The following is a 49,278-nucleotide window of genomic DNA, read 5'->3' as shown; positions in this document are numbered from 1 at the left end:
GTCGAGCGTCGTCATGAACGCCGTGCCCGCGCAGGCCGCCGGAGTCGCCTCCATCGCCCTGGTCTCGCCGCCGCAGAAGGCGTTCGGCGGCTCCGTCCACCCCACGATCCTCGCGGCGGCCGCTCTGCTCGGCATCGACGAGGTCTACGCGGTCGGAGGCGCCGGAGCCGTCGCCGCACTGGCCTACGGCGTCGACTCGATTGGGCTGGACCCCGTCAGCATCATCACCGGGCCGGGCAACGTCTGGGTCACCACCGCGAAGCGCCAGGTGCTCGGGCAGGTCGGCATCGACTCCGAGGCGGGCCCGACCGAGATCCTCGTGATCGCCGACGACTCCGCCGACCCGCGCCTGGTCGCCGCCGACCTGGTCAGCCAGGCCGAGCACGACGAGGCCGCCTCCGCGGTCCTGGTCACCGACAGCGCCGAGCCGGGCAGGGACCGGCTCGCCACAGACACCGCGAACCGGCGATCAGCGTGTCAGCGGATCGTCGTAGCCGTACGCACGACGCTCTCACCGACCCGGCCACCCTCCCCAGCCGACCGCGCCGAGCCGGGCAGGGACCGGCTCGCCACAGGCACGGCGAACCGGCGATCCGCGTGCCAGCGGATCGTCGTAGCCGGACGCATGACGCTCTCACGAACCCGGCCACCCTCCCCAGCCGACCGCGCCGAGCCGGTCGGGGACCGGCTCGGAATTCAATACAGACAGTTCGGCCCCAGCAGGCTCTTCAGCTCGCCGAAGAGGTCCGGGGTGATGCGCACGGGGAACGGCACCTCGAACACGCGGGCCGTGTCGCCCTTGATGAGCTTCAGCCGCACCTCGGTCTGGCCGGAGTGGCGGATGAGCACGTCGCTGAGCTGCGAGACCGTGTCGGTGGTCGCGCGCGACTCGGGCATCGAGACGGTGAGCGGTCCCGAGTCGCCGTCCTGGCTCATCTCGGGGGCGAACAGGCTGAACGCGTGCAGGTTCATCCCGTCGTCGCGCATGCTGACGCGGCCTCTGACGACGACGATGGAGTCGTTCGTGAGCGCCGGGGCGAACTCCTGGTACGCCTTCCCCATGAACATGCAGGTGATCTCGCCGCCGAAGTCCTCGACCTGGATCATCCCGTACTGGTTGCCGGAGGCCTTGGCCATGCGGTGCTGGACGCTCGTGACGAGGCCCGCGACGACCACGGTCTCGCCGTCGGCGATCGTCTCCGAGATCAGCAGGTCGGCGATCGTGGTGCTGTAGTGCTTGGCGAGCTCGGTCTCGAGTCCGGCGAGCGGATGGTCGGACACGTAGAGCCCGAGCATGTCGCGCTCGAAGGCGAGCTTGTCGCGCTTGGCCCATTCGGGCCGCTCGGGCACCTGGATCGCGGCCTGCGGCTCGTCCCAGAGGCTGTCGAAGTCGAAGCCGACCTGGCCGTTCGCCTCGTTGCGCTTCTCCCCCACCGCCGCCTCGACGGCGTCCTCGTGCACCTCGACCAGGGCGCGGCGGGTCGAGCCGAGCGAGTCGAAGGCGCCGGCCTTGATCAGCGACTCGATGGTGCGCTTGTTGGTCACCTGCAGCGGCACTTTGCGGAGGAAGTCGTGGAACGTCTCGAAGCGCCCCTTCTCCTCGCGGGCGGCCCGGATGCCCTCGACGACGTTCATGCCGACGTTGCGGACGGCGCCGAGGCCGAAGCGGATGTCGGTGCCGACTGCGGTGAAGAAGCCGATCGACTCGTTGACGTCCGGCGGGAGCACCTTGATCCCCATCCGCCGGCACTCGTTGAGGTAGGCGGCCATCTTGTCCTTGGAGTCGCCGACGCTGGTGAGCAGCGCGGCCATGTACTCCGCGGGGTAGTGCGCCTTGAGGTACGCCGTCCAGTAGGAGACGACGCCGTACGCCGCCGAGTGCGCCTTGTTGAAGGCGTAGTCGGAGAAGGGCAGCAGGATGTCCCAGAGGGTCTTGACGGCCTCCATCGAGTAGCCGTTGGCGATCATGCCGCCCGAGAAGCCCTCGAACTGCTTGTCCAGCTCGGATTTCTTCTTCTTGCCCATCGCGCGCCGCAGCAGGTCGGCCTGTGCGAGCGTGAAGCCCGCGAGCTTCTGCGCGATCGACATGACCTGCTCCTGGTACACGATCAGGCCGTAGGTCCCTCCGAGCACCTCCGAGAGCGGCTCCTCGAGCTCCGGATGGATAGGGGTGATCTCCTGCACGCCGTTCTTCCGCAGCGCGTAGTTGGTGTGGGAGTCGGCGCCCATCGGGCCCGGCCGGTAGAGCGCGAGGACCGCGGAGATGTCCTCGAAGTTGTCGGGCTTCATCAGTCGGAGAAGGCCGCGCATCGGGCCGCCGTCGAGCTGGAACACGCCGAGCGTGTCGCCGCGGGCGAGGAGGTCGTAGGCGGCCTGGTCGTCGAGCTCGAGGTCCTCGAGCACGAGGTCCTGTCCGCGGTTGGCGCGGATGTTGTCGAGGGCGTCGTCGATGATCGTGAGGTTCCGCAGCCCCAGGAAGTCCATCTTGATCAGCCCGAGCGACTCGCACGCGGGGTAGTCGAACTGCGTGACGATCTGGCCGTCCTGCTCCCGCTTCATGATCGGGATGATGTCCAGCAGCGGATCGCTGGACATGATGACGCCGGCCGCGTGCACGCCCCACTGGCGCTTGAGGTTCTCGAGTCCGAGCGCGGTGTCGAAGACCAGCTTGGCCTGCGGGTCCTCGGCGATGACGTTGCGCACGTCGAGCGCTTCCTTGTAGCGCGCGTGGGCGGGGTCGTTGATGCCGCTGAGCGGGATGTCCTTGCCCATGATCGCGGGCGGCATGGCCTTCGTCAGCTTCTCGCCCATCCCGAACGGGAAGCCGAGGACGCGCGAGGCGTCCTTGAGAGCCTGCTTCGCCTTGATGGTGCCGTAGGTGACGATCTGCGCGACGCGCTCGTCGCCGTACTTCTCGGTGACGTAGCGGATGACCTCGCCGCGGCGACGGTCGTCGAAGTCGACGTCGAAGTCGGGCATGGAGACGCGGTCGGGGTTGAGGAAGCGCTCGAAGATCAGGCCGTGGCGCAGCGGATCGAGGTCGGTGATCTTCATGGCGTAGGCCGCCATCGAGCCGGCACCGGAGCCGCGGCCGGGACCGACGCGGATCCCGTTGCGCTTGGACCAGTTGATGAAGTCGGCGACGACGAGGAAGTAGCCGGGGAAGCCCATCTGCAGGATGACGCGGGTCTCGTAGTCCGCCCGGTCGCGCACCTCCTGGGAGATGCCGTCCGGGTAGCGCTCGCGCAGTCCGGCCTCGACCTCCTTCACGAACCAGGTGTCCTCCGTCTCGCCCTCCGGCACCGGGAAGCGGGGCATGTAGTTCGCCGAGGTGTCGAACTGGACGTCGCAGCGCTCCGCGATGAGGAGCGTGTTGTCGCAGGCCTCGGGGTGGTCGCGGAAGACCTGGCGCATCTCGCGCGGCGACTTGAGGTAGAACTCGTCCGCGTCGAACTTGAAGCGCTTGGGGTCGTCGAGGGTGGTCCCGGACTGCACGCAGAGCAGCGCCGCGTGCGAGGTCGCGTCGTGCGCGTGCGTGTAGTGCAGGTCGTTGGTGGCGACCAGCGGGAGGTCGAGGTCCTTCGCGAGCCGGATGACGTCGCCGATCACCCGCCGCTCGATGTCGAGGCCGTGATCCATGATCTCGGCGAAGAAGTTCTCCTTGCCGAAGATGTCGCGATAGTCGGCGGCCGCCTGGCGGGCCTCCTTGTACTGGCCGAGGCGCAGGCGCGTCTGGACCTCGCCGCTCGGGCAGCCCGTGGTGCCGATCAGGCCCTCGGAGTACTGCGAGAGGATCTCGCGGTCCATGCGCGGCTTGAAGTAGTAGCCCTCGATCGACGCGCGCGAGGAGAGGCGGAAGAGGTTGTGCATGCCCGTCGTGGTCGAGCTGAGCAGCGTCATGTGGGTGTACGCGCCGGAGCCGGACACGTCGTCCCCTCCGCCGTCGCCCCAGCGGATGCGGGTCTTGTCGGAGCGGTGCGTCCCCGGGGTGAGGTAGGCCTCGGTGCCGATGATCGGCTTGATCCCCGCCGCCGTCGCGGTGCGCCAGAAGTCGAAGGCGCCGAACACGTTCCCGTGGTCGGTCACGGCGATGGCCGGCATGCCCTCCTCGACCGCCGCGTCGATCAGCGGCTTCACCCGCGCTGCACCGTCGAGCATCGAGTACTCGCTGTGCACGTGGAGGTGGACGAAGGAATCGTTACTCGGCAAGGATGCGCCTCCGGCGGACTGCGGGCAGGGGAGGGATGGCCAGCGACCCGGGAGGGCCCGTGGACACGGCGGGAAGAAGTCTAACCGCGCCGGACGCGGGTCCGGCCGGGAGAGCGCGGATCACTCCCCGCGCAGCACCTCGAGGGCGTGCACCAGGTCGTCGGGGTAGGACGCCTCGAACTGCACCCACTCCCCCGAGCCCGGGTGGGTGAAGCCGAGCCGGACCGCGTCGAGCCACTGGCGGGTGAGGCCGAGCCGCTTCGAGAGGGTCGGATCGGCGCCGTACATGGCGTCGCCGACACACGGGTGGCGCTGGGCGGCCATGTGCACGCGGATCTGGTGGGTGCGGCCGGTCTCGAGGTGGATCTCGAGGAGGGAGGCGAACGGGAAGGCCTCGATCGTCTCGTAGTGGGTCACCGAGGGCTTGCCGTCGGCGCGGACCGCGAACTTCCAGTCCGAGGACGGGTGGCGGCCGAGCGGGGCGTCGATCGTCCCGGCGAGCGGGTCGGGGTGGCCCTGCACGACCGCGTGGTAGACCTTCTCGACCGTGCGGTCGTGGAACGCGCGCTTGAGGTGCGTGTAGGCGCGCTCGGACTTCGCGACGACCATGAGGCCGCTCGTGCCGGCGTCGAGCCGGTGCACGATGCCCGCGCGCTCGGCCGCACCGGAGGTCGACACGGTGAAGCCCGCGGCGGCGAGGGCGCCGAGCACCGTCGGTCCCTCCCAGCCCACGGCGGGGTGCGCGGCCACTCCGACGGGCTTGTCGATCACCACGATGTCGTCGTCGTCGTGCACGATGCCGAGGCCGGGGACCGCCATCGGCACGATCCGCGGCTCCTCGCGCGGGCTCCACTCGACGCTCAGCCAGGTGCCTGCGTGCACGCGGTCGCTCTTGTCGAGGACCCGTCCGTCGGCGCTCACTCCGCCCGCCTCGGCGACCTCGGCCGCGAAGGTGCGCGAGAAGCCGAGCAGCTTCGCGACGGCCGCGTCCACGCGGAGGCCGTCGAGCCCGTCCGGGACCGGCAGCTCTCGGGACTGCGCCATCAGCGTCCGCCGGGGCGGTCGGCGTCGCGGGCCGCCTCCTCGACGGAGGAGGCCGCTGCGGGGGCGCCCGCTCCGGGGGCGGCGGGAGCGCCGTTCTCGGACACGACCTGGTCCTGCTCGTCGCGGCCCGCGCGCTCACGGGTGCCGTCGAGGCCTACGCCCCGCACGCTCAGGAGGACGAACAGCGCCATCGCCGTGCAGATCGCGATGTCGGCGACGTTGTAGATCGCCGGGAGCAGCCACGGCGTGAAGAGGAAGTCGACGACGTGTCCGAGCCCGAAGGAGGGCTCTCGGAACAGCCGGTCGAAGAGGTTGCCGAGGGTGCCGCCGAGCAGCAGGCCGAAGAAGACGCCCCACGCGGTGGAGCGGATCCGGCGCGAGAACCAGATCACGGCGACGACGACGCACGCCGCGATGATCGAGAAGATCCAGGTCGACCCGCTCGCGAGGGAGAAGGCGGCACCCGGGTTCTTCACGTAGTGCAGGATCAGGACGTCGCCGAGGACATGGACGTCCTCGCCCAGGGTCAGGTTCGTCGTGACCAGGAGCTTCGCGGTCTGATCGATCGCGAAGACCGCGAGCGCGACGAGGCCGAGGGTGACGAGCACCCTCGGCCTGACGTCCGCTGCGGCGGGACTACGCCCCAAAGCCCGACAGCGAGGACTCCGTCGACGCCGGCTGGGTGTCGAGGTCGCGGAGCTGGCCCTCGATGTAGCTCTTCAGCTTCTGGCGGTACTCGCGCTCGAAGGTGCGGAGCTCGTCGATGCGGTGCTCGACCGTCGCGCGCTCCTCCTCGAGCTTCGCGACCTGCTGGCGCTGCTTGGCCTCGGCCTCGGCGACGATGCGGGCGGCCGTGGCACGGCCCTCGGCGACGAGAGCGTCGCGCTTCTCGGCACCCTCGCGCACGTGCTCCTCGTGGAGGCGGCGGGCGAGCTGCAGGAGTCCGCTGGAGCTCTCGGCCTCGTCGACCGGAGCCGACTGCGAGGAGCTGACGGGAGCGACGACCGGTGCGGGAGCCGGGGTGGGCTCGGGCTCGGGCTCGGGCTCGGGCTGCGGCTCCGGCTCGGGTGCCTCGTCGACCACCGGGGCGGGAGCAGGAGTGCTCTCGCGCGGGGCGTCGGGGACTCGGGCGTCCGACGGGCGGCTGTCGCCGGAGGAGAGGCGCTGACGAAGCTCCTCGTTCTCCTGGTTCAGGCGGCGGAGCTCCACGACGACCTCGTCGAGGAAGTCGTCGACCTCGTCCTGGTCGTATCCCTCACGGAACTTGGTCGGCTGGAACCGCTTGTTGACAACGTCTTCGGGAGTGAGCGCCATGGCTTTCCACCTTCGATTTCAAGTAGGTACACGTTTAACAACGCGCGACTAAAGCTAGCAACTTCAGGCGCACGGCGCAGTGCTGACACCGCGGGGAACGTCCGGACGTGCCAACGATACAGGGACGGTCAGGCGCGCTGGAGCCACGTGGCGATGTACATGCCCACGATGACGCAGAGCATGGTGAGGCTCCAGCCGAAATCGAGCGCGATCGGACCGATCGAGACCGGCTTGATCAGGCGTCGGAAGAAGCCGATCGGCGGGTCCGTGACGGTGTAGACGCCCTCCGCGGCGACGAGGCCGGCACCGCGGGGGCGCCAGTCGCGTCGGATCACGCGGACGAGGTCGAGCACGAACCGCGCCCACATCGCGAAGAAGTAGAGCAGCAGCACGAAGTACAGGACGCTCCCGAGGAGCGAGACGACGGAGGTCACCGGGGGCCAGGGCTCCCCGGGATCAGGACTTCGCGAAGAACGACGCGTCGGCGTCGCTCTCGGCGGAGGCGGAGTCGCCGGCGACGGTGATGTGCGACGGCGAGAGCAGGAAGACCTTGCTCGTCACGCGCTCGATGCGGCCGTAGAGGCCCTGCGAGAGTCCGCTCGCGAAGTCGATGAGGCGGCGGGCGTCCGCATCGCTCATCTGCGAGAGGTTGATGATCACGGGGATGCCGTCGCGGAAGTTCTCCGCGATGACCTGCGCGTCGCGGTACTGCTTCGGGTGGACGGTGAGGATCTCGTTCATCTCGGCGGGTGCCGTCGCCTTCGGGGTCTGGGGGGTGGGCTTGCGGAGCGGGGTGACCGTCGCGCGGGGCTGCTGCACCGGCTCGACGGGAGGGACGGGCTGCACCGGGGAGACCGGTGCGCGGTGGACCGTCGCCGGGGCCGCCTCGACGGGCTCTGCGCGCTCGTACTCGACCTCTTCGTCGGCGAGTCCGAGGTAGACCATCGTCTTCTTCAGCGGGTTGGCCATGGGGTGTCCTCCGTGTCGTGTGTGCTCCCACAGGTGGGTCACCACGAGGTTAGGTGCGGGCGGGGCGTTCTCCGGTGATTGCCGATCCGATTCGCAGGTGTGTCGCACCCTCCGCGATCGCCTCGGCGAAGTCGTTCGACATGCCCGCCGAGATCGCCGTGGCGGAGGGCTCGACGGCGCGCACGCGGTCGGAGATCGACCGGAGCCGGGCGAAAGCCGGACGGGGCTCCTCGTCCAGCGGAGCGACCGCCATCACGCCGCGCAGCGTGAGGCCGGGCGCCCCGGCGAGAGCCTCGGCGAGGGGCTCGACGTCGGCGGGCGACGCTCCCCCGCGGTCGGGATCCTCGGTGAGGTTGACCTGCAGGAACACGTCGAGCGGCTCCTCCCCCGCCTCCAGCAGCGGGACGAGCGCGAGCCGGTCGACGGAGTGGACCGCGTCGGCGTAGCGGCGCACCTGGCGCGCCTTCTTGCTCTGGAGCTGCCCGATGAAGTGCCAGCGCGCAGCGGTCCCCGCCAGCTCGGCCGACTTCTCCTGCGCCTCCTGGTGCCGGTTCTCGCCGAAGTCGACGACGCCCAGCTCGAGGAGGTCGCGGAGCAGCGACACGGGGTGGAACTTGGTCACCACGATGGTCGTGACCGAGGACGCCTCGCGACCGGCCGAGCGGGTCGCGTCGGCGACCCGCTCGGAGACCTCGGCCCAGCGCGCGGCCAGCTCCGGATCCGGCACGACTACTTGAGGAAGTCGGGGATGTCCAGGTCGCTGTCGTCGTCGTCGAAGGACGGGTCGGCGACAGGGGCCGGGGCGGCGACGGGGGTGCTCGACCAGATCGAGCCGGCCGCAGGCGCCGCGGCGGGAGCCGGGACGGGCTCAACGGCCGACTCGCTCGCCGAGCTCTGCTGCTGGCGCGGCTGGGCGATCGCGGCCTGAGCGGTCCCGCCCGGCTCTCCGCCGTCGAAGCCCGCGGCGATGACGGTGACGCGCACCTCGTCGCCGAGCGTGTCGTCGATCACGGCACCGAAGATGATGTTCGCCTCGGCGTGCACCGCCTCCTGGACGAGGCGCGCCGCGTCGTTGATCTCGAAGATGCCGAGGTTCGAGCCGCCCTGGATCGAGAGGAGCACGCCGTGCGCGCCGTCGATGCTGGCCTCGAGCAGCGGTGAGGCGACGGCCAGCTCGGCCGCCTTGATCGCGCGATCGGCGCCGCGCGACGAGCCGATGCCCATCAGCGCCGAGCCCGCGCCCTGCATGACCGACTTCACGTCGGCGAAGTCGAGGTTGATCAGGCCGGGCGTGGTGATCAGGTCGGTGATGCCCTGGACGCCGGCGAGGAGCACCTGGTCGGCGGTCGCGAAGGCCTCGAGCATCGAGATGCCGCGGTCGCTGATCTCGAGCAGGCGGTCGTTCGGAACGACGATGAGCGTGTCGACCTCGTTCTTCAGCGTCGCGACGCCGGCCTCGGCCTGCGTCTGCCGACGGCGTCCCTCGAACCCGAAGGGCTTGGTCACGACGCCGATGGTGAGGGCGCCGATCGACTTGGCGATCCGCGCCACGACGGGCGCGCCGCCGGTGCCGGTGCCGCCGCCCTCGCCCGCGGTGACGAAGACCATGTCGGCCCCCGCGAGGACCTCCTCGATCTCCTCGGCGTGGTCCTCGGCGGCGCGGCGGCCGACCTCGGGGTCGGCGCCGGCGCCGAGTCCGCGGGTCAGCTCGCGGCCCACGTCGAGCTTGACGTCGGCGTCGCTGAGCAGGAGCGCCTGGGCGTCCGTGTTGATCGCGATGAATTCGACACCGCGCAGGCCGAGCTCGATCATGCGGTTGACGGCGTTGACGCCGCCTCCGCCGATGCCGACGACCTTGATCACGGCGAGGTAGTTCTGGTTTGAAGTCACGTCTCCGGCCTCCGGGCTGAACCTTAAACCTGTAGTTGAGGCTTAAAGTTATGCTGAGTATGCATTTGGGGTTCGGCTCCGACGGTAGGCGGAGTCCGGTCGCGCTCCCAGCAGACACGCCCGCAACGCTCGAAAGAACGCGCGGATCCGCCGCCGGTCAAGGCCGGGGCGCCACGACGGCGGCCTGGGGCGAGGACACGTCGTAGGTGCCGACGACGGCGGGGTCGGTCGCGGCCATCAGCTTCTCGAGCACGACGGCCTTGAGCGCCGACTCGTCCGACCCGCCCCAGACGACTTCCGTGCCGTTCTGCAGGGTGAGCGAGACGTCGTCGCCGGTCGTGGCCGTGGCGGCCGTCACCTGCGGAGCGAGCGACGCGGGCAGGGAGCGCAGCACCCGCGCGGTCGCGCGGAAGCCGGCTCCCGAGGCGTCGCCGGACGCGGTGGTGAGGACCGGGTAGCCGGGCTGCGCCGAGTCCGCCGTCTCGATGACGACTCCGGCCGCGTCCACGAGCTCGAAGCGGCCCCCCGCCGCGATCACGCCGAGGGGCGTGCGCTCGACGATCGACACCACGAGGGTGCTCGGCGGCCGGGTCTGCACCGAGTAGCTCTGGATGAGCGGGGACGCGCCCAGCACGCGGCCGACCTCGTCCCGGTCCACCAGGGTGAGCGGGACGCCGAGCTGGTCGTCGAGCTCGCTCTGCAGGGCGGCGGCGTCGACGCGCTGGGTGCCCGAGATCTCGATCGTGCGCACGGCCATGAGCGGCGAGAAGGCCGCGACTCCGACGATGAGGGCGAGGGCGACGAGCGACCCGGCCACGACCAGGGCGATCAGGCGGCGCCGACGCGCGCGCTTCGTGAAGCGGCGGACCTCCCCCCGCTCGTAGCGCCTCCGCTCGCGGGCGGCCCGGGAGACGGCCCGGTTCTCGGCTCCGGGCAGGCGCAGGCCCGAGAGGGTGCGGCGGACCGCGCCCGCGCGCGACGGAGTGCGCTCGGCCGGCTCCGGGTCCACGCGGATCGCGGAGACGATCCGGATCGGCTCGGTGTCCGGCTCCGGCTCGCCGCCGCGCGTGGGGACGCTCCGACCGGGCGCCGGAGGGCGTCCGCCGTCGGGCCGCTTCACGGCCGCTCCCCCGCTTCGGGCGCGAGGACCGCGGTCATCGTGCGACCGGCGCGGCCTCGCTCGCGCCGAGCGACTCGAGCACCTGCGGGATGATCCGGTAGACGTCGCCGCAGCCGAGGGTGATGACGAAGTCGCCCTCGCGCGCGATGCCGGCCGTGAGGCGGGCCGCCTCCGCCCAGTCCGGGACGAACGAGACGTGCGACGGGTCGGCGAACTTCTCGCTGACCAGCGCTCCGGTCACTCCGGGCTCCGGATCCTCGCGCGCCCCGTAGACGTCGAGGACGATCGTCTCGTCGGCGTAGCGCTCGAGCGTCTCGGCGAACTCGCGGGCGAAGAGGCGGGTGCGGCTGTAGAGGTGCGGCTGGTGCACGGCGATGATGCGGCCCTCGCCGACCACGGTGCGCGCGGCGGAAAGGGCGGCGGCCACCTCGGTGGGGTGGTGGGCGTAGTCGTCGTAGACGCTGACTCCGCGGACCGCTCCGTGCAGCTCGAAACGGCGCTCCGTGCCTCCGAACGCCGACACGGCCTCGAGCGAGGCGGCCGGATCGAAGCCCAGGCCCACCAGCACTGCGAACGCGCCGGCCGCGTTGATCGCGTTGTGACGGCCGGGGATGCGGAGGCGGGCCGAGTAGCGCCTGCCCTCGTACTCGACCGAGAAGCCGACGGGGCCGACGAGGTCGAGGTCGACGACGCGGACGTCCGCCCCCTCGGCCTCGCCGAAGGTCAGCACCCGTCCGCCGACCAGCCACTCGGTGACGCGGACGGCGCCGGGGTCGTCGGAGGAGATGACGACGAGCTCGCTCGCGGAGGAGGCGAAGGTGACGAAGGCCTCCTCGAACGCCTCCAGCGATCCGTAGTGGTCGAGGTGGTCCGGGTCGACGTTCGTGATGAGGGCGACCGCGGTGTCGTAGAGGAGGAAGCTGCCGTCCGACTCGTCGGCCTCGACGACGAAGACCTCGCCGGAGCCGGCGGCGGAGGAGGTGCCGAGGCTCTCGATGATGCCGCCGTTGACGAAGCTGGGGTCGGCGTCGACGCCGAGCAGGCCGGTGACGATCATGCCGGTCGACGTGGTCTTGCCGTGCGCTCCGGCCACCGCGACCAGGCGCCTGCCGCGCACCAGCCAGGCGAGGGCCTGCGAGCGGTGCAGCACGGGCAGGCCGCGCTCCTTCGCGAGCAGGTACTCGGGATTGTCGGGCCACAGGGCGGAGGTGACGACGACCGCCTCGGCGTCCCCGAGGTTCGCCGCGTCGTGGCCGATGGCGACCGGGACGCCGAGCTCCCGCAGCTGCTCGATGGGGTGGGACTCGCGGACGTCGGACCCGGTGACCCGGTGCCCGGCGTGGTGGAACAGCCGGGCGATCCCGCTCATCCCGGAGCCGCCGATGCCGATGAAGTGGACCGAGCCGAGCTCGTCGGGGACGGTGATGCCGAGGTCGGGCTTGATCACGGGGCTCTCGCTTTCGGGTGGGTCGCGGCGGGCGGGAGGGGCCTCCCGCGGTGCGCCGGATCAGTGTAGACGGTGGGCGGGAGTGCTCTCCCGAGCCGCGCGGAGCGGGCTCAGCGCGGCTCGGAGAGGGTCGACTCGATCAGGTCGACGAGCCGCCCGGAGCCGTCGCGGACTCCCACGCGGGCGGCCCGGCGCGCCATCTCGTCGCGACGGGCGGTGTCGCCCAGGAGCGGTACGAGCTCCCGCTGGACCCAGCCGGGGAGGAAGGCGGCGTCCTCGACGAGGACCGCTCCCCCGGTGTCGACGACGCCGCGCGCGTTGTAGCGCTGCTCGCCGTTGCCGACCGGGTACGGGACGTAGACCGCAGGCAGACCGAGGGCTGTCAGCTCGCTGACCGTCGCTGCCCCCGCGCGGGAGACGGCCACGTCCGCGGCGGACAGCGCGAAGTCCATCCGGTCGCAGTAGGCGAGGAGGTGGTAGCCGGCCACCCCCGGGTCCGTGATCTCGGCGCGGTCGCCCGTGATGTGGAGGACCTGGAAGCCGGTGGCGACGAGATCCCGGGCGGCGGCGTGCACCGTCGCGTTGATCCGTCGAGCGCCGAGGGAGCCGCCGGTGACCAGGAGGGTCTGCCGGGACGGGTCGAGGCCCAGCGCCGCCATCGCCTCGTCGCGGCGCGCGGCCCGGTCGAGCTCGGCGATCTCGCGGCGCAGCGGCATGCCGACGACCCGCGCGTGCGGCAGGGGCGTGCCCTCGAAGGCCACGCCGACCGAGCGGGTCGCGCGCGCGCCGAGACGGTTGGCGAGCCCGGGGCGCGCGTTGGCCTCGTGGACGGTGAAGGGGACGCCGGCGCGGCGCGCCGCCAGGTAGGCGGGTGCTGCCGCGTACCCGCCGAAGCCGACCACCGCGTCGATCCGCCGGTCGCGGATCGTCCGGACGATGCCGGCGATGGTCGCACGGAAGGCTCCGGGGAACCGCAGCGCCGCCGCGTTCGGGCGGCGCGGGAACGGCAGCCGCGGGATCACCGAGAGCTCGTAGCCGCGGAGGGGGACGAGGCGGGCCTCGAGCCCCTCGGCGGTGCCGAGCACGAGCACCTCGTCGTCCGGGTTCCGCCTGCGGATCTCGTCGGCCGTCGCGAGCAGCGGATTGACGTGGCCGGCGGTGCCGCCGCCGGCGAGGAGGTAGCGGGTCACTCCGCCGCCGCCTTCCTGCGGCGCAGCACGCCCGCGCCGGGCAGGGGCGCGGTCTGAGTGCGGGCGAAGGAGAGGACGACGCCGATGGCGAGGAGCGAGCTGAGCAGGGCGGTGCCTCCGGAGGAGATCAGCGGCAGCGGGACCCCCAGCACCGGGAGCACCCCCAGGACGACGCCGATGTTGACGAACGCCTGGCCGATCAGCCAGACCATGATCGCGCCGGTGCTGATCCGCACGAACGGATCGGAGGACGCGTGGATGACGCGGAAGAAGGCGACCGCGAGGACCACGAACAGCGCCAGGACGACGATCGCTCCGATCAGCCCGAGCTCCTCGCCGATGATGGCGAAGATGTAGTCGTTGTCCGCGGCGGGCAGCCAGGACCACTTGGCCTTGGAGTTGCCGAGGCCCACGCCGAAGATCCCGCCGGAGGCCATCGCCCAGGTGCCGTGCACCGGCTGCCAGCACGAGTTCTGGTACTCCTCGACGTTGGAGCAGTCGCCGAGGAAGGACATGATCCGGGTGAGGCGGTTGTCGCTGGAGACGGCGAACAGCACCGCTCCGATCGCGCCGACCACCACGATCGGCACGAGGACCTTCATCTGGACGTTCGCGTAGAAGAGCGCGGCGAGGACGATGCCCGCCATGATCACGACCGTGCCCAGGTCGCCTCCGATGAGGACCAGTCCGATCGCTGCGCCGCCGACGATCAGGACGGGGATGAGCGCGTCCTTCCAGTCCTTCGGCGACCGGTAGCGGCGGGCGAGCAGGAGCCCCAGCCAGAGGGCGAGCGCGAGCTTGATGATCTCGGAGGGCTGCATGCTGAAGGCGCCGAGGCGGATCCAGTTGCGGTTCCCGCCGACGGAGTCGCCGAGCGGTGTGAAGAGCACGAGGCACTGGAGGACGCAGCCGGCGATGAGCAGGATCGGCGTCACGCGCTTCCACACGCCGAGGGGCAGCCGCGAGACCACCAGCATCATCGGGATCCCGAGGAGGGCGAACCCGCCCTGGCGCAGGAAGCCCCCGAAGGAGTCGTCGCTCGACACGTAGGAGGTGACCGACGAGGAGGAGAGCACCATCGTCAGTCCGAACAGCACCAGGAAGAGCGTGGTTCCGAAGAGGAGGTAGAAGTTCGGCGAGTGGGAGGCGAAGACCTTCGAGAGGACGATCCGCGCGGAGCGGGCCCCGCTCCGGTCCTTCCCGCGCGGCTCAGTGCGCGAGCGGCCCGCGGGGCGGCTCGTCGTCGGAGCGGTCATCGGCTCCCCCTCCCAGGTGTGTCGCCACGGCGGCCGCGAAGGAGCGGCCCCGAGCCGCGTAGTCGAGGAACTGGTCCATCGAGGCCGCGGCGGGTGCGAGCAGGACGACGTCCCCCGAGCGGGCGAGCGTCGCGGCCGCCTCGACGGCCGCCTGCATCACCGCACCAGTGTCGTCCGGCACCGCCTCGCTCACGGGGAGGGCGGGCGCGTGTCGTCGGAATGCCGCGAGCAGCGCCGAGCGGTCGGCGCCGATCACCACGGCGCCCCGCAGGCGGCCGACGTGCGCGGCCACGAGGGCGTCCACGTCGACGCCCTTGAGCAGGCCGCCGACGACCCAGACGACCGACGGGTACGCGCGCAGCGAGGCGTCGGCGGCGTGCGGGTTCGTGGCCTTGGAGTCGTTCACCCAGGTCACCCCGTCGTGCTCGGCGACGACCTGGATGCGGTGGGCGTCGAGCTCGAAGGACGCCAGCGCGGTGCGGACGGCCGTGACCTCGATCCCGCACGCTCGGGAGAGCGCTGCCGCGGCGAGCACGTTCTGGACGATGTGCGGAGCGGCGAGGTTCCGAGCGGCGAGCTCGTCCACGGTGGTGATCTCGAGGGCACTGGTGCGGCGGTCCTCGAGGAAGGCGCGGTCGCAGAGGATGCCGTCGACGATCCCGAAGTCGCTCGGGCCGGGCACGCCGAGGCCGAATCCGATCGCCCGGGCGCCCTCCACCACCTCGGCGTCGAGGACCATCTGCTCGGTCGCCGCGTCGGCGCGGTTGTACACGCAGGCGACGCGAGTGCCGGCGTAGACCTTGCCCTTGGCCGCGCGGTAGGCGTCGAACGAGCCGTGCCAGTCGAGGTGGTCGTCGGCGATGTTGAGGCACGCGCTCGCGATCGGCTCGATCGCGCCCAGGTAGTGCAGCTGGTAGCTCGAGAGCTCCACGACGAGGACGTCGAAGCCCTGCGGGTCGCGGACCGCGTCGAGCACGGGCACGCCGATGTTGCCGCAGGGGGCGGCGCGGAGGCCGCCGGCCACGAGCATCGTCGCCGTGAGCTGGACGGTCGTGGTCTTCCCGTTGGTGCCGGTGACGGCCACCCAGTCGGCCGGAGTGCCGTCGGCGCGCACGACCTTGTCGCGGACGCGCCAGGCGAGCTCGACGTCGCCCCACACGGGGATCCCGGACTCCGCCGCCCACACGAGGATCGGGTGCGTCGGCCGGAAGCCGGGCGACACCACGACCAGCTCCGGTGAGAACGCGTGCAGCTCCTCCGGAGCGGAGTCGAGGCGGTCGGCCCGGTGCAGGCGGGCGCCGATCACCTCGAGCAGGCGCTCGCGCTCCTCATCGGCGCGGTCGGCGAGGACCAGCACCTCGGAGCCGAGCTCGGTCAGGGTGTCGGCCACCGAGAACCCGGTGACGCCCAGGCCCAGCACGGCGACGCGCAGGCCGCGCCAGTCCGAGTGCCAGCTGCGGAGGGAGTCGGGACGGGCGGGATCGGTCATGCCAGCGACAGCCATTCCAGGTAGAAGAGCCCGACTCCGGCGGCGACGAAGATGCCGGCGATGATCCAGAACCGGACCACGACGGTGATCTCGGCCCAGCCCTTGAGCTCGAAGTGGTGGTGGAGCGGGCTCATCAGGAAGATGCGCTTGCCCCGGGTCAGCTTGAAGTAGATCCGCTGGAGGATGACCGAGCCGGTCACGATGACGAACAGGCCGCCGATGAGGATGACCAGCAGCTCGGTGCGGGTGAGGATCGCCAGGGCCGCGAGCGCGCCGCCGAGGCCGAGCGAGCCGGTGTCGCCCATGAAGATCTGCGCCGGCGAGGTGTTCCACCAGAGGAAGCCCACCAGGGCGCCGGAGACGGCCGCCGCGATGATGGCCAGGTCGAACGGGTCGCTCACCTGGTAGCACTTGTCGACGACCTCGGGGTTGAGGTGCTGGTCGAAGCACCACTGGTTCGACTGCCAGAACCCGATGATGACGTAGGAGCCGATCGCGAGGATCGAGGACCCGGTGGCGAGTCCGTCGAGCCCGTCGGCGACGTTCACGCCGTTCGACGTGCTGGTGACGATGATGCAGATCCACAGCACGAACAGGCCGATGCCGATCCAGCCGAGGGAGGCGAAGTCGAACGGCAGGTCGCGGATGAACGAGATCGAGGTGGACGCGGGGGTGAGCCCGTTGGAGTCGCGGACCATGATGGCGATCACCGCGAAGGCCGCGGCGACGATGACCTGGCCGGCGATCTTCGCCCAGCCGCCGAGGCCGAGGCTGCGCTGGTTGCGGGTCTTCAGGAAGTCGTCGACGAAGCCGACGAGCCCGAGCCCGACCATCATGAAGAGCACCAGCAGGGCCGACGGCGCGATCGCCCGGTTGCCGAACAGCATCCCGAGGAAGTAGCCGACCACGGTGCCGATGATGATGACGATGCCGCCCATCGTCGCCGTGCCGTGCTTGACGTGGTGCGACTTCGGTCCGTCCTCGCGGATGAACTGGCCCCACTGCAGGCGGTGGAAGAGGCGGATGAACAGGGGCGTCATCAGGAGCGTGAAGGCTCCGGAGAACGCGCCGGACAGGAGGAGTGCCCTCATCGGTGACGCTCCCCGAGACGGTCGGCGAGGAAGCGCAGCCCCGCGGAGTTGGACGACTTGACCAGCACGGTGTCGCCGGGTCGCAGGTAGTCCTCGAGGAGGTCGAACGCCTCGTCGGAGGTCTCCGCGAAGACGGACTCGCCGCTCCACGATCCCTCGCGCTCGGCCGCGACGTGGATCCGGCGGGCGCCTCGGCCCACCACCACGATCTGGGAGATGTTGAGGCGGACGGCCAGCAGGCCCACGCGCTCGTGCTCCTCGTCGGCCCACTCGCCGAGCTCGCTCATCTCTCCCAGGACGGCGACGGTGCGCCCCCCGGGCTTCGCGATCTGGGCGAGGGTGCGCAGGGCGGCCGCGGTGGAGTCGGGACTCGCGTTGTACGCGTCGTTGATGACGCGGACGTCCTCGCCGCCCAGGACCTCCATGCGGCCGCGCTCGGCGAGGGTGACGGTCGCGAGAGCCTCGACGATCGCGGGCAGCGCCACTCCGACAGAGAGCGCGGCGGCGGTCGCCGCGAGGGCGTTCATCACGTGGTGCTCGCCGAGGACGCGCAGCAGGAGCTCGGCGCGAGCGGCCTCGCGGCCCTCCCCCGCCGAGACCTCGATGGCGAAGCGGGTGCCGTCGGCGGTCGCGTCGATGTCGACGGCGCGGACGTCCGCGCTCTCGCCGCGGCCGAACCAGAGGACCCGGGCGGCGGTGCGGCCCGCCATCGAGGCGACCCGGCCGTCGTCGGCGTTCAGCACGGCGACGTCGTCGGAGGTGAGGTCGGCGACCATCTCGGTCTTGGCCTCGAGCGTGCGCTCGATCCCGCCGAACTCGCCGGCGTGCGCGAGGCCCACGGCGAGGACGACGCCGACGTCGGGCCTGGCCATCCGGACGAGGCGGCGGATCTCGCCGACCGCGCTCGCGCCCATCTCGGCGACGAGGAAGCGCGTCGACTCGGACACCTGGAGCATCGTGATCGGCGCGCCGACCTCGTTGTTGAAGGATCCGCGCGGAGCGACCGTCTCGCCGACCCGCTCGAGGACGGTGCGGAGGAGGTTCTTGGTCGTCGTCTTGCCGTTCGAGCCGGTGACGCCGATGACGGTGAGCCCGCCCTTCGCGCGGACGCGCCGGACGACCTCGGTCGCCAGCGCTCCGAGCGCCTCGACGGAGTCGTCGACGAGGACCTGCGGCACGTCGAGGTCGAGCGGGCGCTCCACGATGAGGAGCGCGGCACCGCGCTCGAGAGCGGCGGGAGCGAAGAGGTGGCCGTCGGTGTGCTCGCCGCGCTTGGCGACGAAGATCCCGCCGGGCGCGATCTCGCGGGAGTCGGTCTCGGTCGCTCCGTCGATCACGGTGGCGGCCGTGGCGGACGAGCCGGCCAGGTGGAGGCGTCCGGAGACGGCCTCGGCGATCTCGGTGAGGGTGAGGGCGATCATCTACAGCCAGCCCGCCTCGCGCAGCGCGTGACGGACGTCGTCTCTGGCCGAATACGGCATGTGCACTCCTGCGATCTCCTGGTGGTCTTCGTGGCCGGGCCCGGCGTAGAGGATCGAGTCCCCTTCGCGCGCGAGGGCGACGGCGGCGCGCACGGCGGCGCGCGGGTCGGCGATCTCGTGGATCTCCCGGTCGGGCACGGCGGCCCGGGCGCCCTGGAGGAGCGCGGCGCGGATGGCGGCCGGATCCTCCCAGCGCGGGTGGAAGTCGGTGACGACCACGACGTCGGCGAGGCGGGCGGCGATGGCGCCCATGTCGCTCCGCTTGGTCGTGTCGCGGTCCCCGTCCGCCCCGAACACCATGAACAGGCGGCCGGGCGTGATGGTCCGCAGCGCCTCGAGCGCGTTCTGGAACGCGTCGGGGGTGTGGCCGTAGTCGACGTAGACGCGCGGTCCGCGCTCCCCCGAGACGAGCTCGGCGCGGCCCGGGATGTAGACGTCGAGACGGCTGTCCTCGAGCGCGTGCGCGACGGCGTCCAGGTCGAAGCCCGACTCCACCAGCATCACGATCGCCAGCGCCGCGTTGGACGCCATGTACCAGCCGATCAGCGAGACGGTGACGACGACGGAGCGGTTCTCGGGCCCCTCCAGGCGGAAGGTGGTGCTGTCGGGCGTCGCGTCCAGCACCGTCATCGACCAGTCGGCAGGCGTCGTCGGGGCGACTCCGACGACCGGAGAGCCGGCGAGCGTCGCGACGGGGATGCGGCTGCGCTCGGCGAGCTCGCGCCCCCAGGCGCTGTCGACCGTGACGACGCCGCGGCGTGCGCGCTCCGGCTCGAAGAGGTCGGCCTTGGCCTCGAAGTACTCGCGCAGATCGGAGTAGTCGTCGAGGTGGTCGTGGCTGAGGTTCGTGAAGCCGACGACGTCGAAGACGAGGCCGTCGATCCGGTGCCGCGTGAGCGCCTGCGCCGACACCTCGATGGAGACCGCGCGGACGGCGGACTCGCGCATCCGAGCGAGCAGGCCGTGCAGCTCGCTCGCCTCGGGAGTGGTCAGCGAGCTGACCACGGCGACGTCGCCGATCCGGCGCTCGGCGGTGGAGCTGAGGCCGGAGACGACTCCGAGCCGGCGCAGCAGCGCGTCGAGGATGTAGACGACGCTCGTCTTGCCGTTGGTACCCGTCACGCCGAAGAGCGTCGGGACGTCCTCGCGGGTCCGGTGGATCCACGCGGCGACGTCGCCGAGGGCGGCCCGCGGGTCGGGAGTCACCAGCACGGGCAGGCCGCTGTCGGCGGCGAGCTCCGCTCCGGCGGGGTCGGTCAGCACGGCGACGGCTCCGGACGCCGCGGCAGCGGACGCGAAGGCCGCGCCATGGGCACGGCGTCCTGCGACACCGACGTAGAGGTCTCCGGACTCGACCTGGTTCGAGTCCAGCGTGACTCCGCTCACCTCGACGCCCTCGAGGCCGCGGACCGGGCCGAGGGAGAACTCGGCCACGAGCTGCGAGAGGCTCCGCGGCACGGGGTGCTCGGGGCGGAGGGAGGACTGCGGGCGAGGGTCGTGCACTGCCCGCTCTTTCTCTCGTTCTGGTGCGTGGATCGTGGTCCCGGCGGGGCTCACCACGTCGTGGGGTACTCGACGGGCGGCACCGTGGACGGCTCCACCCGGTTGGTCTTGAGCACCTGCGTCATGACCTGCTGGAAGACGGGAGCCGTCGCCTGGGACGTGTTCATCTTAACCGGATCGGCGATGGTGACCGTCACGACGTACTCCGGGTCCTCCGCAGGCGCGAGCCCGGCGAGTGAGACGGTGTAGCTCTTCGAGTAACCGCCCTTCCCGTCGGGCTGCTGCGCGGTACCGGTCTTGGTGGCGATGTTGTAGCCGTCGACGTGGATGTCGTTCGCCAGCCAGCCCTCGTTGTAGTGCGTCTGCAGCATGTCGACGACCTGCTTCGCGGCCGAGCTCGACACCACCTGGGTGCCCGTCGCATCGGGGACGTCCACGACGGAGCCGTCGGCCGTGGTGCAGCCGTCGATCAGCTGCGACGGGAGCCGCACTCCGCCGTTGCCGAGCGTCTGGTAGATGCTCGCGACCTGCACCGCGGTCGCCGAGACGCCCTGGCCGAACATCGTCGTGTAGTTCGTCTGGTTGTCCCAGTCCTGGTAGTCGGCGAGCAGGCCGCCCTCCTCGCCGGGGAAGCCGCTCGTGGTGGGCGTGCCGAGACCGAACTTCTGCAGGTAGTCGTAGCGGGTCTGGGCCGACAGGCGGGAGCCGAGCATCGAGATGCCGACGTTCGACGAGTCCTTGAGGATGCCGGTCAGCGTGTAGTTCGTCGGGGTGTGCGCGAAGTCGTCGCTGAACGAGGCGCCGTCCTTCTCGAAGGAGTCCGGGACGACGACCTGGGTCGTCGGGCCCGCCTGGCCCTGGTCGATCAGCATCGCGGCCGTCATCGGCTTGAAGGTCGAGCCCGGCTCGAACGGCGCGCGGAAGGCGCGCGAGCTGCGGTCTGCGGAGGCGCTCGCCTCGACGTTGTTGGGGTCGACGGTCGGCGTCTCGGCCACGGCGAGCAGCTTGCCGGTCTTGACCTCCTGCACCACGACGATCCCGTAGCTGCCGCCGACCTCGGCGACGCGCTGCGAGAGGACCTGCTGGGAGTAGTACTGGAGGTCGGAGTCGATGGTGAGCTTCAGCGTCCCGCCGTCGACGGCCGGGGTCTCCGAGACGGTGCTGCCCGGGATCCGGACGTAGTCGGCGCTGCGCTCGTAGCTCTCGGACCCGTTCTGCCCCGCGAGGCAAGTGTTCTCCGCGTACTCCATGCCCTCCTGGGCCGCTCCGTCCGCCCCGACGTAGCCGACGAGGTTGCCGGCCACCGCGCCGTTGGGGTAGCTGCGTCCCTGCTGGGTCTCGAAGTAGGTCCACGGGATGTCGAGCGCGACGAGCTTCTGGTAGGCCTCGAGGTCGAGCCCCTCCGAGAGGATCAGGTAGTTGGCCTTCGCGTCCTTCGCGAGCGCGGCGTCCACCGCTCCGGTGATCTGCTCGACCGACTGCCCGGTGATCGCGCCGATCTCGGAGGCGGCCTGCTGCACGCTGACCATGACCTTCTGGTCCTCGCCCAGCTCGCGCGGGAACTCGGCCACGTTCTTCGGCGAGGTCGTCAGCCGGTAGCGCGTGGTGGTGTCCGCGAGCACCGTCCCGGAGCGGTCCACGATGGGGCCGCGCTGGCCGTAGGTGACGACGCTGTTCGACTGGTTCTGGGCGGCCGCATCGGTGAGCTCGTTCGCCCGCACGATCTGGATGTCCACCAGCTTGCCGATGAAGAGTCCGACGACGGCGACGATGATGACGAACGTGACGGCCGTGCGGCGTCTGCTCGAGCGGTGGTGTCTCACTGCGGCGGTGTCCTTCTTGCTCCGGGCGGGCGGGCCGCCGTTCGTCGGGTCCGGATGGTCGTCGTGCGCCCCGCGAGGCGGGTGCCCGCACGGAGGCGGACCGCGACGCCGTGCGTCAGTGCGTGATGGGCGCGGGCAGCTCGCCCTGCAACGGTACGGCCGCGCCGTCGACAGCCGGGGAGGACGCGCTCGCGCCGGGCTGGAGAGCCGGGACGAGGGCGTTGGGCACGAGCGGCGCGGAGGCGGTGCCCGCGACTTCGCTCGACGCGGCGGAGGAGGGGTCGCCCAGCACGGCGCCGTCCGAGAGGCGGAGGTAGACCGGCGCGGTATTGGCGACCATTCCCAGGCCCTGCGCGGCGGTGGCGAGGTTCTGCGGCGAGCTCAGCGTGTCGACGGCGTCCTGCTTCTCCGCGTTGCTGCGGGTGAGCGACTTCTGCTCGGTCTGCAGCGCCGAGATCTGGTAGGCCCCCTGCGAGAGGCCGACGCTCACCAGGAGCTGGACGACGATGATCGCGAAGAGGCCGGCGACGGCGACGATCCCGTAGACGAGCTTCGGGCGCGACTGCGCCTGACCGGCCGGGACGGCCTCGATGCGGGGGCGGGGCGCCTCCTCCTCGGGGCGTGCTCGGCGGGCGGTGTCGATGACGGCGGGGTCGATGACGGCGGTGGCGCTCATGCGGTGCTCCTGATCCTCTCGGCCGCGCGCAGACGCACGGGTGTCGCTCGGGGGTTGCGGGCCTTCTCGTCGTCGGAGGCGAGCTCGGCTCCGCGGATGACGAGTCGGAACTCGGGTCGGTGCTCCGGCAGCTCCATCGGGAGGCCGGCCGGGGCGGTGGAGGAGGACGCGGCCTGGAGCGCGCGCTTGACGATCCGGTCCTCGAGCGACTGGTACGCCTCGACGACGATCCGCCCGCCCTCGTTGATCCGGCCCAGCGCGGCGGGGATCGCCCGCTCGAGGACGGACAGCTCCTGGTTGACCTCGATCCGCAGCGCCTGGAAGACGCGCTTGGCGGGGTGGCCGTTCCGCTGGATCGCGATCGGGGTCGCCGCCTGGATGATCTCGACGAGACGGCCGGAGCGCTCCAGCGGAGCGTCGCGGCGGGCCTCCACGATCTTCTTGGCGTAGCGCGCGGCGAGGCGCTCCTCGCCGTACTCGTGGAAGATGCGGCGCAGGGCGGTCTCGTCGTAGTCGGCGAGGATGCTCGCCGCCGTGAGCGGGGCGGTCGAGTCCATCCGCATGTCGAGTGGCGCGTCCTTGGAGTAGGAGAACCCGCGCTCGGTCTCGTCGAGCTGGAGCGAGGAGACGCCGAGGTCGAAGAGCGCACCGTCGATCGTGTCGATGCCCAGCTCGTCGAGCACGTCGGGCAGCTCGTCGTAGACGGCGTGCACGAGGTCGATCCTGGAGGCGTGGGCGGAGAGCCGCTCCCCCGCGAGCTGCAGCGCCTCGGGGTCGCGGTCCAGGCCCACGAGGTGCAGGCCGGGGAAGCGCTCGAGCAGCGCGAGCGAGTGCCCGCCCATGCCGAGCGTCGCGTCGACGACGACCGCCCCGTCGCGCTCCAGCGCCGGAGCCAGGAGCTCGACGCAGCGCTCGAGCAGCACCGGGAGGTGCCGCTCCTCGGTCGGGCGCGGAGCGCCCTTCGGAGTGTTCTCTGCCATGGCGGTCCCGCCGTTCCCGTTCCTGTCGTCCGATCCCCATCCACCTCGCGTCCGGACACCGGGGAAGGTGCGTCCGGGCGCCGAGTGGCTGGGAGTCGCGCGACAGGACCTAGAACAGGCCGGGGATCACCTCCTCCTGGGTGTCGGAGAACACGGACTCCTGCTCCTCCAGGTAGGTCTCCCAGGCGCCCTGCGCCCAGATCTCGGCGCGGTTGCCCGCTCCGATGACGGTGAGGTCGCGGTCGAGGCCCGCGTACGCACGCAGCGGAGCCGGGAGAGTCACGCGGTTCTGCTTGTCCGGCGTCTCGGCGCTCGCGCCCGAGAGGAACACCCGGAGGAAGTCCCGTGCCTGCTTGCTGGTCACCGGCGCCTGCCGGATCTTCTCGTGCATCACCTCGAACTCGGCCTGGCTGAACACGTACAGGCACCGCTCCTGGCCGCGCGTGACGACGACTCCGGAGGAGAGCTCGTCGCGGAACTTGGCGGGGAGGATCACGCGGCCCTTCTCGTCGAGTTTGGGGGAATAGGTGCCGAGGAACACGGACTGCCCCCCACTTCTTCCGGCCAAGGATGGTGTGTCCTCCACAGTACTCCACTTCCCCCCACTCACAACCCCGGCGCGGCGCGGGGCGCGCCGGAGAGGCCCCGGTCATCCGCGTGTTTCCGCGGAATCGCGACAGTGGGGCGAAGTGGAGGGGGAAGGTCGCTGGAGGGAGGCCGCGGGCACGAAAAAAGGGCCAATCCGTGAGGATCGACCCTGTGGTGGAGCGGAGGGGGGCTAGCCGCGCCCGTCTCCGCGGTTGTCCCATCTGTCGTTCAGTCGGTCCATGAAGCCGGACCCCTGGCGGTTGCCCGAGCGGGGCTTCGACGGACGGCCGACGTCGGGCAGGCCGGGCTCGGCGGCGCCGCCGGCGGCCGGGCGCATGGCCACGATCACGCCGCCGAGCATGAAGGCGAACCCGAGGATGCCGACGAGGGGCTGGCGCACGACCACGCCCGCGACGAGCACGGCGAGACCGAGGATGCCGAGCAGGATGCCGAGCACGAGGGCCCGGTAGTTGGTGCCGCCGCGCCCCTTGCCGACCGCCGCCACGAAATCGGCGTCGTTCTGGTAGAGGTTCCGCTCCATCTCATCGAGGAGCCGTTGCTCGTGTTCCGAAAGCGGCATCGTGACCCCTTCAGGGTGCGGCGTCGACCCTTTCGGGGATCGGCACCGGAATAGGCGGCGTCTGGGCTCGACCGGTCGGGCGGCGCTTCAGTGTAGACCGAGCCCGACGCAGGCACCAGGCACCTTCGGTGCATAGGCTGGTCGGGTGAACCACAGCTCTCGACTGGTCGATCGCGTCCAGCTCCGAATCGATGAATTCCTCACCGGGCGCACGCCAATTCTGCGCTCCATAGGAGAGGACGTCTCCGCCCTCGGCGACCTTTCGCGGGACTTTCTCAGCGGGGGCAAGCGGTTCCGCGCGCGCTTCTGCGAGGCGGGCTGGAACGCGGTGTCGAGCACCTCGAGCGAGGCCCATCCGAGCGGCTCCGATCCGATCGCGAGGGTGGGCGCCGGGCTGGAGCTGTTCCACGCCGCCGCCCTCGTCCACGACGACGTGATCGACAACTCCGACACCCGCCGCGGCGCTCCCGCGGCCCACCGGCGCTTCTCCTCCTTCCACGCCGACGGCGGCTGGACCGGCGACCGCGACGAGTTCGGCCGCTCCTCCGCGATCCTCCTCGGCGACCTCCTCCTGGTCTGGTCGGACGAGATCTTCGCCGCGGCGGAGTGGTCGCTCGGGGATCGAGTCGCAGCCGAGCGCGCGCGCGCGGAGTTCAACCTGATGCGCACCGAGGTCACGCTGGGCCAGTACCTCGACATCCTCGAGGAGAGCGCATGGGTGCAGCACCCCGAGCACGAGCACCTGCAGCGGGCGGAGCGGGTGGTGGTGTACAAGAGCGCGAAGTACAGCATCGAGGCGCCGCTGGTGATCGGCGGCTCCCTCGCCGGCGGCGACGACGCGCAGCTGGACGCCCTGCGCCGCTTCGGGCTCCCGGTCGGGATCGCCTTCCAGCTGCGCGACGACGTCCTCGGAGTCTTCGGCGACCCGGCGGTGACGGGCAAGCCGGCCGGCGACGATCTGCGGGAGGGCAAGCGCACCGTGCTGCTCGGCCTCGCCCGAAGCGCGTGCTCGCCGGACGAGCGGGCCGAGCTCGACGCGGTCGTGGGCCGGAGCGACGCCGACGCGGCGTCCATCGCGCGGGCGCAGGAGATCATCGCGGGCAGCGGCGCCCTCGAGCGGCTCGAGGAGCGCATCGACCAGGAGGTGGCCGCGGCGATCGCGGTCCTCCCCGACGCGCCGCTCCGCACGGAGGGCGTGAGGGAGCTGCGCGAGCTGGCCGCCCAGGTCACGGTCCGCACCTCCTAGGAGCGGACCGGCGGGATCAGGCCAGGGCCTGGGCGACCCGCCGGACCTCGGCCTTGCGCCCGGCGCGGAGGGCGACGATCGGGCTCGTGCCCAGGCTCTCCTCGACCGTCAGCATCCAGTCGACCGCCTCGTCGTCGGTGAAGCCGGAGTCGGCGAGCAGGATCGCGGTGCCGCGGATCTCGCTCATCGGCTCCCCGTCGCGGAGGAAGAGGGCGGGGACCTTCAGCACGCCGTCGCGGCGGGTGCCGAGCAGGTGGCGCTCCTCGAGGAGGCGGCGGACCCGGCCGGCGCCGAGCCCGGTCAGCTCCACGAGGTCGGGGACGGTCAGCCACTCGAGCTCGGAATCGGTCGAGGTGGCGGGGGAAGCGGACGAGTCGGTCACGCGTCAAGACTGCCACGAGCCCGGAGGGCCGCCAACTGCGGGCGTCCGGAGAAGGAGTCGGGCCCGTCCTGCGCCGCCCGGGCGTCGCTCACCGGTTCCCCCGGGGGTCTTGCCTAGACTCGTCGCGTGACCACCAGCCAGCTCGACCCTCTCCTCGGCCGTCTCGTCGACGGCCGGTACGAGGTGCGCTCGAGGATCGCCCGCGGCGGCATGGCGACGGTCTACCTCGCGCACGATCAGCGCCTCGAGCGCCGCGTGGCGATGAAGGTCATGCACGGCCACCTCTCCGACGACGCGACGTTCAAGAACCGCTTCGTCCAGGAGGCGCGCTCCGCCGCCCGTCTCGCCCACCCGAACGTGGTCAGCGTCTTCGACCAGGGCCAGGACTCGGACATGGCCTACCTGGTGATGGAGTACCTCCCCGGGATCACCCTGCGCGACCTGCTGAAGGAGCGCGGCCGGCTGACCGCCCAGCAGGTCGTCGACATCATGCACTCCGTGCTCTCGGGTCTCGCCGCCGCGCACCGCGCCGGGATCCTCCACCGTGACCTCAAGCCCGAGAACGTGCTCCTCGCCGACGACGGCCGGATCAAGATCGGCGACTTCGGCCTCGCGCGCGCCGCCTCCGCCAACACCGCCTCCGGCCAGGCCCTCCTCGGCACGATCGCCTACCTCTCCCCCGAGCTGGTCACGCGGGGCACCGCCGACACCCGCAGCGACATCTACGCCATCGGGATCATGATCTACGAGATGCTCACCGGAGAGCAGCCCTTCACGGGCGAGCAGCCGATGCAGATCGCGTACCAGCACGCGAACGACTCCGTCCCGTACCCCAGCGCGACGGTCGCCTCCGTCCCCACCTCGCTCGACGAGCTCGTCCTCTGGGCGACCGAGCGCGACCCGGACATGCGGCCCCGCGACGCCGGTGTCATGCTCGCGCAGCTGCTCGAGGCCGAGCGGCTCATGGGCATCACACCGAGCGACCGCCGCGGCGACACGCAGGCGGTCACCCCGCTCCCGGCGCCCGTCGCCGATCCGGCGCCCGCGACGGCCGTCTTCGATACGGCGGAGCCCGGGCAGACCTCGGTCTTCGACCCGGCGCCGGCCCCCGGAGCGGTGCTCGTGGTCGACGAGGACGACGACACCGTCGCCCGGCTCGCGAGCAGGCGCCGCGTCCGACGGCGCCGCGGCGTCCTGCTCACGGTGGTCGTCCTCCTCCTGGCGCTCATCGGCGGCGGGACGGCCTGGTGGTTCGGCGAGGGACCCGGCGCGATCGTGTCGATCCCGGACGTCGTCAGCCAGTCGCAGCAGGACGCGACGGCCCAGCTGCAGGCGCAGGGCTTCGAGGTGCAGCCGCAGGAGACTCCCGACCTCACCGTGCCCGCAGGGACGGTGGTGAGCTCCGATCCGCCCGGCGGGCAGGGGGTGCACAAGGGCTCCGTCATCACGCTGACCGTCTCGAGCGGGCCGCGCCAGCTGCCGGTCCCGTCGCTCGCCGGCCTCTCGGAGGCCGACGCTGCCGCCGCGGTGACGGGCGGCTCCTTCACCGTCGGCGACGTCTCGAAGATCTTCGACGCCGACGTCGACGCGGGTGTGGTCGTCTCCGCCTCGCTGCCTGACGGATCGGCGCTGCCCGAGACGATGTCCGAGACCAGCACCATCGCGATGGTGGTGAGTCTCGGACCGATCCCGAACGTCGTCGGCCTCTCGATCGACGACGCGACGGCGAAGGCGGAGGCGGCCGGTCTCGCCCTCGACCGCAGCGGCGAGGACTGGAGCGACACCGTGGCCGCGGGCGTCGTCCTCACGCAGGCGAACCCGGAGGCGCCCGCCGTGACCGGCGACACCGTCTCGGTCGTCGTGTCGAAGGGGCCCGAGCCCGTCGCCGTGCCGAACGTCGTGGGGATGAACCGCGACGAGGCGAAGGCGGCCCTCGAGGCGGCGGACCTGTCGTGGAGCTACTCCCTGACGACGCTCGGCCCGCTGATCGACGCGGCGCCGAACGAGCTGACCAAGGTCACGAACCAGTCCAACAAGGCCGGCGATCTCGTGCAGCGCGGCACGACGATCCAGCTGTCGATCACCATCACGACCTGACGCCGCCGGTCGAGCCCCTCGGCGGGGACTCGACCGGCGGTCGGGGTCGGATCAGATCGCGCGGCCCCGGAGCTCCTCCGCCACGAGGAACGCGAGCTCGAGCGACTGCATGTGGTTGAGGCGCGGGTCGCAGACCGACTCGTACCGGGTGGCGAGCGTCGCCTCGTCGATGTGCTCCGAGCCGCCGAGGCACTCGGTGACGTCGTCGCCTGTGAGCTCGACGTGGATGCCGCCCGGGTGCGTCCCCGCGGCGCGGTGCGCCTCGAAGAAGCCCTTGACCTCGTCGACCACGTCGTCGAAGCGACGGGTCTTGTAGCCGGTCGGCGTCGTCAGCCCGTTGCCGTGCATCGGATCGGTCACCCACAGCGGCAGGGCGTCGCTCCGCTTGACGGCCTCGAGCAGCGGCGGGAGGGCGTCGCGGATCCTCCCGGCACCCATGCGGGTGATGAAGGTGAGGCGACCGGGCTCCCGCTCGGGGTCGAGCTTGTCGATCAGCTCGAGCATCGTCTCGGGCGTGGTCGACGGGCCGAGCTTCACGCCGATCGGGTTGCGCACCCGCGACAGGAAGTCGACGTGAGCGCCGTCGAGCTCGCGGGTGCGCTCGCCGATCCAGATGAAGTGGCTGGAGGTGTTGTACGGCGTGCCGGTCCGCGAGTCGATGCGCGTCATGGGGCGCTCGTAGTCCATCAGCAGGCCCTCGTGGCCGGTGTAGAACTCGGTGCGCTTCATGCCCTCGAAGTCGGCCCCGCACGCCACCATGAACTTGACCGCGCGATCGATCTCGCGGGCCAGCTGCTCGTAGCGCTGGTTCTGCGGGTTCTCGGTGAAGCCCTTGTTCCAGTAGTGGACGAGGCGCAGGTCGGCGAATCCGCCCTGCGTGAAGGCGCGGATGAGGTTCAGCGTCGAGGCGGCGGTGTGGTAGCCCTGCACGATGCGGCGCGGGTCCGCGGCGCGCGACTCCGGGGTGAAGTCGTAGCCGTTGACGATGTCGCCGCGGTAGGCGGGCAGGGTCACGTCGCCGCGGGTCTCGAGGTCGCTCGAGCGCGGCTTCGCGAACTGGCCGGCCATCCGGCCCATCTTGATGACGGGCATGCTCGCGCCGTAAGTCAGGACGACGGCCATCTGCAGCACGGTCTTGACGCGGTTGCGGATCTGCTCGGCGGTCGCTCCGGCGAAGGTCTCGGCGCAGTCGCCGCCCTGCAGGAGGAACGCCTCGCCGCGGGCCGCGGCTCCGAGACGCTCGCGCAGCTGGTCCACCTCGCCGGCGAACACCAGCGGAGGGAGCGCGGCCACCTCGGCGGACGCCGCTCGCACGGCCTCCGAATCGGGCCACTGCGGCTGCTGCTTGATCTCGAGCTCGCGCCAATAGTCCAGGCCGGCGACCACGGAGGGGGCGGCGAGGACGTACGGTTCGTTCGGATCGATGACCACGAGGGTGTTCCCGGTTCTGACGGGCGCCAGCGGCGCGCGGAGGGCCGCCGTCCGGACGGACGGCAGCGGTTGACGAGCTTATCGCCTGGCAGAGCGCTCGGCCGGGAGGGGGCCCCGGCGTCGAGCGCGCGCTCAGCGGGTGAGGGCCGCGCGCTTCTCCTTGACCGAGGTCGCGTAGACGTCGAGGTACTCCTGGCCGCTCAGGGCGAGGAGCTCGTACATGATCTCGTCGGTGATCGAGCGGAGGATGAACCGGTCGCCCTCCATGCCCTCGAAGCGGCTGAAGTCGAGCGGCTCCCCGAAGACGATGCCGATGCGGCCCAGCTTCGGCAGGCGCTTCCCGATGGGCATGATGCGCGCGGTGTCGATCATGGCGACCGGGATGACGGGCACGCGGGCCTCGAGGACCATGCGCGCGACACCGGTGCGGCCGCGGTACATGCGGCCGTCGGGGCTGCGCGTGCCCTCGGGATAGATGCCCAGGGCGTGGCCGCCCGCGAGGACGCGGAGGCCCGTGTTGAGCGAGGCCTCCGACGCCTTGCCACCGGAGCGGTCGATGGGCAGCATCCCCGTGGCGGTGAAGAACGTCCGCGTCGCCCAGCCCTTGAGGCCCTTGCCGGTGAAGTAGTCGCTCTTGGCGAGGAAGACCATGTTCCGCTCGATCACCAGCGGGAGGATCACGGAGTCGATGAAGGAGAGGTGGTTGCTCGCGAGGATCACGCCGCCGTTCTGCGGCACCTTGTCGGCGCCGACCACCCACGGCCGGAAGATCGTCTTCAGGAGCGGGCCCGCGACGATGTGCTTCATGAACCAGTAGAACATCGGGCTCCTCGGCGGTGCGGCGGATCGGGTGCGGCGGGTGCCGCTAGAGGGAGCTCGCGTGCAGGCGCGCCAGGTCGGCGGCCCCCACGACTCCGGCGTCGTTGACGAGCTCCGCGATGCGGAACTCGGGCTCGGGGTGGTAGCCCCGGGCGGGGAGGTTGTCGAGGTAGGCCTGGCGGATGGGGTCCAGCAGGAGGTCGCCCGCCTGCGCCACTCCGCCGCCGATGACGAACATCTGCGGGTCGAGGACGGCGCTCAGGCTGGCCGCCGCCTCGCCCAGCCAGTGGCCGAGCTGGCGCAGCGCCGCGAGGGCGCCGAGGTCTCCGGCGGTGATCAGCTCGGAGATGAGGTGGCCGTTCAGCTCGCCGCCGTTGCGGGCGCGGGCGTCGGCGATGCCCTGGCCGATCCCGCCCGCGTCGGCCAGCTCGCCGGCGAAGCGCTGGAGCGCGCGGCCCGAGCCGTACTGCTCGATGCAGCCGCGGGCGCCGCAGCCGCAGGGCAGGCCTCCGGGGACGACGCGCATGTGCCCGATCTCGGCCGCGGCGCCGAAGCCGCCGCGCAGGAGCCGGTCGTTGATGACGATCGCGCCACCCACTCCGGTGCCGATGGTGAGCATCAGCATGTCGCTGACGAGGCGGCCCGAGCCGTAGCGGAACTCGGCCCAGCCGGCGGCGTTCGCATCGTTCTCGATGATGATCGGCAGGTCGATGCGGGCCGAGAGCTTCTCGCGGAAGGGCTCGTTGCGCCAGTTGATGTTCGGGGCGTAGTAGACGATCGACTGCGAGGCGTCGATGAAGCCGGCGGCCGCGACTCCGACCGCGGAGACGTCTCCCGGGAGCAGGCCGGAGCGCAGATGCTCGACCATCTCGACCACGACGTCGACGATCAGCTCGGGGTGCCCGGCGGGCGTGGGCCGACGGTCCTCGCGGAGGATCCCCCCGAACTCGTCGACCAGGGCTCCGGCGATCTTCGTGCCGCCGATGTCGATCCCGATCGCGTGCACGCGAACCGCCTTCCCGTCGCCACCGGCGCGGCAGCGTCGGCGGGCCGCCCTGAGCGGCGGCCAGGACGAGTGTAGTGACCGCGAGCGCTCCGATGCGGCTCAGCGGCGAGACCCGGCGACGCGTGTCGGCCCTCCTCGCGGAGCCACCCCTGGATCGTTACCCTGAACGGATCCACAGCTTGCGCCGCGCCGGTAGGGTGGAGACGACGTTCATTCAGGTACCGAAGGAGTTGCCGTGGACCAGTTCGATTCCCCCCTGGTGGTTCCGGCCGATCCCCAGGCCAACACGACCGCCCTCCTGCTGGACCGCGTCCGCGAGACGCCCGATCGCCCGCTCTTCGCGCTGCCCGACGGCGACGGATGGCGCGATGTGACGGCGCAGGAGTTCCTCGACCAGGTCACGGCCCTCGCGAAGGGCTTCGTCGCCGCCGGCCTCGAGCCGGGCGAGAAGGTCGGGCTGATATGCAAGACGCGCTACGAGTGGACGCTGATCGACTTCGCCGTCTGGTTCGCCGGCGGGATCCTCGTCCCGGTGTACGAGACCTCCTCCCCCGCGCAGGTGCAGTGGAACCTCGCCGACTCCGGCGCGCACGCCGTGATCGTCGAGACCCCCGAGCACTTCGCCCGCTTCGACGAGATCCGCGCCGACCTTCCCGAGGTCCGACTCGCCTGGCAGATCGGGCTGGGCGATCTGGACAAGCTCGTCGCGCGCGGCGTCGACGTGCCGGACGCCGAGATCGAGCGCCGCCGCTCGCTGGCGACCGGCACCGACATCGCGACGATCATCTACACCTCCGGCTCCACCGGCCGCCCCAAGGGCTGCATCATCCGGCACTCGAACTTCGTCGAGCTCAGCCGCAACTCGGCGGTCGCCCTGACGGAGCTGATCCACCAGCCCGGCGCGTCGACGCTGCTGTTCATCACCACGGCGCACGTGTTCGCCCGCTTCATCGCGATCCTCTGCGTGCACGGCGGGGTGAAGGTGGGGCACCAGGCCGACACCAGGCAGCTGCTCCCCTCACTCGCGTCCTTCAAGCCGACGTTCCTCCTGGCCGTGCCGCGCGTGTTCGAGAAGGTCTACAACTCCGCCGAGCAGAAGGCCGAGGCCGGGGGGAAGGGGAAGATCTTCCGCCGCGCGGCCGACGTCGCCGTCGCCCACTCGATGGCGCTCGAGGCGGGCTCGGTGCCGCTCGCGCTGAAGCTGCAGTTCCTCCTCTTCGACCGGCTCGTCTACTCGAAGCTGCGCACCGCCATGGGCGGGAACGTCCGCTTCGCCGTGTCCGGCTCGGCGCCGCTGGGAGACCGGCTCGGGCACTTCTTCCACAGCCTCGGCATCAAGATCCTCGAGGGCTACGGCCTCACGGAGACGACGGCGCCCGCCACCGTCAACCGCACCGAGCGGTTCAAGATCGGCTCGGTGGGCCCGGCGATGCCCGGGGTCTCGATCCGGATCGCGGGCGACGGCGAGATCCAGGTGCGCGGCATCGACGTCTTCGGCGGCTACTGGAACAACGAGGCGGCGACGGCCGAGTCGTTCGACGGCGAGTGGTTCCGCACGGGCGACCTCGGAACCCTGGACGAGGACGGGTACCTGCGCGTCACCGGGCGGAAGAAGGAGATCATCGTCACCGCCGGCGGCAAGAACGTCGCTCCGGCGGCGCTGGAGGATCCGATCCGCGCGAACCCGCTGGTCGGCCAGGTCGTCGTCGTCGGCGATCAGCGCCCGTTCATCGCCGCTCTTGTCACGCTCGACTCCGAGATGCTGCCGACGTGGCTCGCGAACAACGGGCAGGACAAGGGCCTCTCACTCGAGGACGCGGCCGTGAACCCGGTTGTTCTGGCCGAGGTGCAGCGGGCCGTCGATGCGGCGAACGAGCGCGTGTCCCGTGCAGAGTCGATCCGGAAGTTCGTGATCCTCCCGACCGAGTTCACGGAGGCGAGCGGTCACCTGACTCCGAAGATGAGCATCAAGCGGAACGTCATCCTCGCCGACTTCGCCGACACCATCGCCGCCGTCTACTCCGCCGCCCCCGCCACCGAGGGCATCTCCCTCCGCTGACCCCGCGCTCTCCCGCCGTTACCAGCAGGCCGTTCCGATCGCAGCCGCCTCCGAGAAAGCGCGCCCAGCTCTATCCCGTCGGCAGAACGCCCGACGCTCTCCTCGACGCGCCCCTGTCGCGGTGCCGACCGCGCCGGGCCGGGCAGGGACCGGCTCCCCCTCAACACAGCCGTATCCGGGAATGCGCGTCCCAGCGCTTTCCCGTCGGCGGAACGCACGACGCTCCACAGAACGCGCCCACCTCGAAAGGCCGACCGCGCGGAGCCGGGCAAGGACCGGCTCCCCCTCGACACAGCCGTATCCGGTGAAGCGCGTGCCAGCGCTTCACCGTCGGCGGAACGCACGACGCTCCATGGAACGCGCCCACCTCGAGCGGCCGACTGCGTGGAGCCGGGCAAGGACCGGCTCCCCACCAACACAGCCGTATCCGGGAAAGCGCGTCCCAGCGCTTTCCCGTCGGCGGAACGCCCGACGCTCCCCAGAACGCGCCCACCTCGACAAGCCGACCGCGCCGAGCCGGGCAGGGACCGGCTCGGAATCCAACTCAGAACCAGTCGGATTCCCGGACGGCCTTCATGGCGGCGCGGCGGTCGTCCTGGGAGAGGCGGTCGAGGTAGAGGCGTCCGTCGAGGTGGTCGCATTCGTGCTGGAGGGCCTGGGCCATGAGGCCGTCGCCTTCGAGGACGATCTCGTTGCCGTCGAGGTCGGTGCCGCGGACCTTCGCGTGCGGGTAGCGGATCGCGGGGTACCAGAGGTTCGGGACGGAGAGGCAGCCCTCGTCGACCGGTCGCGGGTCTCCGCTGAGCTCGATGATCTCGGGGTTGAGGATGTACCCGATGACGCCGTCGACGTTGTAGCTGAAGGCGCGGAGGTTGACGCCGATCTGGGGGGCTGCGACGCCGGCGCGTCCGGGCGGTCGGACGCTGTCGACGAGGTCCTCGACGAGGCCGCGGACGCCGGCGTCGACCGTCTCGATGGTCGTGGACGGGGTCTTCAGCACCGGGTCCCCGAAGATGCGGATCTGGCGTTCGGTCATGTGGTGCGCTCCCTCAGGGCCTCCTCCGCGCTCAGGAGGGCGTTCTCGACGACTTCGCTCGCTGCGGGGTGCGGCCAGTACTGGCTGCGGGCGAGTCCGCGGATGCCGGTGCCGGCGCTGGCGGCCTGGACGAGCGGCTGAATGAGGATACTGGCCTGCGGCCCGATGATGTGCGCGCCGAGGAGGGCGCCGTCGATGCCGACGACCAGGAGGCAGGCGCTGGAGTCGTCCTCGAGCGCCCAGCCGAAGGCGGTGGAGCCGTACTCCTGGGTGACGGTGACGACGTCCAGGCCCTGGTCCCGCGCTTCGGCCGCGGTGAGCCCGAAGTGGGCGATCTGCGGGTGGGCGAAGATCGCGCCGGGCACCGGCGAGAGGGTGTTGGAGAGCAGCTCGCCCGGGTGCAGGAGGTTGTGCGCCACGAGGCGCGCCTCGTGGTTGGCGACGTGCTTGAGCTGCCAGCGCGACGACACGTCGCCGAGGGCGAAGAGGCCGGGCACGGGGCGTCCGCCGGAGAGGACGCGCTGCTCGGTGTCGACGCTGATCCGGCCGTCCTCGTGCAGATCGATCCCGACGGAGGCGGCGGCGACCGTGTCGCTGTTGGGGTCGCGGCCGAGCGCGACGAGCAGCAGGTCGGTCTCGACCGTCGTGCCGTCGCTGAGGGCGACGCGGAGCCCGTCAGGGCGGGCGTCGACGCTCTCGGCGCTCACTCCGGTGAGCACCGTGTACCGCTCGGCGGCGATCCCGGTGAACCGGCGCGAGACGTCCTCGTCGAGGGCGCGAAGGAGGCGGTCGCCGCGGACGGCGACGGTCACGGCCGTGCCGAAGGAGGAGAAGACGTGGGCGAACTCGACGGCCACGGCGCCGCCGCCGAGGATCAGCATCCGCTCGGGGAGCTCGTCGAGCCGCATGACCGAGGACGAGTCCTGGATGCGGGGGTCCGGCTCGTACGCGGCGAGGAGCGGCCTGGGCCGCGAGCCGGCGGCCACGACCACCTGCGGAGCACTGATGCGGGCACCGCTGGCGCTGACGAGGACGTGCGGGCGGTCGCCGTCTCCGAGCGACTCGAAGCCGAAGCTCTCGCGGAGGACGGTCACGTTCGGGGAGCGCTGATCGCGGTACTCGAAACCGCCCTCGCTGATCGCGTCGATCCGGCCGAACACACGGTCGCGCACCTCGGCCCACTCGGGGCGGCGGAGGCGGGAGTGGACGCCGATCGGGCCGCCCTGGTCGACGTCGGTGATCACGTCGGCGACGTGGACGAACATCTTGGTCGGGATGCAGCCGGCGTTGAGGCAGGTGCCGCCGAACCACTCCCCGTCGTCGAGGATCGCGACCCGCAGGCCGTCGAACTCCGGACCGACGATCGAGTTGCCGGAGCCGGCCCCGACGACGATCAGGTCGAAGGCGTCGGTGGACGCGTCGGGTCCGTCGGTGCGGTCCTGGTGCGCGGCGGACGCCGCCCCGGAAGCCCGGGGCTCAGACACGTCGGACCGGCATGCCCTCGACCACGAGCGCGGCGAGCAGGCGTGCGGCGTCCTTCGTGCCCTCGCGCAGCTGCTCCCACTTCACCACGGAGCCGGCGGCGAGCACCGGGTCGTAGGGGATGCGGACGATGTCGCGGACGCGGGAGCGGAAGTGCGACTCGATCTCCTCCAGCTTCACCAGGCTCGTGCCCTGCGTCGCCGTGTTGAGCGCGACGACCGCGTTACGCACCAGGGCGCCGTAGCCGTTCGCGTCCAGCCAGGTGAGGGTCTCGGAGGCCAGGCGGGCCTCGTCGACGCTGCCGCCCGAGACGATCACCACTGTGTCGGCGCGCTGCAGCGTGGGCCGCATCACCGAGTGCACGATGCCCGTGCCGCAGTCGGTGAGCATGATCGAGTAGAAGCGCTCGACCAGATCGGCGACCACGTTGTAGTCGTCCTCGTCGAAGGCCTCGGAGAGCTGCGGGTCGGTGTCGGAGGCGAGGACGTCGAGGCGGGTCTCGTCGCGGGAGACCATCGTCGAGAACTCGGTGAATCCGGTCACGCCGGCCGCGCGGTTCACGACATCGCGGACGGTCGCCCGCGTCTGCTTGGGGACGCGCTCGGCCAGGGTGCCACGGTCGGGGTTCGCGTCGACCGCGATGATGCGGTCCTCGCGCGCATCGGCGAGGGCCATGCCCAGGAGCGTCGTGACCGTCGTCTTGCCGACGCCGCCCTTGCGGGTCATGACCGGGACGAAGCGGGTGCCGCCCTCGAACTGCCGGCCGATCCGCTCGTCCATCGCCTTCCACGCCTTCACCTTCGCGGAGTCGCCGAGGTTGACCGTGTGGAAGGTCAGGCCGTAGAGGAAGCGGTGCCAGCCGCCCGTTGGAGCGGGGCGGGTCTTGCGGTTGACCTCCAGGAGCCTGTCCGGGGTGAGCATCGACGCCGACTCGGGGACGGCGGCGCTCGGCGCGGACGGGGCGGGAGCGGCGCTCGAGGACTCGGCGCGGAGGCGGTCGCGGCGCGTGGGGACGGCGGCGGGCTCCCCCGCGGACTCGGACGCCGCGGGCTTCTCGGCGGACTCCGCTCGGGCGGGGATCCCCGCCGAGACCGGTTCGTTCGCGCCGGACGGGTGAGCGGGAGCCGGTGCGGGGGTCGGAGCAGGACTCGGCTCCGGGGGCACGAGAGCGTGCGAGCGCGAGGGCGGCAGGCCGAGGCGGCCGACGTCGATCGCGTCCTCGTCCTCGACCGGAGCGGGGGCGGTGGAGCGGCGCCGCGGGCCGGGCGGGGTGATCCGCACGCCGTCGGGCAGGAGGGTCGGAGCGGTGTCGCTCGCTCGCGGGGAGTACTGACCCGATTCCCGAGCAGCGTCCATGGCGGTCCGCGGCGTGGGACCGGTGCCGGTGTCGGGCTGTTCGTCGTTGCGCTCATCCATGCGAACGAGCCTCCTTCCGCTCAGGACGAGTGTACCGGCGGGCCCGGATCGCGCCGGGCGGCTTGGTCGGAGCGCGCTCCGACTGCTAGTGCGGCCCGCTTCCGGAGGCGGCGCGGACGGCGCGTGCAGCGAACGGTTAGGTTCTGCCGCCCGGAGGAACGTAAAGTAGTCAGCCATGCATGTACTCAGCGTGAGCTCCCTCAAGGGCGGCGTCGGCAAGACCACGGTGACGCTCGGCCTTGCATCCGCGGCGTTCTCGAAGGGCCTGCGAACGCTGGTCGTCGACCTCGATCCCCAGTCCGACGTGTCGACCGGAATGGACATCAACGTCGCCGGCCACCTCAACATCGCCGACGTCCTGACGTCGCCGAAGGAGAAGATCGTCCGCTCGGCGATCGCCCCCTCCGGCTGGACCAAGGAGCACCACGGCACGATCGACGTGCTGATCGGCAGCCCCTCCGCGATCAACTTCGACGGGCCGCACCCCAGCATCCGCGACATCTGGAAGCTCGAGGAGGCCCTCGCGAGCGTCGAGGCCGACTACGACCTCGTGCTGATCGACTGCGCCCCCTCGCTCAACGCCCTGACCCGCACGGCCTGGGCCGCGAGCGACCGCGTCGCCGTCGTCACGGAGCCGGGCCTGTTCTCGGTGGCCGCCGCCGACCGGGCGCTCCGGGCGATCGAGGAGATCCGCCGCGGACTCAGCCCGCGCCTCCAGCCGCTGGGCATCATCGTCAACCGCGCCCGCGTCCAGTCGTTGGAGCACCAGTTCCGGATCAAGGAGCTGCGCGACATGTTCGGGCCGCTCGTCCTCAGCCCGCAGCTCCCGGAGCGCACCTCCCTCCAGCAGGCGCAGGGCGCGGCGAAGCCCGTCCACGTCTGGCCCGGGGAGAGCGCCCAGGAGATGGCGCACAACTTCGACCTGCTGCTCGACCGCGTCATCCGCACCGGACGCATCGGCGAGCAGGTCCCCGCCGCGACCTAGGGCCGGCGGGTCCGCCGGACTTCTCCGGCTCGAGGTCTCGGGACGCGGGTGATGCTCGATGCTCGATGAGTGCCAGGGACGGCGCCGGCGGACGCTCGGCGTCGGAGTTCAGCGCGGACTCTCGATGCGTGGGAGGAGCCCGCCACTCGATCAGCACGGTCAGACTCGGATGGCGCCCGTTGCTCGCACAGCGCGGCTGCAGGCGGGTCCGCTCCTGATCGGCTGAGCGTGCGAAGGGGACCCGGGAGTCCCCGGGGCCGCGGTCGACCTGCGAGGGGTGGGCGGTCAGCCGACGCGGCGGGAGGCGCGGCGCTGGGCGAGCTCGTCGCCAGGGTCGACCGACTGGTGGTCGAGCTCGACGAGGCTCGACTCGACCTCGCGGAGGACCTTGCCGACGGCGATGCCGAAGACGCCCTGGCCGCGGCTGAGCAGGTCGATGACCTCGTCGTTCGAGGTGCAGAGGTAGACGCTCGCGCCGTCGCTCATCAGGGTCGTCTGCGCGAGGTCGTCGACCCCGGACTCGCGGAGCTGGTTGACCGCCGTGCGGATCTGCTGGAGCGAGATCCCGGTGTCGAGCAGGCGCTTGACCAGCTTCAGCACGAGGATGTCGCGGAAGCCGTAGAGGCGCTGCGTTCCGGAGCCGGACGCGCCGCGCACGGTGGGCTCGACGAGCTCGGTCCGCGCCCAGTAGTCGAGCTGCCGGTAGGTGATCCCCGCGGCGCGTGCCGCGACGGCCCCGCGGTAGCCCGCGTCGGCGTCGAGCTCGGGCAGTCCGTCGGTGAACAGGACGAGGTCGCGCTGGCCGCTGACGTCGCGGCTGACTTCTCTCATCCCTGTGCCTCTCGGATCCGGACGCCGGATCCTCCGAACGCGCTCCCTACCGTACCGACCGGCGCAGGCCGAGTAAACGACATCGGCCTCGGCGCCGCGGCGTGTCGCACGGGCCGCCCGACGGCCGGCGGCGCGGCCCTCACGAGCGGGCGATCCGCGAGAGGGCGCTGCGCACCATCGCCCCGCGGATCGTGCCCAGCTGGGTCGCGAGCCCCACCGCGTTCTCGGCAGCGCCGGCGGAGCCGGACGCCTCTCCGCGGCGGGCGCTGGAGGCGACGACGCTCTCGATGAGCGACATCTCGCGCTCGACGGCGACGCGGAGCGGTCGGAGATGGCGGGGCTCGATACCGGATCGGCCGAGGTCGACGAGCGCCTTGAGCGTCGTCACAGCCTCGTCCCCGAACACGTCCCCGCCCCGCACGAGCCCGGCGGCGATGGCCTCCTGGACGAGAGCGGGCGTGGCACCGGACTCGGCCGCGAGGCCCTCGCGGGTCAACCGCGTGGCGGGGCCGAGGAGCGAGGCGCTCGGACCCCCGACACCGGCCGGCAGGGCGGGCTCGCGTCCGGCGTCGATGTCGTCGAGGTATCCGCGGATGACCTTGAGGGGGAGGTAGTGGTCGCGCTGCAGAGCGAGGATCATCCGGAGCCGCTCGACGTCGGAGCCCGAGAACTTGCGGTAGCCGGAGTCGGTGCGGGCCGGCGAGACGAGCCCCTGCTCCTCGAGGAAGCGCAGCTTGGACGGGGTGACGTCCGGGAACTCACTGGTCAGCCTGGCCAGCACCTGCCCGATGCTCAGCAGAGCGGCGGAGCCGGTGGGGAGGGCGCGCGCGGAGGAGCGGCCCACGGCTCACTCGTCCGGAGCGGCGACGAGGTCGGCGCGGGACGCGTAGAAGGTGAGTCGGAACTTGCCGACCTGCACCTCGGAGCCGTCGGTGAGGATCGCGGACTCGATCCGGACCCCGTCGAAGTAGGTGCCGTTCAGGGAGCCGAGGTCGTGGACCTCGAACGCCGTGCCGCGGCGGACGAACTCGGCGTGTCGGCGCGAGACCGTGACGTCGTCGAGGAAGATGCCCGCGTCGGGGTGACGGCCGACCGTCGTGGAGTCGGTGTCGAGGAGGAAGCGGGCGCCGGTGTTCGGTCCGCGGCGCACGACCAGCAGCGCGGATCCCGAGGGCAGAGCGCCGACGGCCTCGGCCTCCTCGCGGGACGCGCGGTTGTCGAGAGCGGCGAGCTGGGCGCCGATGTCGTCGGTGAACGTCAGAGTCGTCTCCGTCGACGGCTCACCGGGAACGGAATTGTGCTGGGCGGATGATGCTCCACCGACGGGCTCGACCAAGACGTACCTCCTATCAGGTCAGCGTATCCGAATCGTGACCCTCGTCGGACCCCTGAGCACCTGTGCGGACCCCCAGGACGAGGTCCCGCGTCTGGACGGCGTAGACGATCCCGGCCCACCAGTAGAGGAACGCGCCCCACAGCGCGAAGGCCCAGGCGATGGGGAGCGAGGCGGGCGCGAGAGCCGGGAACGCCTGCCCCAGCATGATCAGCGGGAGCGCGTAGAAGAGGCAGAAGGTCGCGAATTTCCCCAGGTGGTGCACGGGAAGCGGTCCGTAGCCGTTGTTCGCCAGGACGACCGCCAGGACCACGAGCATCAGGTCGCGGGCGAGCAGCACGGCGACCAGCCACCAGGGCACCAGTCCGCGGGCCGCGAGGCCCAGGACGGTGGCGAAGATGTAGAGCCGGTCGGCGGCCGGATCGAGGACGCGTCCGAGGCGCGTCATCTGGTCGAAGCGGCGCGCGATCCAGCCGTCGAGGTAGTCGGTGAGGCTCGAGACCACGAGGGTCAGGAGCGCGAGCGCGTCCTCGCCGAGGACCACGAGCACGAGGAACACCGGCACCAGGGCGAGGCGCACCATGCTGAGGACGTTCGGGACCGTCCAGATCCGGTCCTCACCGGTGCGCGCCATGCGCCCAGCCTAGGAGGGCGCACGGCGGCGTGGTCAGCGCTTGTCGCGCCAGACCCGCTCGAACGGCAGGCGCCAGGCGTGCGGCGCGATCAGCTGGTGGATGGCGTTCGGCCCCCAGGAGCCGGGCGCGTAGAGACGGACGGGCGGCGGATCCTGCAGGAGCGGCGCGGAGACCTCCCAGAGCCGCTCGATGCCCTCCGCGGTGGTGAACAGCGTGTGGTCTCCGCGCATCGCGTCGAGGATCAGGCGCTCGTAGGCCTCGAGCGCGTCGCCCGCGCGGTCGGTCTCCTGGAGCGCGAACTGCATGCTCAGCTTGTCGAGCCGCATGCCGGGACCGGGGCGCTTCCCGTAGAACGAGAGCGAGACCTTCGAGGCGTCCGCCAGGTCGAAGGTGAGGTGGTCCGGGCCGTGGGCACCGACTCCGGAGCCCTGCGGGAACATGCTCTTCGGGGGCTCGCGGAACGCGATCGAGATGATGCGCTGGCCCTCGGCCATCCGCTTGCCGGTGCGGAGGTAGAACGGCACTCCCGCCCAGCGCCAGTTGTCGATCTCGCACTTCAGCGCGACGAAGGTGTCGGTCTCGGAGTCGGCGGCGACGCCCGGCTCGTCGCGGTAGCCGATGTACTGGCCGCGCACCACGTTCTCGGGGTTCAGCGGACGCATCGAGCGGAAGACCTTGTTCTTCTCCTCGCTGATGGCCTGGGGCTCCAGCGCGGTCGGCGGCTCCATCGCCATGAACGCCAGCACCTGGAAGAGGTGGGTGACGACCATGTCCTTGTAGGCGCCGGTGGACTCGTAGAACTCGGCGCGGCGGTCGAGAGTCAGGCGCTCGGGGATGTCGATCTGGACGTGATCGATGAAGTTGCGGTTCCAGATCGGCTCGAAGAGGCCGTTGGCGAAGCGGAAGGCCAGGATGTTCTGCGCCGGCTCCTTGCCGAGGAAGTGGTCGATCCGGAAGATCTGCTCCTCGCTGAAGGTCTCGTGGAGCTCCGCGTTGAGGACGACCGCGCTCTCGAGGTCGACGCCGAACGGCTTCTCCATGATGATCCGCGAGCGCTCGACCAGCCCGGCCTCGGCGAGCATCCGCACGACGGAGAGCGCGGCCCTGGGCGGGACGCTGAGGTAGTGCAGCCGGCTCACGTCCGGGCCGAGGACCGCCTCGGCGTCGGTCACGGCGGCGGCCAGCGCGGCCGGGCCCGCGGACTGCGGGACGTAGCGGAGCTTGGACGCGAACTCGTCCCACTGCGCCGGCGTCAGGGAGCGGCTCCCGAACTCGTCGTAGGCCAGCTTCGCGAAGGCACGGAACGAGGCGTCGTCGTGCTCCTCGAGCGAGGTGCCGACGATCTGCAGGTCCGGTGCGAGGGAGGAGAGCGCGAGGTGGGCCATCCCCGGGATGAGCTTGCGCCGGGCCAGGTCGCCGACGGCGCCGAACAGCACGACGACATGGGGTGCCGCCTGCTCGGTCTGGACGGCTGGAGCGGGGGGTGCGGTTGTCACGGTCACCCCTCGATCATTCCAGTTCGGATCGTGACGCAGGCGTCATGTGCTCGATACGCACCGCCGCTAAGGTCTCTCCCGTGCATCCGTTCTCCGACGCGTCCGCCGCGACCGCAGCACCCGCCTCCGCCACCGCCCCCTCCTCCGCCGACGGGACGACCGCGCCTCCGCTCGACGAGAGGATCCGCGCCGACGTCCACCTGCTGGGCGAGCTGCTCGGCCAGGTGCTCCGCGAGTCGGGCGAGCCCTCCCTCTACGAGGACGTGGAGCGCCTGCGCGCGCTCACGATCAGCGCCTACGACAGCGGCGACGCCGCCGGGACCGCGGAGGCGGAGGAGTTCGTCGCCTCGCTCACGCTCGAGCGCGCCGAGGAGGTCGCCCGGGCGTTCACCTGCTACTTCCACCTCGTCAACGTGGCGGAGGAGTTCCACCGCGTCCGCGTGCTGCGCCGGCGCGAGGCCGACGCCGGCGCGCAGTCGCCCGAGGACTCGATCCTCGCCTCGATGCGCCGGCTGACCGGGGAGCTCGGGGAGGACGAGGCGTTCGCGCGCCTGTCCCGACTGGAGTTCCGCCCGGTCCTCACGGCGCACCCGACCGAGGCGCGCCGCCGCGCAGTGGCCTCGACCATCCGCCGCATCAGCGACCTGCTCGAGCAGCGCGACGACCCGCGCATGGGCGGCGTCGTGCTGGTGGAGATCCGCCGCAAGCTGCTGGCCGAGGTCGACACGCTGTGGCGCACCGCTCCGCTGCGCGAGTCCAAGCCCACTCCCCTCGACGAGGTGCGCACCGCGATGAGCGTCTTCGACGAGTCGCTGTTCTCGGTGCTCCCCCGCGTCTACCGCCGCCTCGACGACGCTCTGCTCGGCGAGGGCTCGGGCACCCGGGCTCCGGTCGCACCGGCCTTCGTCCGCCTGGGCACCTGGATCGGCGGCGACCGCGACGGCAATCCCTTCGTCACCGCCGAGACGACCCTCGCTGCGGTGGACATCGCCTCCGAGCACGTCCTCATGGGCCTCGAGCGGGTCGCCCGCCGCGTGGGCCGCGCGCTGACCCTCGACGCGTCGACCACTCCCCCGTCGGCCGCCGTCGAGGCGCTCTGGGCCTCCTGCGTCGAGCGGGCTCCCGAGCTCGCCGCCGACATCGCCGAGCGCTCGCCCAACGAGGCGCACCGCCGCGTCCTGCTCTTCGCGGCCGAGCGCCTGGCCGCGACCCGGTCCGAGGGGCCGCTGGCCTACTCCGCCGCCGCCGAGCTGCTGGCCGAGCTGCGCACCCTCCAGGAGTCCCTGGTCGAGGCCGAGGACGTCCGCGCCGCCTACGGCGACCTCCAGGACTTCGTCTGGCAGCTCGAGACCTTCGGCTTCCACCTCGCCGAGATCGAGGTGCGCCAGCACTCGAAGGTGCACCGCGAGACGATCGCCGCGATCCGCGCCGGCGAGGAGCTCGACGAGCGCGGCCTCGAGGTCCTGTCGGTGTTCCGGGCGATCGCGAAGGTCCAGGAGCGCTTCGGCACCGACGCGGCGAGGCGGTACATCGTCTCCTTCACGCAGTCGGCCGACGACCTGCGGACGGTCTTCGAACTGGCCGAGGCGGCGACCGACGGCAAGCCGCCGATCATCGACGCGGTCCCGCTCTTCGAGACCTTCGCCGACCTCGACGCCTCGACCGACATCCTCGCCGAGATGATCCGCCTCCCCCAGGTGCATGCGCGCCTCGCGGCCACCGGCAACCGGCTCGAGGTGATGCTCGGCTACTCCGACTCGTCGAAGGACGTCGGACCGGTCTCGGCGACGCTCGCGCTCTACGACGCGCAGGCGCGCATCGCGCAGTGGGCGGCCGACGAGGGCATCGTGCTCACGCTGTTCCACGGGCGCGGCGGAGCGCTCGGCCGCGGCGGCGGGCCGGCCAACCGGGCCGTCCTCGCGCAGCCGCCCGGATCGGTGGACGGCCGCTTCAAGCTGACGGAGCAGGGCGAGGTCATCTTCGCCCGCTACGGCAACCCGGACATCGCCACCCGGCACATCGAGCAGGTGGCGGGAGCGACGCTGCTCGCCTCCTCCCCCGCGGTCGGCGAGCGCAACGCGGGCGCCGCGGAGCGCTTCGCCGAGGTGGCGGCGACGATGGACCGCGAGTCGCGCCGCCGCTTCTTCGAGCTCGTGAAGGCCGACGGCTTCGCGCCGTGGTTCGCCCGGGTCACCCCGCAGGAGGAGGTGGGCCTGCTCGCCCTCGGCTCGCGTCCGGCACGCCGCGGCCTCTCCGTCGAGTCGCTCGAGGACCTGCGAGCGATCCCGTGGGTCTTCGCCTGGACCCAGGCCCGCGTCAACCTGACCGGCTGGTTCGGGCTGGGCAGCGCGCTCGAGGCCGTCGGCGACCTCGACCTGCTCCGCGAGGCCTACGCCTCCTGGCCGCTGTTCACGACGATGGTCGACAACGTCGAGATGTCGCTCGCGAAGACCGACGAGGGCATCGCCCGCCGCTACCTCGCCCTCGACTCCCGCGACGACCTCGCCGGACTCGTGCTCGACGAGATGGCGCTCACCCGCCGGTGGGTGCTCTCGATCACCGGCGAGGAGAGCCTGCTCACGGGCCACCGCGTGCTCGGCCGTGCCGTGCGCCTGCGCACCCCGTACGTCAACGCGCTCTCGCTCCTGCAGCTGCGCGCACTGAAGGCGCTCCGCACCGACCCGGGCGGATCCGGGACGGAGCAGAACCAGCGGCTGCTCCTGCTCGCGGTCAACGGAGTCGCGGCGGGTCTGCAGAACACCGGCTGATCCCGGCTCGGAACGACGGAACCCCCGGCGGCCTCACGGCTGCCGGGGGTTCTCGTGCGTCTGCGGGCGCCTCCCGCCTGCGGAGCGGGTCGAGGCGCCGGGCGGATCAGGCCTGCGGGTCGGCGCCGGCCTCCTGAGCGGCCTTCGCCTCCTCGTACTGGCGGCGCACCTCGACCATGTCGAGGCCGCGGACCTGCTCGATCAGGTTGTCGAGCGCGGGGGCGGGCAGGGCGCCGGGCTGAGCCATCAGCGGGATGCCGTCGCGGTACACCACGAGGGTGGGGATGGAGGAGATTCCGTAGCTCGCGGCGAGCTGCTGCTGGTCCTCCGTGTCGACCTTCGCGAAGGTGATGTCGGCGTTCTTCTCGCTCGTGGCCTCGAAGACCGGAGCGAACTGCTTGCACGGGCCGCACCAGTCGGCCCAGAAGTCGATGAGGACGATGCCGTCGGCGATCGTCTGGTCGTGGGAGTCGAGGGTCATCGCAGTCGTAGCCATGGGGGATGCAACCGGGTGCCCCCGCGGCCTATTCCCGGGCGGGATCGAGGAGGTCGAGCAGCGACCTCGGACCGACCACGGCGGCCCCGAGCGCCTCGACGCGGGCGGCCAGTCCCCGGTCGGCTGTCACGACGACCGCGGTCTCGAGCGCGCCGACCAGCTCGACGATCGCGTCGTCGCCCGAGCCGTCGGCCGCGTGGACCGTCAGCCGCTCCGTGAGAGCGCCCGCCTCCGGACGGGCGGCGCGCGCCACTCCCTCGAGCACCACGGCGATGCGCGGCCAGACCGTGTCGGCGTCGATCCCCAGGAGACGGCCGGGGACGCCGGCCTCCGCGAGGCGGGCCAGGGAGGCGAGGAGGCGCTCCGCGGCGCCGGCGCGGTCGCGCCACCAGCCGTCGGGGCGTGAGCCGACCACGTTGGCGGCGTCCACGACGAGCACCGGGATCGAGGAGCCGAGCGCGCGCAGGCCCGGCCAGGCCGCCCCGAAGCCCGGGTGCAGCGGCAGGGAGGCGACGTCCTCGGGGGCGACCCAGCGCAGCTCGGTGCTCTCGGCGTCGCTGATGCGGGGAGTGAAGTGCTCGCGGGACTCGGCCAGGACGGTGGAGTAGCTCCACGGTCCGATCACGACGACGCTGGAGAGCACGGGCAGGATCAGGTCGGCGGGGACGCCCGCCTCCTCCTCCGACTCCCGGAGGGCCGCCTCGAAGGCCGTCTCCTCGGGGTGACGGGCGCCGCCGGGCAGCCCCCAGGTGTCCCCGAAGTGGCTCCAGCTGACGCGGTGCTGGAGCAGGACGCGTCCCGACGGATCGCGCAGGAGGAGGCCGGCGGCGCCGAAGCGTCCCCAGAAGCGGCGTCCGTCGCCGATCTCGACCCAGCCGTCGCCGAGCGACGCGTCGAAGGGGTGGCGCGGGAGCACGGCGTCCGCGCCGGGGTCCTCGCTGGTCATGCCCTCCAGCCTCCCACACCGCGCCCGCCGCACCCGACCCCGACGGGCTGGCAGAATCGGACGATGCGCCGCTCGAGACCCCTCCGCCTCGCGACGCTCGCCTGGCTCGCGCTGATCGCCCTGATCACGCTGACGCCCGCGCCCTACCCGGCCGGGGAGCCCAACGCGCTGATCCGCGGGATCATCGCCTTCCTCGCTTCCACGCCGCTCACCGGCTGGTTCGACTTCGACGTAGCGGAGTTCACCGCGAACGTGCTGCTCTTCGTGCCGCTCGGTGCGCTGATCGCCGCGCAGCTGCCGGCGGGTCGCCGCCTGTGGGCCGCCGCCATCGGGCTCGCCGTGTCGGCGGCCGTCGAGACAGCGCAGCTGCTGTGGCTGCCGACCCGCGTCTCCGACGTGCAGGACCTCGTCTCGAACGGCAGCGGCTCCCTGATCGGCGCCCTGCTGACGATCGCGCTGCTCCGCTTCTCCCCCCGCCGCCGCTCCCGGAAGGACCGCACCGCCCATGCCCGCTGAGACCCTCGTCGTCCTCGACCGGCCCTCCCTCGACACCGAGGCGCACTCGCCGGGAGGACCCGCGCACCGCATCGATCCGAGCGGGCGCGGCGATCTGGACGTCACCGACCTCGGCTTCACCCGCGGCGACGGCGTGTTCGAGACGATCAACCTGGTCGACGGACGGCTGCAGGCGCTCGACGCGCACCTGGACCGCTTCGAGCGCTCGGCCCGGATGCTCGACCTGCCCCGGCCGGACCGGCCCGCCTGGCTCGAGGCGATCGGAGCGGCGGTGGCCGCGCACCCGCCCGTCGCCGAGGCGATGGTGAAGACGATCCTGACCCGCGGCGTCGAGGGCGGCGGGCGGCCCACCGGCGTCGTCTTCGTGCAGACCAGCCCGGACTTCGGCCCGGCCCGGCGCGACGGCGTGCGCGTGGTGCTCCTGGACCGCGGGCTGCGCTCGGACGTGCAGTCGACGTCCCCCTGGCTGCTCGCCGGCGCGAAGACGCTCTCGTACGCGGTGAACCGTGCGGCCGCGCGGGAGGCCGCCCGGCGCGGTGCCGACGACGCCCTGTTCGTGTCGAGCGACGGCTACCTGCTCGAGGGGCCGACCTCGAACCTCGTGCTGCTGACGGGCGGGGAGCTCGTGACTCCTCCGCCGAGCCTCGGGCTGCTGCCCGGCACCACGCAGGCCGACCTGTTCGCGCTCGCGCCGGGCCTCGGCCTCGGGACCGCGGTGCGTCCGCTGCGCTCGGGCGATCTGGAGGCGGCGGACGCGGCGTGGCTGGTCTCGAGCGCGCGCAACGCCGCTTCCGTCCGCGCCGTCGACGGGACCGACCGCCGCGTCGACGCCGACCTCTCGGCCCGGATCAACGCCGCGCTGCTCGCCCGCTGAGCGTCCGACCCTCCTCCGTGGGACGCCCCGCGCTGAGCGCGGACGGCGTCCCGGAGGAGAGAGGGCTCAGGAGAGGCCGTCGACGTCCGCGGGGCCGCGGCTGATCAGTCCGCCGCGGACGTGCTCGACGGTGGGGTCGAGCTGGACCGGATCGCGCTCGTCCGCCGCCTCGTCGTTGATCACGGCCGACACGATGCCGCGCCAGTCGGTGCCCTCGGCCACGGCCTCCTCGGAGCCGACGCGGCGTGTGACGAACACGGCCTCCGACTCCTCGCCCGCGTGCGAGATGACGGCGAGGACGCCGACGGTGCGACCGCCCGGGTGCTCGATCCGCCACTCCTCGTGCCCGGACGGGACGAGCGAGAACTCCAGGCCCGCGTGCGGGAAGCCGGTGGGGCGCAGCTCGGACGGGAATCCGCTCTGCGGAGGCGCGCCGCGGGTGGGGACCCCGGTGCCCTCGCCGCTCGTCGTGCTCATGCCGACGTCGCCGCGGGTTCCGCCGGCTCCGGAACTGTCGTTCGCCGCGACCATGCGGTCGTCGCCGCTCCGCAGCGCGTCGTCCGCTCCGGTGTAGATGCTGTCGTCTCGGTTCATGGGAACCTCCTTGTCGGCGGCCAGTGTAGGACCGCGGGGTGGGTGGCGAGCGGGCGCCGTTCGTAGACTGGGGGGATGCAGATCCCGGTGACCGGTGCCGTGCGGGTGGACGCGTGGCTCTGGGCGGTGCGCATCTACAAGACGCGCTCCGCCGCGACGACCGCGGCCCGGGCGGGCCAC

Annotated in this window: 44 protein-coding genes and 1 pseudogene (1 of these 45 running past the window's edge); 9 read left to right on the top strand and 36 right to left on the bottom strand. The window is 71.8% G+C overall.

Annotated features, from left to right (window positions below):
- Window positions 1-421: pseudogene (locus C5D04_RS01600) on the top strand (histidinol dehydrogenase); the annotation flags it as partial.
- 275 nt (window positions 422-696) lie between these two features.
- Here C5D04_RS01600 and dnaE read toward each other — a convergent pair.
- The 21 genes from dnaE to C5D04_RS01495 form a co-directional block, all read right to left on the bottom strand.
- Window positions 697-4,158, bottom strand: a complete 3,462-nt coding sequence (dnaE, locus tag C5D04_RS01595; protein WP_244229655.1) for a DNA polymerase III subunit alpha — start codon at window positions 4,156-4,158, stop codon at window positions 697-699.
- A gap of 171 nt (window positions 4,159-4,329) precedes the next feature.
- A complete protein-coding gene (locus C5D04_RS01590; protein WP_104233341.1) occupies window positions 4,330-5,253 on the bottom strand; it encodes an RluA family pseudouridine synthase in 924 nt (307 codons plus the stop codon).
- Entirely contained in the window at window positions 5,253-5,861 is a 609-nt protein-coding gene (gene lspA, locus C5D04_RS01585) for a signal peptidase II (RefSeq protein WP_104267390.1), read from the bottom strand. The genes C5D04_RS01590 and lspA overlap by 1 nt, the downstream gene beginning before the upstream one ends.
- A gap of 28 nt (window positions 5,862-5,889) precedes the next feature.
- Window positions 5,890-6,567, bottom strand: coding sequence for a DivIVA domain-containing protein (locus tag C5D04_RS01580; RefSeq protein ID WP_104347102.1), 678 nt, complete (start codon window positions 6,565-6,567; stop codon window positions 5,890-5,892).
- A 128-nt stretch (window positions 6,568-6,695) separates the two neighbouring features.
- On the bottom strand, window positions 6,696-7,001 hold the full coding sequence (locus C5D04_RS01575) for a YggT family protein (RefSeq protein ID WP_258059242.1): 306 nt from the start codon (window positions 6,999-7,001) through the stop codon (window positions 6,696-6,698).
- A gap of 22 nt (window positions 7,002-7,023) precedes the next feature.
- Window positions 7,024-7,536: a cell division protein SepF gene (locus tag C5D04_RS01570; protein ID WP_104292475.1), complete on the bottom strand. Its 513-nt coding sequence runs from the start codon at window positions 7,534-7,536 to the stop codon at window positions 7,024-7,026.
- Window positions 7,537-7,585: 49 nt separating this feature from the next.
- On the bottom strand, window positions 7,586-8,263 hold the full coding sequence (locus C5D04_RS01565) for a YggS family pyridoxal phosphate-dependent enzyme (RefSeq protein ID WP_104222598.1): 678 nt from the start codon (window positions 8,261-8,263) through the stop codon (window positions 7,586-7,588).
- Between the two features lie 2 nt (window positions 8,264-8,265).
- Complete coding sequence (gene ftsZ / locus C5D04_RS01560; protein WP_104292474.1) at window positions 8,266-9,426, bottom strand: cell division protein FtsZ; 1,161 nt, start codon at window positions 9,424-9,426, stop codon at window positions 8,266-8,268.
- Between the two features lie 157 nt (window positions 9,427-9,583).
- Window positions 9,584-10,546 (bottom strand): cell division protein FtsQ/DivIB, encoded by a 963-nt coding sequence (locus tag C5D04_RS01555; protein ID WP_104292473.1) that lies wholly within the window; start codon window positions 10,544-10,546, stop codon window positions 9,584-9,586.
- 34 nt (window positions 10,547-10,580) lie between these two features.
- Complete coding sequence (murC, locus tag C5D04_RS01550) at window positions 10,581-11,993, bottom strand: UDP-N-acetylmuramate--L-alanine ligase (RefSeq protein ID WP_104292472.1); 1,413 nt, start codon at window positions 11,991-11,993, stop codon at window positions 10,581-10,583.
- Between the two features lie 110 nt (window positions 11,994-12,103).
- A complete protein-coding gene (locus C5D04_RS01545; RefSeq protein ID WP_104347101.1) occupies window positions 12,104-13,183 on the bottom strand; it encodes a glycosyltransferase in 1,080 nt (359 codons plus the stop codon).
- Window positions 13,180-14,439 carry a putative lipid II flippase FtsW gene (gene ftsW / locus C5D04_RS01540; RefSeq protein ID WP_104222593.1) on the bottom strand — a complete coding sequence of 420 codons (1,260 nt, stop codon included), beginning with the start codon at window positions 14,437-14,439 and terminating at the stop codon, window positions 13,180-13,182. The genes C5D04_RS01545 and ftsW overlap by 4 nt, the downstream gene beginning before the upstream one ends.
- A complete protein-coding gene (gene murD / locus C5D04_RS01535) occupies window positions 14,393-15,928 on the bottom strand; it encodes a UDP-N-acetylmuramoyl-L-alanine--D-glutamate ligase (protein ID WP_104347100.1) in 1,536 nt (511 codons plus the stop codon). The genes ftsW and murD overlap by 47 nt, the downstream gene beginning before the upstream one ends.
- Entirely contained in the window at window positions 15,925-17,019 is a 1,095-nt protein-coding gene (gene mraY, locus C5D04_RS01530) for a phospho-N-acetylmuramoyl-pentapeptide-transferase (protein ID WP_104222591.1), read from the bottom strand. Before mraY ends, murD begins: the two co-directional genes overlap by 4 nt.
- Window positions 17,016-18,440 (bottom strand): UDP-N-acetylmuramoyl-tripeptide--D-alanyl-D-alanine ligase, encoded by a 1,425-nt coding sequence (gene murF / locus C5D04_RS01525; RefSeq protein WP_104347099.1) that lies wholly within the window; start codon window positions 18,438-18,440, stop codon window positions 17,016-17,018. The genes mraY and murF overlap by 4 nt, the downstream gene beginning before the upstream one ends.
- Window positions 18,441-20,003, bottom strand: a complete 1,563-nt coding sequence (locus C5D04_RS01520; RefSeq protein WP_104238697.1) for a Mur ligase family protein — start codon at window positions 20,001-20,003, stop codon at window positions 18,441-18,443.
- A 50-nt stretch (window positions 20,004-20,053) separates the two neighbouring features.
- On the bottom strand, window positions 20,054-21,826 hold the full coding sequence (locus tag C5D04_RS01515) for a penicillin-binding protein 2 (RefSeq protein ID WP_244229623.1): 1,773 nt from the start codon (window positions 21,824-21,826) through the stop codon (window positions 20,054-20,056).
- Window positions 21,827-21,941: 115 nt separating this feature from the next.
- Complete coding sequence (locus tag C5D04_RS01510) at window positions 21,942-22,502, bottom strand: hypothetical protein (RefSeq protein WP_104222588.1); 561 nt, start codon at window positions 22,500-22,502, stop codon at window positions 21,942-21,944.
- Window positions 22,499-23,482, bottom strand: a complete 984-nt coding sequence (gene rsmH, locus C5D04_RS01505; RefSeq protein WP_104347098.1) for a 16S rRNA (cytosine(1402)-N(4))-methyltransferase RsmH — start codon at window positions 23,480-23,482, stop codon at window positions 22,499-22,501. The genes C5D04_RS01510 and rsmH overlap by 4 nt, the downstream gene beginning before the upstream one ends.
- Before the next feature lie 109 nt (window positions 23,483-23,591).
- Window positions 23,592-24,023, bottom strand: a complete 432-nt coding sequence (mraZ, locus tag C5D04_RS01500; RefSeq protein ID WP_104295642.1) for a division/cell wall cluster transcriptional repressor MraZ — start codon at window positions 24,021-24,023, stop codon at window positions 23,592-23,594.
- Window positions 24,024-24,260: 237 nt separating this feature from the next.
- Window positions 24,261-24,650, bottom strand: coding sequence for a DUF3040 domain-containing protein (locus C5D04_RS01495; RefSeq protein ID WP_104295641.1), 390 nt, complete (start codon window positions 24,648-24,650; stop codon window positions 24,261-24,263).
- Between the two features lie 145 nt (window positions 24,651-24,795).
- On the opposite strand from C5D04_RS01495, the gene C5D04_RS01490 reads away from it, so the two are divergent.
- Window positions 24,796-25,896 (top strand): polyprenyl synthetase family protein, encoded by a 1,101-nt coding sequence (locus tag C5D04_RS01490; RefSeq protein ID WP_104295640.1) that lies wholly within the window; start codon window positions 24,796-24,798, stop codon window positions 25,894-25,896.
- Window positions 25,897-25,912: 16 nt separating this feature from the next.
- Here C5D04_RS01490 and C5D04_RS01485 read toward each other — a convergent pair whose 3' ends face one another.
- Window positions 25,913-26,278, bottom strand: coding sequence for an Rv2175c family DNA-binding protein (locus C5D04_RS01485; RefSeq protein ID WP_104222583.1), 366 nt, complete (start codon window positions 26,276-26,278; stop codon window positions 25,913-25,915).
- A 126-nt stretch (window positions 26,279-26,404) separates the two neighbouring features.
- On the opposite strand from C5D04_RS01485, the gene pknB reads away from it, so the two are divergent.
- Window positions 26,405-28,375 (top strand): Stk1 family PASTA domain-containing Ser/Thr kinase, encoded by a 1,971-nt coding sequence (gene pknB / locus C5D04_RS01480; protein WP_104222582.1) that lies wholly within the window; start codon window positions 26,405-26,407, stop codon window positions 28,373-28,375.
- Between the two features lie 51 nt (window positions 28,376-28,426).
- Here pknB and C5D04_RS01475 read toward each other — a convergent pair whose 3' ends face one another.
- The 3 genes from C5D04_RS01475 to C5D04_RS01465 form a co-directional block, all read right to left on the bottom strand.
- Window positions 28,427-29,761 carry a class II 3-deoxy-7-phosphoheptulonate synthase gene (locus C5D04_RS01475; protein ID WP_104295653.1) on the bottom strand — a complete coding sequence of 445 codons (1,335 nt, stop codon included), beginning with the start codon at window positions 29,759-29,761 and terminating at the stop codon, window positions 28,427-28,429.
- 177 nt (window positions 29,762-29,938) lie between these two features.
- Complete coding sequence (locus C5D04_RS01470; RefSeq protein ID WP_104222581.1) at window positions 29,939-30,628, bottom strand: 1-acyl-sn-glycerol-3-phosphate acyltransferase; 690 nt, start codon at window positions 30,626-30,628, stop codon at window positions 29,939-29,941.
- Window positions 30,629-30,671: 43 nt separating this feature from the next.
- The gene (locus C5D04_RS01465) at window positions 30,672-31,631 is read right to left on the bottom strand and encodes an ROK family glucokinase (RefSeq protein ID WP_104222580.1); all 960 of its coding nucleotides are present in this window, start codon (window positions 31,629-31,631) and stop codon (window positions 30,672-30,674) included.
- 235 nt (window positions 31,632-31,866) lie between these two features.
- Between C5D04_RS01465 and C5D04_RS01460 the strand changes: the two genes are divergently transcribed.
- Window positions 31,867-33,690, top strand: coding sequence for a long-chain fatty acid--CoA ligase (locus C5D04_RS01460; protein WP_104247148.1), 1,824 nt, complete (start codon window positions 31,867-31,869; stop codon window positions 33,688-33,690).
- A 544-nt stretch (window positions 33,691-34,234) separates the two neighbouring features.
- Here C5D04_RS01460 and def read toward each other — a convergent pair.
- The 3 genes from def to C5D04_RS01445 are packed head-to-tail and all read right to left on the bottom strand — an operon-like array spanning window position 34,235 to window position 37,624.
- Window positions 34,235-34,726, bottom strand: coding sequence for a peptide deformylase (gene def, locus C5D04_RS01455; protein ID WP_104225378.1), 492 nt, complete (start codon window positions 34,724-34,726; stop codon window positions 34,235-34,237).
- Window positions 34,723-36,210 carry a mycothione reductase gene (locus C5D04_RS01450; protein ID WP_104292462.1) on the bottom strand — a complete coding sequence of 496 codons (1,488 nt, stop codon included), beginning with the start codon at window positions 36,208-36,210 and terminating at the stop codon, window positions 34,723-34,725. The genes def and C5D04_RS01450 overlap by 4 nt, the downstream gene beginning before the upstream one ends.
- Window positions 36,203-37,624, bottom strand: a complete 1,422-nt coding sequence (locus tag C5D04_RS01445; RefSeq protein ID WP_258068810.1) for a MinD/ParA family protein — start codon at window positions 37,622-37,624, stop codon at window positions 36,203-36,205. The genes C5D04_RS01450 and C5D04_RS01445 overlap by 8 nt, the downstream gene beginning before the upstream one ends.
- A gap of 175 nt (window positions 37,625-37,799) precedes the next feature.
- Here C5D04_RS01445 and C5D04_RS01440 point away from each other — a divergent pair, with 175 nt between their 5' ends.
- A complete protein-coding gene (locus C5D04_RS01440) occupies window positions 37,800-38,609 on the top strand; it encodes a ParA family protein (RefSeq protein ID WP_104222576.1) in 810 nt (269 codons plus the stop codon).
- A 285-nt stretch (window positions 38,610-38,894) separates the two neighbouring features.
- Here the strand turns inward: C5D04_RS01440 and C5D04_RS01435 are convergent, their stop codons facing one another.
- From C5D04_RS01435 to zwf, 5 genes are all read right to left on the bottom strand, one after another.
- Window positions 38,895-39,440 (bottom strand): MerR family transcriptional regulator, encoded by a 546-nt coding sequence (locus tag C5D04_RS01435; RefSeq protein WP_104222575.1) that lies wholly within the window; start codon window positions 39,438-39,440, stop codon window positions 38,895-38,897.
- A 139-nt stretch (window positions 39,441-39,579) separates the two neighbouring features.
- Window positions 39,580-40,284 (bottom strand): MerR family transcriptional regulator, encoded by a 705-nt coding sequence (locus tag C5D04_RS01430; protein WP_104222574.1) that lies wholly within the window; start codon window positions 40,282-40,284, stop codon window positions 39,580-39,582.
- 3 nt (window positions 40,285-40,287) lie between these two features.
- On the bottom strand, window positions 40,288-40,776 hold the full coding sequence (locus C5D04_RS01425; protein ID WP_104347097.1) for an FHA domain-containing protein: 489 nt from the start codon (window positions 40,774-40,776) through the stop codon (window positions 40,288-40,290).
- Between the two features lie 13 nt (window positions 40,777-40,789).
- Window positions 40,790-41,407 (bottom strand): CDP-alcohol phosphatidyltransferase family protein, encoded by a 618-nt coding sequence (locus tag C5D04_RS01420; protein ID WP_104222572.1) that lies wholly within the window; start codon window positions 41,405-41,407, stop codon window positions 40,790-40,792.
- Window positions 41,408-41,440: 33 nt separating this feature from the next.
- Complete coding sequence (gene zwf, locus C5D04_RS01415; RefSeq protein ID WP_104225448.1) at window positions 41,441-42,904, bottom strand: glucose-6-phosphate dehydrogenase; 1,464 nt, start codon at window positions 42,902-42,904, stop codon at window positions 41,441-41,443.
- A gap of 44 nt (window positions 42,905-42,948) precedes the next feature.
- Here zwf and C5D04_RS01410 point away from each other — a divergent pair, with 44 nt between their 5' ends.
- Entirely contained in the window at window positions 42,949-45,672 is a 2,724-nt protein-coding gene (locus C5D04_RS01410; RefSeq protein ID WP_104347096.1) for a phosphoenolpyruvate carboxylase, read from the top strand.
- A 106-nt stretch (window positions 45,673-45,778) separates the two neighbouring features.
- Here the strand turns inward: C5D04_RS01410 and trxA are convergent, their stop codons facing one another.
- Complete coding sequence (gene trxA, locus C5D04_RS01405; RefSeq protein ID WP_104347095.1) at window positions 45,779-46,168, bottom strand: thioredoxin; 390 nt, start codon at window positions 46,166-46,168, stop codon at window positions 45,779-45,781.
- A 28-nt stretch (window positions 46,169-46,196) separates the two neighbouring features.
- Window positions 46,197-47,114 (bottom strand): NUDIX domain-containing protein, encoded by a 918-nt coding sequence (locus C5D04_RS01400; RefSeq protein ID WP_104347094.1) that lies wholly within the window; start codon window positions 47,112-47,114, stop codon window positions 46,197-46,199.
- A gap of 63 nt (window positions 47,115-47,177) precedes the next feature.
- Here C5D04_RS01400 and C5D04_RS01395 point away from each other — a divergent pair, with 63 nt between their 5' ends.
- Both C5D04_RS01395 and C5D04_RS01390 read left to right on the top strand, forming a co-directional pair.
- Window positions 47,178-47,630, top strand: coding sequence for a VanZ family protein (locus C5D04_RS01395; protein ID WP_104225384.1), 453 nt, complete (start codon window positions 47,178-47,180; stop codon window positions 47,628-47,630).
- Window positions 47,620-48,504 carry an aminotransferase class IV gene (locus tag C5D04_RS01390; RefSeq protein WP_104347093.1) on the top strand — a complete coding sequence of 295 codons (885 nt, stop codon included), beginning with the start codon at window positions 47,620-47,622 and terminating at the stop codon, window positions 48,502-48,504. Before C5D04_RS01395 ends, C5D04_RS01390 begins: the two co-directional genes overlap by 11 nt.
- 66 nt (window positions 48,505-48,570) lie before the next feature.
- Here C5D04_RS01390 and C5D04_RS01385 read toward each other — a convergent pair whose 3' ends face one another.
- Window positions 48,571-49,098: a hypothetical protein gene (locus C5D04_RS01385; RefSeq protein ID WP_104347092.1), complete on the bottom strand. Its 528-nt coding sequence runs from the start codon at window positions 49,096-49,098 to the stop codon at window positions 48,571-48,573.
- Between the two features lie 75 nt (window positions 49,099-49,173).
- Here C5D04_RS01385 and C5D04_RS01380 point away from each other — a divergent pair, with 75 nt between their 5' ends.
- Window positions 49,174-49,278: the beginning of an RNA-binding S4 domain-containing protein gene (locus C5D04_RS01380; protein WP_181027140.1), read on the top strand. It continues 273 nt past the right edge of the window; 105 of the gene's 378 nt are visible here — the first part of the coding sequence; it begins with the start codon at window positions 49,174-49,176; the stop codon falls past the right edge of the window.

Source organism: Rathayibacter sp. AY1D2 (assembly GCF_002932695.1).
Taxonomy (GTDB): Bacteria; Actinomycetota; Actinomycetes; order Actinomycetales; family Microbacteriaceae; genus Rathayibacter.
This window is presented reverse-complemented; position numbering and strand designations above follow the sequence as displayed.

Bases quoted from the DNA above. Each gene is read 5' to 3' on its own strand.
- dnaE (WP_244229655.1), bottom strand. From the start codon at position 4,158: ATGCTCGACGGTGCAGCGCGGGTGAAGCCGCTGATCGACGCGGCGGTC.
- C5D04_RS01590 (WP_104233341.1), bottom strand. From the start codon at position 5,253: ATGGCGCAGTCCCGAGAGCTGCCGGTCCCGGACGGGCTCGACGGCCTC.
- C5D04_RS01580 (WP_104347102.1), bottom strand. From the start codon at position 6,567: ATGGCGCTCACTCCCGAAGACGTTGTCAACAAGCGGTTCCAGCCGACC.
- C5D04_RS01570 (WP_104292475.1), bottom strand. From the start codon at position 7,536: ATGGCCAACCCGCTGAAGAAGACGATGGTCTACCTCGGACTCGCCGAC.
- ftsW (WP_104222593.1), bottom strand. From the start codon at position 14,439: ATGACCGCTCCGACGACGAGCCGCCCCGCGGGCCGCTCGCGCACTGAG.
- murD (WP_104347100.1), bottom strand. From the start codon at position 15,928: ATGACCGATCCCGCCCGTCCCGACTCCCTCCGCAGCTGGCACTCGGAC.
- mraY (WP_104222591.1), bottom strand. From the start codon at position 17,019: ATGAGGGCACTCCTCCTGTCCGGCGCGTTCTCCGGAGCCTTCACGCTC.
- murF (WP_104347099.1), bottom strand. From the start codon at position 18,440: ATGATCGCCCTCACCCTCACCGAGATCGCCGAGGCCGTCTCCGGACGC.
- C5D04_RS01510 (WP_104222588.1), bottom strand. From the start codon at position 22,502: ATGAGCGCCACCGCCGTCATCGACCCCGCCGTCATCGACACCGCCCGC.
- rsmH (WP_104347098.1), bottom strand. From the start codon at position 23,482: ATGGCAGAGAACACTCCGAAGGGCGCTCCGCGCCCGACCGAGGAGCGG.
- C5D04_RS01495 (WP_104295641.1), bottom strand. From the start codon at position 24,650: ATGCCGCTTTCGGAACACGAGCAACGGCTCCTCGATGAGATGGAGCGG.
- C5D04_RS01470 (WP_104222581.1), bottom strand. From the start codon at position 30,628: ATGTTCTACTGGTTCATGAAGCACATCGTCGCGGGCCCGCTCCTGAAG.
- def (WP_104225378.1), bottom strand. From the start codon at position 34,726: ATGACCGAACGCCAGATCCGCATCTTCGGGGACCCGGTGCTGAAGACC.
- C5D04_RS01445 (WP_258068810.1), bottom strand. From the start codon at position 37,624: ATGGATGAGCGCAACGACGAACAGCCCGACACCGGCACCGGTCCCACG.
- C5D04_RS01440 (WP_104222576.1), top strand. From the start codon at position 37,800: ATGCATGTACTCAGCGTGAGCTCCCTCAAGGGCGGCGTCGGCAAGACC.
- C5D04_RS01435 (WP_104222575.1), bottom strand. From the start codon at position 39,440: ATGAGAGAAGTCAGCCGCGACGTCAGCGGCCAGCGCGACCTCGTCCTG.
- C5D04_RS01420 (WP_104222572.1), bottom strand. From the start codon at position 41,407: ATGGCGCGCACCGGTGAGGACCGGATCTGGACGGTCCCGAACGTCCTC.
- C5D04_RS01410 (WP_104347096.1), top strand. From the start codon at position 42,949: ATGTGCTCGATACGCACCGCCGCTAAGGTCTCTCCCGTGCATCCGTTC.
- trxA (WP_104347095.1), bottom strand. From the start codon at position 46,168: ATGGCTACGACTGCGATGACCCTCGACTCCCACGACCAGACGATCGCC.
- C5D04_RS01400 (WP_104347094.1), bottom strand. From the start codon at position 47,114: ATGACCAGCGAGGACCCCGGCGCGGACGCCGTGCTCCCGCGCCACCCC.
- C5D04_RS01395 (WP_104225384.1), top strand. From the start codon at position 47,178: ATGCGCCGCTCGAGACCCCTCCGCCTCGCGACGCTCGCCTGGCTCGCG.
- C5D04_RS01390 (WP_104347093.1), top strand. From the start codon at position 47,620: ATGCCCGCTGAGACCCTCGTCGTCCTCGACCGGCCCTCCCTCGACACC.
- C5D04_RS01385 (WP_104347092.1), bottom strand. From the start codon at position 49,098: ATGAACCGAGACGACAGCATCTACACCGGAGCGGACGACGCGCTGCGG.